This is a genomic window from Glycomyces halotolerans, from assembly GCF_054779575.1.
In genome coordinates, this window is the sequence record NZ_BAAGXZ010000007.1 from 1 (window position 1) to 55350 (window position 55350).

A 55350-nucleotide genomic window follows, 5' to 3' on the forward strand; every position below is an offset into this window, starting at 1 on the left:
CGCTGGTGGGCCCGGCACTGGTCGAGGACCGCGTCGACCATTTCGAACGGCACGATCCGGGTCAGCTCACCCAGATGCCCTGGCGTGAACACCCCACTGGCGGCACGCACGGTACGGGATATGACAACATGAGAGAACAAGGGGCTCCTTGATGTTGAACATGGTTGCAGCACAACCGTTCTATCAAGAAGCCCCTTCTTCGTTCCCAGCGGCTAAGACCCTACTCGACACCCAAGCCCCAGCCCTAACCGAACGACATTGCGCCTAGTCCAAGGCTTCGGCGTCGGGGTCGTCGAGCCCGTCGACGATCGTCCCGGAACCGGATTCGGACACGGCCTCGATGACGAAGTAGTCGCCTTCGGACTTGCGGGCGCCCTCGTCGTGGTTGTACTGGCCCGCCAGGGTGTACTGGCCCGGCGGGAGGCGCGTGTCGTCGACCAGGACCCAGCGGTAGATCAGGTAGCCGCCGGCTTCGGTGATCTCGGCCTTGCCGAAGTAGTGCTCGGCGGTGTTCCACGATCCGGTCGACCACATGTCGTCGCGCATGGAGACCCGCAGCTCGACGGTCATCTCGGTGACCGGTTCGTCGACGGTGAGCACCATCTGCCCCTGCGACCAGTAGTCGTTGCCGTCGGCGTAGACGGAGCCGACCGCGTCGAGGCCCTCGAGCCCGTCGTCGGAGGCAGGGCGCTCGGAGACCCGCTCGGTCGGCGGCGGGCCGGTCGCCGGCCCGCTCGACTCGGGGTCGCCGGCGACCGGCGGCCGCAGCGGCGCGAGGCCGTTGCCGATGAACACGATCGCGGCGATGAGGACGACGACCGCTCCGGTGGCGATCGCCAGGTGCGGGACGCGGAAGCGCGAGCAGACCGGCGCGGCCTTGACCGGGCGCGGCTCGGACATGCCGGCGGCCACCCGCTCCCACATGCGATCGGAGTCGGGCCGGAAGTCCTCGGCGGAGTCGCGCAGCCGCCGGTGCAGTTCCTCGCTCATCGACTCACCCCGTTCCGTGCGGATCTGCGCGCGGCGCCGTCCTGGCCGCCGTCGGCGGACAAGAGCCGCCGCAGTTCGGCCAGGCCCTTGGAGGTCTGGCTCTTGACCGTGCCGACCGATACTCCGAGGGCCTCGGCGGTCTCCTGCTCCGACAGGTCGAGCGAGTGGCGCAGCACCACGCAGGCGCGCTTGCGGAACGGCAGCCGGTCCAGTGCTCTGCGCACGTCCACCACCGCCGCCACGTTCGGTTCGCTCACGGTCTCACCGGCGCCGCGCCAGAACAGGACGTTGCGGCGGCGTTCTCTGACCGTCGATCGGATCCGGCTCTTGGCCAGGTTGGCGACGATACCGCGGGCGTAGGCCCGGCGCGAGTCGGCCGACTCGGCCCGTCCCCACTGCTTCCACAGTGCCACCATCGCGTCCGAGGCGATGTCCTCCGCGGCGGTGCGCTCGCCGACGAGCAGCCACGCGAAGCGGGCCAGCTCGGCGTGGTGCCGTTCGAAGAAGTCGCGGAAGGCGTCCTCTTCGGGCGAAGCGGGGAGGTCCAAAGACGTCCTCCGGGTGCGGGAAGGGTGTAGGCAGCCGGATTCTAGCAGCGCATCGAGCGCGGGCACGTCTGTGCCCGCGCTCGATCGCCCGTCGGCGCGCCTGCGAGTCGTGGCCGGACGCGGTGGTCGGGCCAGCGCACCGACGGCATCGGCCCCGGTGGCCTCGGGGACCTCGGCGGTAGCGCGCCCGCCGGGGTCCCGATCCGTTACGGCCACCGAGCCTTCGGTGAACGCGGACGCCGGGATGGCGATGTCATCGACCCTCATCGGTTTCCGCTCTGCAGTAGATGGGTGCGACGGAGCCGGGTTGCCGCACCTTCCTGTAGTCGCCGCCGCGGCTCGGAAGGTTGCCGTGATCCGAAGAATTTTCTGGAGCGGTGGAGGTGCTGCTCAGCGTGCCCTATGAGATGGTCGGGACCGGCTCGGCGAGTCGAAGGTCGGCGAAGAGGTCGTCGAAGACCCTGACGCGGTCGAACCGCATCGCGTGCCGTCGGGCGCGCCGCGCCGCGGCGGCCCGGTCGGCCGGGCTCATGGCGACCGCCGCGTCGATGGCGCGGGCAAGGCCGCGCCGGTCGCCGGGCTCCACTTCGATCGCGGTGTCGCCGACCGCCTCGGGGATCCCTCCGGTGCGGGTCGTGATGACCGGGCCGCCGCCCGCGAGCATCTTCTCCACCAGCGCGATCCCGAAGGTCTCGACGAACTCCGGCCGCGGCTTCGACGGCAGGGCGTAGGCGGCGCAGCCGCGCATGAGCAGCGGTTTCTCCTCGTCGCCGACATCGGTGAGGAACAGCACCCGGTCGTCGTCGCCCGCTTCGGCGCGGACGTCCGCCAGCGCCGGTCCGGTGCCCGCGATGACCAGGCGGTGCGTCGCCGACGCCGCCGACGTCCGAAAGGCGGCGACGAGGTCGTCGGCCCCCTTGGCGGCCGCCACGCGCGAGAGGAACAGCAGGTAGCCGCCCGGCTCGAGGCCGCGTTCGCGCAGCGCGGCCTCGACCAGGCCGTCGCCCAGGTCGAGATAGGCGGAGCTGTCGACGGCCGGGTAGCTCACGGCCACCCGCTCCTCGACCTCGTCGGCGAAGCGGGTGCCGCACTCCACGTCGACGCGGCGGGCCGACTCGGCGATCAGGTCCCTGGTGAAGCGCGAGACCGCCAAGCACCGGTCGTTGGCCAGGTAGGTGGTGAACAGCGAGGCGGCCGCGCCCAGCTGCCCCCGGTCGATGCAGCCGCGGACCACGTTGGTGATGTCCGAGCCGACCGCCTCGGCGACCGTCGTGAACTCCGCCGGCAGCCCGGCGTCGCGCACCGCTCGGCCGGCGGCGACGACCGCGTCGGCGTGCGGGCTCAGGTACATCGACATGCACACCGTCGGGACACCGTCGCCGAACAGCTCGAACAATCGCCCCGACAGGCCCAGGAGCGCCCGGCCGTCGGGGATCCGGTAGTCGCCGACCGGCTCTGGACGCTCGACGGTGATCCCCTCCGAGTACGGCAGGACCGCGTCGAGCGCCTTGAGCGGCAGCCCGGCCCCCTGCAGCGTCTCGATCGGCCAGGTCAGGATCCGCACGTCGTCGAATCCTCTGGTGAGGGCCACTTCGGCGAGGTTGCGGGCCTCGGTGGCGTGCCCGCAGACGACCGGGTCGGCGCGGACCACGATCACCAGGCGGCGCGCTCGGTCGCCCGTGAACGCGGCACTGTCCGAAGTCATCTGAATCCTTCCGGGGAGACCCCGGCCTTGAGGCCGGGGAGGAATCGGACTCCTGCGGAGCAGGTCAGGGGCCGGCGAAGGCGATGCCCTCGCCGCCTCCCCACCCCGAATCCCTGCTGAACGCGGCCAAGAACATTCTGGCGGCCGGGCTGGCCGTTACCGCCTGCGGAGACGGTGTAAGACACTGACACCCCCTGGGTGTTGGCGCGACGGTCGATGAAACAGGAAACCCAGTCGGTGACGACTGGAATCCCCTCCCTTCAGGCAGGGGAGGAAGTCAAATCGGGAACTCCAGGAAAGCGCCGACCCGGGCGTGATCCCGGTCCGGCCGTGCTCATCCAGTTGCGTGCCGGGGATGTAGCTTTGCTCAAGATCGGGGAGCCTAAACCTCGCCTGGAGCACCGAAATCGGTTCGAATGGCGCCGCGCCCGAGCCGGGGCCTCGCTGGCGTCCACGACCTCCAGCGAGTCGGCAGTGTCGTGATAGCGCTCGCCAGCGAGTATTGCGGACCCGCCGGGGTAGCCGTACGCTGAGGCCGCTCAGGCCACGACATTGGAGGTAGGAACGATGCGACCGCTACGGCCCAGGCGACTTCACGAAGGCGACACGGTCGTCATCGCCGCCCCCTCCGGACCGGCGCTGTTCAGCCGCCGCCGCGAACTCGACGCCGCCGTCGACACCCTCAAGGAGATGGGTTTCAACCCGAGGCTGTCGGGCCTGGTCGAGTCCTCCTCGCAGCGCTACTGGCGCTCGGGCACCCCCGCCGAGCAGGCCGACGAGATCAACGGCCTGTTCGCCGACCCCGATGTTCGCGCCATCATCCCCTTCAGCGGCGGCAACGCCGCCACCGGCTACCTCGACCGGCTCGACTACGACGCCGTCCGCGCCGACCCCAAGCCGATGCTCGGCTTCTCCGACATCACCGCCCTCCACCTGGCCATCTACGAGCAGACCGGCATGATCGGCATGCACGCCGACTTCGCCGCCCCCGGCTTCGGGGACATGTGGCTCGAGGCGACCCCGAAACGGCGCGGCGAACTGTTCGACCTCTACAAAGGGCTCCTCACCGGCGAGATCGGCGAAGTGACGCTGCCGCCGTACACCGATTGGGAGACATGGAAACCCGGCGCGGCGACCGGTCCGCTCGTCGGCGGTCTGCTCGACCGGTTCGTGCGCCTGCAGTCCACGCCGTACGCGCTCGCGCCCGAGCGGTTCGACGGGGCGATCCTGTTCTGGGAGGACGTGGGCCGCAAGCTCGGGCACCTCTGGAACGACCTGCACGCCCTCCGGCTCCAGGGCGTCCTCGAGCGCATCGGCGCCATGGTCGTCGGCATCCCCTCCGAGATCGAGGGCCCCAGGGCCGAATACGGCGAGCCGACGGTCAAGGACGTGGTGCTCGACGTCATGGAAGGCATCGACACACCGGTGCTCGCAGGAGTCGACTTCGGACATACCGCACCCAATCTGCCGATGCCGATCGGGCTTCGGGCCGCCGTGGACGCCGACACCAAGCAATTGCGGCTGCTGGAATCCCCTGTCTCCTAGACGATTTCTGCATGCGCGGTCTGCAGGCGCGATTCTGTCTGCATTAGTGGTTGCTTTCCCACCGTCCTTCAGGCACGGTTGGTAGACATGAAGATCCGTACGGCAGGGCCCGCTGACGCAGACGAGATCGTGATGGTCAAGAACGCGTCCTGGCGCGCCGCCTACAGCGGCATCATCGCCGACGAGACCCTGGCCTCCATGGGCGAGACGCCTTCCGAGGCCTTCGTGATGAACCTCAGCTCGCCCCCGCCGTTCTGGCTCACCCTCGTCGCCGAGCGCGGCCCCGACGTCATCGGCGCGATCACGGTCGGCTGGGACACCCGCGAATGCGCCAGGGGCGAGGCGGAACCGGGCCGGCCCGGCGAAGTGTGGATGCTGTACGTGCACCCCGACCACTGGGGCCGCGGCGCCGGACGCGCGCTCATGCGCGAGGGCCACAAGGCCCTCGACGAGTTCGGACTCTCGCCGGTCCGCGTCTGGCTCCTGGAGGGCAACGAGATCGGTCGGCGCTTCTACGAGCGCTACGGGTTCGTATCCGACGGCGAGCGCACCGACTTCGAGGTCGACGGCCGGACCCACCCGATCGTCCGCATGAGCCTCCCGAAGGACCGGGTCGTCGACGACCCGGCCTGACTACGGCAGCCGGATCGAGGCCACCACCGGAGCGTGGTCGCTGCCGCGCTTGTCCAGGACCTCCAGGTCCAGCACCGCGATCCGCTCGTCGACCAGGACGTGGTCGAGCGTGATCGGCGGCGGGCGCAGCAGCCCGCGCAGGCGACCCCCGTCGATCGGCCGCCACGTCGCCGCCAGGCCCTCGCCGGTGGCGTCGGCCGCGTCGACGTAGCCGGACGCGATCAGCTCGCGCATCGCGTGGTGGTCGAGCGTGGCGTTGAAGTCGCCGGCCAGGATCCACGGCACGTCGGCCTCGGGCCGCGGCAGCTGCTCGAAGTCCCGTTCCCACTCGGGTATCCGCTCCCGATTGAGCGGCGCGGCGGTGTGGACGGCCATGAACCGCACCGAGGTGTCGTCCGGCAAGGTCACCTCGGCGGCGACCTGGTGAAAGGTGCCGTCCGGCTCGTACCGCTCGAGTCGTTCGACCGGGTGGCGCGAGTACAGCGTCGTGCCTTCGGCGGCCCACCCGGTCGTCGCGATCACGTGCGGCATCCGGTCCTCGAGTCCGAGCGCGGCGAGCTCGTCGAGGGCGTACGGGGTCGTCTCCTGGACGCTGAGCAGGTCGGGCCGGTGCTCGTCGACCAGGTCGACGATGTACTCCAGGTTCGCTTCGCCCACATACAGGTTCACCGTCATGGCCTTCAACTCGACTCCGGCGGCGGCCGGCTGCTCGGAGCCGATGGCGCGCGGCGCGGCGGCGACGGCCATCGCCAGAGCGAGCACGGCGGTGACCGCGACGGCCCGCCAGTGCCGCACGAGGGCCTGCAGACCGGCTCCGAGGAGCGCCGCGACGACCATGTACGGAGTGAACGCGACGGTGGTGATGAGCAGCCAGCCGGTCTCCAGCCCGAAGAGCCGGACGGCGGCATAGCAGGCCACCCCGGCGGTCCCGAGCCACGAGAGCGACCGGACGACCCGCCCGCGGTGCCACGGAGCGCGCCGCCGTTGCGGTGCTTCGGTTTCGTCCGGTCGCGCGGCCGCCTCGACGGAGAGTGGATCGCTCATCGGGCCGAGCCTAGCGGCTCACCGCATCCCGTGGACCATGCGGACGTAGTCGCCGAAGGCGTTGTCGACCATGTCGGCGTCGAGCCCGTAGTGCGACAGGCTGTACTCGTGGCCTCGCTTCATGCCCGGCCGCGCCAGCACCCGGTGCAGGTTCTCCTCGTCGTCGCCGGTCCACTCCATGTCGAGCTGCTCGAAGATCCCCGGCAGCTCCTCGTAGGGGTTGGCCGTCAGTTGGTGGTAGGAGACGTCGACGATGCGGCCGCGAGGCAGCCGGGCCCTGGTGTCGCGCCCGACGGCGACCATGTTGGAGAGCATGTCGAGCCAGTCGGCGCCGATGTCGGCCGGATCGTAGCGGCGGTTGCACAGCGCGACGCCGGTCTCCATCAGCGAGCACCACGAGCCCATGACCGTGTTCGGATCCCGGTGCGTCCACATGATCTTGGCGTCGGGGAACACCTGGAGCAGCGCCTCGATGTGCTCCATGTGATAGGGCGACTTGAGGACCCAGCGCCGCCGGGGCGCTCCGAACTGGAGGACTTGGAGCACCTGGCGGTAGTACTCGAAATCGGGCCGGAAGTCGTGCGACGCGAGCCATTCGCGGTAGCCGGGCATGCGCAGGCACACCAGCCAGTTGCGGCCGTGCGGCAGCGCGAACACGCACTCCTCGGGCCCTTCGGGGTCCATGGGGTGGATCTGCGGCAGCACCGGCGAGAAGAAGTGCCCGAATGCCGCCGAGCGCGCCGCGACCTTGCGGCGTCGCTTGCGGACCGACTCGTCGACGTCGGCGCGGTCGGTGGCCTGCAGCTCCCACATCAGCGGGGCCCGGTTGCCCTCGGGGCGGGCGAGGATCTTGTGGGCCAGCGTGGTGGCGGTGCGGGGGAGGCCGGTGACGATGATGGGCTTCTCGATCGGCTCGTCGGCGATCTCGGGGTGCTCGGCCAGCAGCCGCTTGACGCGGAAGCGGTTGGTCATCCGGCCGCGCACATCGCCGAGCGTGCCGACCCATCCCAGTCCCGAGATGGTGGGGACCGACGCGATCTCGCGGACCAGCCGGCGGTAGTCCTCGAGGAACGCCTCGTCGCCGGCGGCGGTGCCTCCGGAGTCGGCCTCGGCTTGGCGAACGGTCTTCTCGAACACGGCGTCGGGGTCGCTGCGCTGCCGTTTGGACGACGGCTGCAGCATCGAGTTGATAGGACCGACCATTCTGGATGTCCGTCGCATCGGATGCGGTTCCTCTCAAGGCGGTGAAGGGGGCTCCAATGCGAATCCTGGCACAGCGTCAGTCCCGATGGCCGCTCCGGGTGTCCGCGAAGCGCGCCAAGGCCTTCGCCAAGTGCCCGTCCAGTCCCCAGTCGATGCCCGCCTCGTCGGCCGGCCGGAACTCGCAGCGCATCCGCAGGCCGTGATCGCCGTCGCCGCCGTCGACCTCGTGGTCCCACGAGTCCCGTTGTTCGACGGTGGACATCCACGCGTAGGTCGTCACGGTGAACTCCTCGGCCGCGGCGCCGCCGCGCAGCAGGTGACTGCCGACGACCTCGCCGAATCGCAAGCCGCGCGCGCCGGTCTCCTCGCACGCCTCGCGGAGCGCCGCCTCGCCGGGCGTCTCGCTCGGTGCGGCTCCGCCTCCGGGTATCTGCACGCCGGCCTCAGGCGCGTCACGGTGCAGCATGACCAGGACCTCGACGTCGCGGCCGGGGAGTCGTCGGAGCACGTAGGCGGCGGCGCGCTGCCGGAACGGCAGGCCGGCCGGAGAAGCGGGCATCAGCGGAGTCTCCCAGTGCCCGTAGGCGTCCGCAAGCCGTTTATCGGCCCCGGCCGCCGAAGGCTCGCGGCGCCGCACCGGCGCCGCGAACCCGATCTCCCGGTCTCCTCCGGAGGTGACCTACACCGACGCCGTCTCCGGCTCCGCGCTCCCGGCCGGCTCCCGGCGCTCGGCCGACCGTCGCTTGGCCAGCATCGCGGCCCGGCCGGTCAGCATCATGATCACCAGACCGTTGATCGCGTGCAGCCCGAACACCGACTGGCCCCAGACCGTCCCGCCGACGCTCACCAGCGCGATCACCGACTGGAGCGCCACCAGCCCCAAGATCCCGGCCGACAGGCCGACCAAGCGCCCGCCGGCGCGCGCGAGCGCGGCGAACACGATCCCCAGCAGCGCCGCGATCGCGATTAGCCGCCCGTTCGCGATGTGCAGCTCGAACGCCTCGCTCGGCGCGCCGGATGCGATCGCGCCGTACCCGGCCAGGAAGAACTGCACCGCGATCAGCAGACCCAGCAGGTGCATCCAGATCCTGAAGACCTCAAGCATCGACGACTCCCTGCGATCCCAGGCGGACCTGAACGCGGTCGGATGCGTGGACGACCGCGAAGGCCAGCAGGAACACGGCGCAGTGGTCGGACAGCTTGCCCGAACGCCAATCGGCCATGTCGGCGTCGGTCACCGACCCCGGATCGAGCGCGGCGGCCGCCGCCAACCGCGCTCCGAGCGCGGCCCGTCTCGGCAGGCGGTCGAACTCCTCGAACTCCAGCGGCTCCGGCGCCAGTCCGGATCCGGAGCGGTGCACCCACTGCTCGATCATTCGCTCCACCGTTCCGGCCGCCTCCTCCTGGAGCAGTCCGCGGCCGCCCGAGGCGGTCGCGCGCAGATGCGCGAACGCCGTCCCGACCGGCGAGTCCCGGGCCCACGCCGGGACGGTCGTGTCCAGCGTCGGCCACAGCTCCTCGAGCCACTCCGGACGCTCGTCGAGCAGCGGCAGGCTCGAGCCCGGCTCCAGGTCGGCCTCCACGACCGTGCGGAACTGCCGCGAGGCCACCGAGCGGCCGAGCCTGGTGGTCACCGCCAGGTGCGGCGACCTCTCGGTCACCGACGCCCTGACCAGGCGGGTGATGATCTCGAAGGCCAGCATCGTCCCGATGAAACGCGGCGCGGCCTCGGCCTCGAACGGCCCGTCCAGACTCGGATCGGCCGCCCAGGCGGCCGGTCCGGAGTGCCCGGTCCGTCCGTTCTGGACGGCCTCGGCGATCTCCTGCTCGCCGAGCGCGTGCAGCATCATCGAATGCGCCTCGACGCAGAACCGGCAGGAGTTCTTCACCGACACCGCGAGCGCCACGGCCTCCTTCGCGCGGCGCTCGCGCGGGCCGCCGACGAGCAGCGACTCCCGCAGCAGCGCCCACACCGGAGCGAGCAGCTCGGGCGCCGGGGACAGCATCGTCAACGCCGGCCCCACGATGCCCAAGTCGGACTTGGCCTGACGGTAGACGTCGGCGAGCAGGCCCTCGGCGTGCTTGGGCCGGATCGGGTCGACGTGCCGGACGGCGGCGACGGCGCGGTCGGACATGGCGGCCTCCCTTCCGATGGGGTGGACGGCGGAGCGTCTGCCCGCCTGAGGTCGAGACTCCTCCCGGAGCGCCCGCGCGTCGTCGTCCCCGCGCCGTCATTTCGGCAGGCGCCCATCGCCGCACCACGGACGGCCGCGTACGACCACGGGCGTACGACCGCAACGGGCCCGCGGGCCGACGCGCCCGCGGGCGCCGGCAAATAGGATGAGCGAATGTCGCAACGCCAGCCGAGCCCGTTCCGCGGCCGACGGATGGACCTGGCGATCGCGGGCGTCACACTCGCGCTGTCGCTCCTCTCGGGCCTGTTCAAGACGCTCGACGGCGCCTCGATGCCGCTCTACGCCTGGCCGCTGCTGGCGGCCGGACCGCTCGCGCTGCTCGCCTGGCGCGGCTACCCGCGCGCCGTCATGCTCGTGGCCGTCGCGGCCCTGGTCGGCACGGCCCACGTCGGGCTCGGACCCGGCGTCGCCGTCGCCTCGCTGTTCGCCATCGCCTTCTCCATGTACAGCGGCCACCGCCGGCTCACCATCGGCCTGGTACTGGTCGTATCGGCCTTCACGGCCGTCGGCAACCTGCAGGCCGCCGGCTGGCAGCTCACCGCCGACGCGATCGAGCCGACGATGCTCGTCGTCGGATGGCTCCACGTCGCCATGATGGGCGGCGAAGGCCGCCGCCAGCGCGACGCCTACATGGAGGAGGCCGAACGCACCAAGCAGCAGGAGCTGCGGCGCAAGGCCGCCGACGAGCGTGTCCGCATCGCCCGCGAGCTCCACGACTCCCTGACCCATTCGATCTCGGTCATCCGCGTCCAGGCCGGCGTCGCGGTCCATTTGGCCCGCAAGCGCGGCGAGCAGCCGCTCGAGGCCCTCCTGGCCGTCGACGAGGCCGCCAAGGACGCCACCCGCGAACTCCAGGAGACCCTCACGATGCTCCGCGGCGACGAAGGCCCCCGCCTCGGGCGCGTGGGGGACCTCCTCGACCGCTACCAAGGGCTCGGATTCGAGATCGACCTGAACTGCCCCGAATGCGGCTCCCTCGACCTCGACCCCGAAGTCGACCACGCCGCCTACCGGATCGTGCAGGAGGCGCTCACCAACGCCGTGCGCCACTCCGACGGCGACCGCATCGAGGTCGCCATCACCCGCGACGCGGACGCGCTCGACATCGCCGTGGCCGACAACGGGAGCCCCGGCCCGGCCGAACCCGGCCGCGGACTCATCGGCATGCGCGAACGCGTCGACAGCCTCGGCGGCTCGCTGACGGTCGGACCCGATCTGCACGGCTTCACGGTCCGGGCCCGCCTGCCCGTCCGTGCCGCATCCGAGACGCTCGAGAGGACCGCGCCGTGATCCGGGTGCTGCTCGCCGACGACCAGCCGCTCATGCGCGGCGGCTTCCGCGCGCTCATCGACGCCGAGGACGACATGACCGTCGTCGCCGAGGCCGCCGACGGCCCCTCCGCGGTGGAACTCGCGCTCGCCCACGTTCCCGATGTGGCCCTGCTCGACGTGGAGATGCCCGGCGGCGACGGCATCGAGGCCGTCCGCGCGATCGCGGGGCGCGAGTCGCTGGCGTCCATGAGGGTCGTGATGCTCACCAACTACTCGTTCGACTCCTACGTGTACGACGCTCTGCGTGCGGGAGCCGCCGGCTACCTGGTGAAGGACACCGACCCCGAGGAGCTGCTGCGGTGCGTGCGCGCGGCCGCCGGAGGGGAGACGCTGCTGTCGCCGGGGATCGCGGCCAAACTGGTGGCCGAGTTCGTGGCGCATCCACCGGCGCGGCTGGCGGGGAAGCTGGAGGGCCTCACTTCCCGCGAGACCGAGATCGTCGCGCTGGTGGCGCGCGGGATGACGAACGCCGAGATCGCCGAGCGGCTGTTCATCAGCCCGGCTACGGCCAAGACCCACGTGCATCGGGCGATGATGAAGCTCCGGGTCCGCGACCGGGCCGGCCTGGTCGTGTACGCCTACGAGTCGGGGCTGGTGCGGCCCAAGGCCTCCGATTAGCCGACGCCCGAGGGCTCCTCCGCCTCCTCGTCGCCGATCGCCGAGACGTTGTACTCGGAGCCGAACAGCAGGACCGCGTTGGTGAGCCAGAGCCACACCAGGAAGACGATGACGCCGCCGAGGGTGCCGTAGGTCCTGTCGTAGTTGCCGAAGTTGGCGACGTAGAGGCCGAACAGGACCGAGACGGCGATCCAGAGCACCACCGCCAGCGCCGCTCCGGGCGCGCGGAAGCGGAATCCCATGCGCTTGGCGGGGGCGAGCCAGTACAGCAGGGCGATGATGATGGCCACCAGCAGGAGCAGGATCGGCCACTTCACCCAGTTCCACACGGTCACGGCGGGGCCGGTCAGGCCGACGAGCCGGCCGAGCTCCTCGGCGACGGCTCCTCCGGCGGCGACGATGAGGGCGCACACGGCCGTGAGGGCGCCGACCACGAGCGTCAGGACGAGCCGGACGATGATCACCGTCCACCATCGGCGGGTCTCGTCGGTGTCGTTGACCTCGTTGAGGGCGCGGGAGAACGCCCCGACCCAGTTGGAGGCCGCCCACAGGGCGCCGAGCATACCGACGACGGCCATGACGCCGGCGGCGCGCGGGCTGGTCTGGAGTCCTTGGACGGCGGTCTCGATGATGTCCATGCCGGCGGAGGGCACCACGCTGCGGGCGCTGTCGAGGAGTCTGGTGGTGGCGCTCTGGTCGAGCATGCCGATGAGGGAGGTGCCGACCAGGAGCGCCGGGAAGATCGACAGCACGGAGTAGTACGTCAGCGCCGCGGCGTCGTCGAAGCGGTGCTCGGAGATGAAACGCTTGCCTGCGGAGGTGAACGATCGGCTTGCCATTCACCCACTCTGCCATCGGCGGGTGCGCGGTGGGCCTAAACGGACGATCCGGTCGTCCTCGTCGGTCATCGGCTCGGCGTCGGGCGCGACCTGGGTCGCCGCGGCCCAGACGATGAACACGTCGGCGGCGATGACCATGGTCGCCCACAGCGGGAATTGGGCGGTGAGGAAGAACTGGCTGGCGGCGGAGACGACCGCGACCAGGAGTGTCAGCGCGACTTTGGCGCGCAGCCGCCGCATCCGCTTGGTGGCGCCGAGCAGGCACAATCCGATGAGGATCGCCGCGCAGCCGATGGCCAGGCTCGCCCATCCCCAGCCGGCGTCGGCCGAGCGGTACCAGTAGCCGCCGGAGAAGACCAGTGCGTCGCCGCCGGCGATGGCCGAGCCGATGGCGAGCTGCCAGGCGCCGACCAGCAGCATCAGGACGCCGGCGACGGCGAAGCCGCCGGCCGGTCGGTGCCGGGGCCCCGGGCCCCAGTCTGCTCGGTTCACGTGTTCCCTGTCCTCTGCGTGCCCGCGTGCTGCCGTGCCGTCACCGCCGTCGACTCAGGTGGCCTCGCGGCAGAGGTCGGGCAGGCGCTCGAGCCAGTTCTGCAGCAGGGCGCTGCCGTCCTCGGTGAGGATCGACTCGGGGTGGAACTGGACTCCTTCGACGTCGGCTTCGAGGTGCCGGAGGCCCATGACCACGCCGTCGGAGGTGGAGGCGGTGACCGCCAGCGGAGGGGCGACGGTATCAGGCTCGACGGCCAGCGAGTGGTAGCGGGTGGCGGTGAGGGGGTTGGCGCAGCCGGCGAAGAGTCCCTCGCCGTCGTGGTGGATCGGCGAGGTCTCCCCGTGGCGCAGTTGCGCGGCCCGCGAGACGGTCGCGCCCCAGTGCTCGGCGATGACCTGGTGTCCGAGGCACACGCCCAGGATGGGGACGACTCCGGTGAAGGCATCGAGCAGGTCGTGCCCGAGGAGGGCCTCCTCGGGGCGGCCGGGGCCCGGTGAGAGGAGGATGCCGCCGGGGCGCAGCGACACGGCCTCGGCGACGCTGGTCCGGTCGGAGCGGCGGACCTCGACGCGGGCGCCGATGGCGCGCAGGTAGCTGACGATGGTGTGCACGAAGGAGTCCCGGAAGTCGACGACCAGGACGCTACCCATCGCCGTCCTGGGTCTCCGCGCCGTCCGGAGGCGCCGCGGTCTCCCAGTCCTCGGGGTCGAAGCCGGGGTCCCGGCAGTCCACTCCGGGCGTGCAGGTGGATTGGTCTCCGGCGGGGTCGTCATCGCCGCCCTCCTCGTTCTCGACCGGCGAGCCGCCGTCGACCTGGATGTTGCTCCAGGGCATGTGCGGGCGGACCGCCGGGAAGACCGCGAACCACAGCAGCGCGAACATGCCGACCGTGAGGGCCAGCGATCCGGCGATCTTGCCGGGCAGGCCTCCGGGGATCCTGCGCCAGATCCATCCGTACATGTCAGGCCTCCGGATTGATCGCTTCGTCGGGCAGTTCGCCTTCGGGGTCGCGTTCGTAGGTCTCGGTCAACTGGCTGAAGACGACATAGCGCTCGTAGTTGTCCCAGAGCGGGTGGCAGGTGAACATCGTGAGCCAGTAGTCGTCGGGTCCCGGTGCGACGCCGGGCTGTCGCGGGACGGGGGTGAGGATCTCGACTTGGGTCTCGTCGACCACGACGTGTTCTTGGACCTCGTAGACGTAGAAGTACTCCTTGGTCTCGATGACGACCTTGTCGCCGGGTTCGAGGTCGCGGATCTTCTGGAAGATGGCGGGCACGTTGTGGCCGGCGAGGGTGAAGTTGCCCTGCTCGCCGGGATAGGCGCCGTCGAGGTGCCGGCCCGGGGCGTACTCGATGTCGGACAGCTCGGTGCCTTCGACGAGCGTCCAGGACTCCGGGCGGATGTCGGGCGCCCACATGCGGGCGAAGGCGTCGCCGAGCTCGGGGATCGGCGCGCCGTCGACGCTCTCCTCGGCGACGGCCTCCTCGTTCTGCTGCCAGGCGATGTCGAGTTCGCTGGAGAGGGACTCCTGGTTGTCGTTGATCTCGCCGGAGACGCCGAAGACCTCGTAGGCGGCGTAGAGCAGGACGATGACGCCGAAGGTGATGAGCGTTTCGCCGACGCCGCGGACGGTCCTGCGGACCCCGGTGGCCACGGCGCCGCGATGGCGTTTGACCGACTGCTTCTTGCGGGTGGCGCTGTCGGCGCCGGCCGGGGCCGGGATCTCCTCATCGGGGATCTGCGGCAGGATCGCGGTGGCGTCGGGGGCGGGGATGAGGCTCGGAGCGCTCTTCTTGGCGGCCGACGGCGGCCGTAGCGGCGCGGTCTGGTCGTGGGGCGCCTCGGAGCCGAACGGCGCCGCGCCCGAGTCGGTCGGCGGGGCGACCGCGGCCTTGCCGGCGACCGGTCCGGCCGACGGTCCGCTCGTGGGCGGTGCGACGGCGGCCCCCGCGGTGAACGGCTCGGACGGCGGCGTGTACGGGGAGGGCTGGGCTCGCGGCGGCGAGGCGGTGACCGAAGGGGGCACACTGGCCCGGCCGGGTCCCGGGGACGGTCGCCGCGAAGGAGGTGATTCCTCCGCGAACGGCGACCACTCCTGATTGCTCACCTGCGACTACGCCTCCGTCGGATCATGTGAACGGCTCGCTTGGAAACGGCTTCGTAACCTTAACTCCTAAGGCCAGCCTAGGGTTGCGTCCGGAGTTCAAGTATCGCCCGAACGGGCAAAGCGGTGTGTACCGACGCTCACGGTACCCTGGATCCGGATATGTCCCTCAGTTGGAGAGTCGTCGATGCCGAAGTCACGCGTGCGTAAGAAGAAGGTCTACTCGAACCCGGGCGGCCAGTCGTCGCAGACGGGCGAGAGCTACGAGCCGAGCCCGCTCTGGGTGCCGATCACCGCCGTCGCGCTCATTGTGATCGGGATCGGCTGGCTGACGCTGTACTACCTGTCCGGGCAGGCCTACCCGGTGGCCGCCTGGGGTTACTGGAACCTCGCGGTGGGCTTCTCCTGCATGGTCGCGGCCCTGCTGGTCCTCTCCAAGTGGAAATGACCCCCGAACCGCGACCCTATATCCTATAGGATATTTCCTATAGGGTTCGGCTAGAGCAGCTCGAACACCGTCGCGTTGGCCATGCCGCCGCCCTCGCACATCGTCTGCAGGCCCCGGTGCGAACCGGTGTCCAGCATGTAGTGCAGCAGCGTCGTCGCCAGCCGCGCCCCCGAAGCCCCGAGCGGATGGCCCAGCGCGACGGCGCCGCCGCGCGGGTTGAGCCGCTCTTCGTCGGCGCCCGTCTCGGCCAGCCAGGCCAGCGGGATCGAGGCGAACGCCTCGTTGACCTCGAACACGTCGATCTCGTCCAGGTCCAGACCGGCGTGCCGCAGGATGCGCGCCGTGGCCGGAATCGGACCGTCGAGCATCATCACCGGGTCCGAGCCGACCACCGTCGAGGCCGCGATCCGCGCCAGCGGCCGCGCCCCGAGCCGGCGCGCGTGCTCGTCGGTGGTGATCACCAACGCCGCGGCCCCGTCCGAGATCTGCGAGGACGAGCCGGCGGTCACCGACCCGTCCTGCTTGAACGCCGGCCGCAGCCCGGCGAGCTTCTCGATGCTCGTGTCCCGCCTGATCCCCTCGTCGGCGTTCATGCCCGCCAGAGGCTCGATCTCCTCCTCGAAGGCGCCCTTGGCGGTGGCGTCGGCGGCCTTCTCGTGGCTGGCCAGCGAGAACTCGTCCATCGCCTCCCGGCTGATCCCGTATCGCTCTGCCACCAGCTCCGCCGCCACGCCCTGCTCGAACGGCATCGGCGCCTCGGTTCGGATCCGGTCCCCATAGCGCCGGCGCACCGCGGGCCCGTACGGCTCCCCGGCGCCCGAGCCGACGTTCGCGCCCATCGGGACGCGGGTCATCGACTCCACGCCTCCGGCCACCACCACGTCGGCGTGCCCGGCCAGCACCGCCGCCGCGGCGTTGCCGATCGCCTGCTGGCTCGAACCGCACTGCCGGTCGATCGTCGTTCCGGGGATCGTCTCGGGCCACCCTGCCGCCAGCACGGCGTTGCGGGCGACGTTCCACGACTGCTCGCCGACCTGCGACACGCAGCCGAGCATCACGTCGTCGACCGCGTCGGGGTCGATCCCGGACCGCTCCAGCGCCGCCTGCAACGCGTGGGCGGCCAGATCCACCGCGTGCACGCCCGCCAGCACGCCCCCGCGCTTGCCGACAGGGGTGCGCGCCGCGGCCAGCACCACCGCCTCACTCATTGCGGTACACCGGCGTGATCAGCCCGCGGGCCAGGACGTTGAAGGTGATGTTGAACGACCCGACCGCCATGGAGGCGTCGGCGGGCACGTCCAGCTGCTGCCGCAGGGCGTGGACGGCGAAGATGTAGCGGTGCGGGTAGTCGCCGGGCGGAGGCGCGGCCCCGAAGAAGCCCACCTTGCCCGCGTCGGTGCGCAGCTGCACCGTCCCGGACGGCGGATCGTCGGCGGCGCCGGTCGGCAGCTCGGTCACCGAGGAGTCGAGGTTCAGCATCATCCAGTGCCACCAGCCCGAACCGGTCGGCGCGTCCGGGTCGAAGCAGGTGACGGCGAACGCCTCGGTCTCGGTCGGGAAGCCCGACCACGACAGCTGCGGCGAGACGTCCTGCCCGGCCGTCTGGGCCTCGGGGAGCATCTCGCCGTCGGCCACGTCGGTGGAGGTCACCTCGAACGACGGAACCTGCGGTAGGAAATCGTACGGCCAGGGAGCTTGCGGACGGTCGAGCGTCATCGTCTCGTCTCCTCCTAGAAGCGATCCAGCGAACCCTCAGGGGCCCAATTGAACCCCCATATCAGCACCGTATCGTGCCCGAGGCCGCCATGCGAGGCGCATCGGCGTGGCGGGCCTCCTCCCGCGAGGAAGCCGCTCGACGATGCGCCGGTCACCCGCATACGCTGATGGCATGCCGAACACCGACGTCATCTCATTCTCCAGGGGCGCTCCGTCGCTCGACATCGTCGACACCGAAGGTCTCAAGGCCGCCGCGGCGGCCGCGCTCGACGCCGACCCGGCGCGGGTCACCGGCTACGGCACCGCCGTCGGCTACCCGCCGCTGCGCGAGTGGATCGCCGCCAAGCACGACGTCCCCGTCGAGCAGGTGCTCATCACCAACGGGTCGATGCAGGCCGACGCCTTCCTGTTCGACGAGCTGGTCGAGCCGGACTCGCCGGTGATCGTCGAGCGTCCCACCTACGACCGGACCCTGCTGGGCCTGCGCAACCGGCGCGGGCGGCTCCACCCGGTCACGGTGCAGGCCGACGGCCTCGACGTCGACGAGCTCGAAGGCATCCTCAAGAGCGGGGTCAGGCCGACGCTGGCCCACATCATCCCGAACTTCCAGAACCCCGCGGGCGTCACCCTCTCGGGCGAGAAGCGCCGCCGGCTGCTCGAACTGGCCGACGAGTACGAGTTCACGATCTTCGAGGACGACCCGTACCTGGACATCCGCTTCCGCGGCGAGCAGTTCCCGACGATGCTCTCCGAGGACTCGAGCGGCCGGGTGGTCTACGCCTCCTCGTTCTCCAAGACCGTCTGCCCGGGCCTGCGCACCGGCTACCTGGTCGGACCGGCCGACCTCATCGCTCGGATCGCGGGGGCCGCCACCAACACCTACATCGCGCCGAACATGTTCGCGCAGGCCACGATCCACCAGTTCGCCGCCTCAGGGGCGCTGGACCGCTCGATCGCGACGGTCAAGGCCGCGCTCGAAGCGCGCGTCGACCAGCTCTCGGCGAGCCTGCGCGCGCACCTGCCGAACGCCGAGTTCGTCGTCCCCGACGGCGGCTACTTCCTCTGGGTCGACCTCGGCGAGGGCGTCGACTGCGCCAAGGTCGCCGCCGCGGCCGCCGACCAGGGAGTCCAGGTCGTCAAGGGCACCGACTTCGTCGTCGACGGCGGCGAGAGCTGCCTGCGCCTGGCCTACTCGGCCGTCGCGGCCGACCAGATCGACGAGGGCGTGCGCCGGCTCGCGAAGGCCGTCGAGGCCAGCCGCGCCTGAACGGCACGGAACGTAGCCGCATCGGCACTCCTTGTCGACATTGGATGGCGGTTATGCGACATGGCGTATAACCGCCACGGATAAACCCTTCACATCCGGCCGGTCGGACGCCAGAATCGGAGTCGTGAACCGCGGCGGTCTCCGTTCCCGGAGCGGCCGCGCGGAAGGACCGCAATCCCGCCCCCATTGGCGCCGGACCGGTGGACTCGCCCACTCCCCCCCGGGGCGAGACACCGGTCCGGCGTTCAATTTCCCCGCCATCGCGCGGCGAACGGGCGGGCCCCGCCGGGCGCTTCGCCCGACAGGGCCCGGCCTGATCGGATTCGTTCACTTGTGGGCCGGCGACCGGAACGGTCCCGACGGCATGCTCGCCACCGGTCGAACCCTCTCCGTCGCCCCGAGCCGAATGCGGACGCTCAGCGCGACGCTCGCTCGACCAGCTCCTCATTGATCTGCTCGTCGGTGATCTGCGGCTGCCCGCGTCTCTCAGACTCCTGGGAGTCGTCCAGCAGCTCGTCGGCGAGCAGCGACTCGCCGATCGTCTCGGTGCGCTGGCGGTACAGCAGATACGCGAGCGCACTACCGACGGCGACGCCGGCGCCGATGGCCCCCGCCACCCAAGGCCACCTGGCGGAGCGCTGCTTCCTGATCCCGGTCCGCTCGAGCACGGCGTAGACCCGCGGCGTCGCGGCGTCGCGGGTGCCCCGCGCGGCCGCCGCACCGGCATTCCTGATGTAGGACATCCCCTGGCTCAGGTTGTCCCTGACCTCTCGGACCGGAGTCGCGGAACTTCGGCTGAAACCCATCGTGATTGCCTCCTCTAAGTATCCGTAAGTCTCATGTTGCACTGCGTTGTGACGCCCGTCGAGGGAAACGGGGGAGAAAGTTGGAGCAACCTGCCGGGTCTGGCACCATGGACGGCATGACAAAGGCGACTCTGCAGACCAACGTCGGCGACATCCGCATCGACCTGCTCGACAACCACGCGCCCAAGACGGTCGCGAACTTCGTCGGGCTCGCCGAGGGCACCAAGGAGTACACCGACCCCGAGACCGGTCGCCCCGGCTCGGGCCCGTACTACGACGGTGTCATCTTCCACCGGGTCATCGACGGCTTCATGATCCAGACCGGCGACCCCACCGGCACCGGCCGCGGAGGCCCCGGCTACCAGTTCGCCGACGAATTCCACCCGGACCTGCACTTCGGCCAGCCGTACCTGCTGGCGATGGCCAACGCGGGCCCCGGCACCAACGGCTCGCAGTTCTTCATCACCGTCTCGCCGACGCCGCACCTCAACGGCCGCCACACCATCTTCGGCGTCGTCGCCGACGAAGAGTCCAAGGCCGTGGTCGACCAGATCGCCAAGACCCCGACCGGACCGATGGACCGTCCCGCCAACGACATCGTCATCAACAGTGTGAGCATCGAGAAGTAGATGAGCGCGGAGCAGTCGCCCCCGGTCTGCTATCGCCACCGGAACCGCCAAACCTATCTGCGGTGCGTACGCTGCGACCGGCCGATCTGCGCCGACTGCCGCATCGACGCCCCGGTCGGGTTCCAATGCCCGAACTGCGTCGCCGAGGGGCGGCGCTCCATGCGAGCGCCGCGCTCGGCGTTCGGCGGCGGCACCGCCGGCGCATCAGGCGCGGTCACCAAGGCCATGATCGCGCTCAACGTGGCCATGTTCGTCCTGACGCTCCTCATCGGCGGCATGGGCGCCATCGGCGGTTCCATGACCCAGCTCCACCTCGCGCTGGCCGAGTACGCGCGTCCCGCGCACGCCCAGGTGGAGCTGCTCGGCAACCTCTACCTCCTGCCGACGGTGGCGGCGGGCGGCGAATACCGGCTGCTGACCTCGATGTTCATGCACTACGGGGCCATCCACCTGCTGTTCAACATGGTGGTGCTGTGGATCCTCGGGCGGGTGCTCGAACGCGACCTCGGATCGCTGCGATTCCTGGCGGTGTACCTCCTCTCGGGCCTGACCGGCAGCGTCGCGACCTACCTCTTCGCCTCTCCGGAGATCTGGTCGGCGGGCGCCTCCGGCGCCATCTACGGCCTCTTCGGCGCCCTGATCGTGGTCAACCGGAGGCTGAGCCGCGACAACACCGGTCTGTTCGTCCTGCTGGGCTTGAACTTGGCGCTGACGTTCATCGTGCCGTCGATCAGCATCACCGGCCACCTCGGCGGCCTGGTGGGCGGCCTCCTGACCGGAGCGGTCCTGTCCCTCACGCCCCGAACACAGCGCTACCTGCACTGGATCGGCTTCGCGGCGATCCTCGCCCTCCTGGTCGTCCTGGCCGTGTGGCGCACCGGCGTCCTCACCGCCGAGTACGGGCTGGCCTGACCGGCCCGCCCCGCCCCGGCGCGGTCGCCGCCGGCTCACTGCGCGGCGGCCCACTGGCGGGCCTGCTCCAGGTCCTCCGGTGTGTCGCAGTCGAACCACGGAGGCGGACCCGAGTAGTCCCACTCCACCGTCTTGACCTTGATGCCGGTGAACAGGTGCCGGGCCGGCTCGCCGGGACCGGCGGCCTCGGCGTTGGCGCGCACCGCCGCGGTGGGCCACACTCCGCACAGCCACTGCCGCCTGCCGGCGCCGTCGCAGAACATCGCGCCGCCCTCGGGCCCCGTCTCCTCGGCCGCCCGGCGCAGCATCTTGATCGCGCCGGCGCACAGGAACGGCAGGTCCCCCGGCAGGATCACCACGCGGCCGATTTCGGCGGGCACCCGCTGCAGCCCCGCCGCGACCGCTCGGGCGGGCCCCGACCCGGGCGGGTCCTCCACCACCCACTCCACCCCTTCGGGCAGCGGAGCGGCATCCGGCGGCCGACGGCCCACCACGATCCGTTTCGCGGCTCCGTCGCAGGCGGCGAGCATCCGCTCGAGGATCGTCCTGCCGCCGACCACCAGTTCGCTCTTAGGGGCGCCGGCCAGGCGGCGGGCCCGCCCGCCGACGAGGAAGAGCGCGGCCAGGCCACTCGGGGTGTCTCCCATACCCTCAGCCTAGCCATCGGCGAGGCCTCCCGTGCCCCCGCGACCGATTCGGGACAGTGATCCCGGCGGTATCCCGGCTTGCAAGGCCGCCAACAGCATCTGGGCCAATCGGTAGTTCGGCTGCGACCGCAAAGCGCGCTCCAGGGCCTCGAGGGCGAGAACGCCGTTGCCGCACCGATACGCCGCGAATCCCGCGACCGTCGCCGCCGGCGCCGCGAGATCGTCGTCGAGGTGGCGGCTCAGCCATATCCACAGGTCGGTGCAGTTGCCGGGGAAGCGGCCCGAATTGATCTGCCGGAGCGCGTAGTCGCGAACCTCGGCATCGCCGAGCGCCAGGCCGAGCGTGGCGATGTCGTCCGGCCCCGGCAGGCGGCTGGTCCCCATCCAGTGGTTCACCGCGTGCAGGTCGCGCCCGCGCTGCTCGGCCCACTCGCTGTCGGCATCGGCGGCAAGCGAGGCCTCCACCGCCTTCGCCACCGCCGCCCGGCGGTCGTCCTCGACCGGATCGAGCAGTGCCGTCACCTCCGAGCGGTCACCGAACGCGTACCCGCCCGCGACCGCCACTTCGCAGGACGCCGGGGACGACTCCGGCACCTCGGTGCCCTCGTCCGGACAGCAGCCCTGGGAACACTGGTCGTTGAACCAGCGACCGTCGGTGACCCGCAGGCGGTTGACCAGCTTGATGCCGGCCGCCTCGAACCGCAGGCACGCCCGATCGAGCGAGGCCTCGGCCACCTCGCGCTCGCCGAAGGCGATGACGATGCACGCATCGTATTCGTTGCGGCACAACTGACCGGTGACATCGACCAGGTGCTCGAGATGGTCTGCCGAACCTGGCAGGTCGACGCGGAAGGTGCAGAGGATCTCCTGTCGGACGAGTCCGACAACGACCAGGCTGTGCTGGGGCTTGAAACCCAGCAGCAGCGGAACGGTGGTGAGGATGTCGCTGGGGCCTTTGAGGCTGATTGGTGTCTTTGTCATGTGCATGGCACTAGCGTGCGCTCGATGCCCGCCCGTGACAAGGATGAATTTCCGGCCTGTGGATAACCTGCCGCGGCCTGTGGACGACTCCGGCCGTTCCGGTCGCCGACCGGAACGGCGCATCGCCGGATCCAACATCGCCAGGAGTCTGCGAGCCGTTGCACCCGAACGGGTCTCGGATGCACGCACGGCTCTGACCAGCGCCGGAGGTGACGCCATTTCGGGCCCTGAGCGCCCGCGTTCCGGACTCGGAGGGGACTAGGCTAGGGGATCGGAATCGGGCCGGCGCCGTCGTAGCGGAGCGGTGTCGGCGGTCGGGTGTTGAATAGTGCGAAGCGCCGAGTCCGGTCGGGCTCGCAGGCTTCGCCATGAAAAGGGAGCATCTCGTGTCGAAGCAGTTCGTCCACCTACACGTGCACACCGAATACTCGATGCTCGACGGGGCGGCCAAGCTGGGGCCCCTGTTCACCGAGGCCGAACGGCTCGGCCAACCCGCCATCGCCATGACCGACCACGGCAACATGTACGGCGGCTACGCCTTCTATCAGCAGGCCAAGGGCTCCGGTGTCAAGCCGATCCTCGGCATCGAGGCCTACCTCGCTCCGCACGACCGGTTCCACAAGAAGCCGGTCTTCTGGGGGGAGCCGAGCCAGCGCGGCGACGACCTCTCCGGCGCGGGCTCGTACACCCACATGACGATGGTCGCCAAGAACTCCTCAGGACTCCGCAACCTCTTCCGGCTCTCGAGCGTCGCCTCCTTCGAGGGCTACTACTACAAGCCCCGCATGGACAAGGAGCTCATCTCCCAGCACGCCGACGGCATCGTCGCGACCACCGGCTGCCCCTCGGGCGAGGTCCAGACCCGGTTGCGGCTCGGACAGACCGAGGAGGCCTACAAGGCCGCCGCCGACTACCGCGACATCTTCGGCGCCGAGAACTACTACCTCGAGCTGATGGACCACGGCAACGCCGTCGAGCAGCGCGTCCGCGACGAGCTGTACGAGCTCGGACGGAAGATGGGGCTGCCGCCGCTGGTGACCAACGACTCCCACTTCGTCACCGAGGAGCAGAAGGACACCCACGCCGCGCTCCTGTGCGTCCAGTCCGGTTCCACCCTGGACGATCCGAAGCGGTTCAAGTTCGACGGCGACGGCTACTTCCTGCGCTCGGCCGACCAGATGTACGCCGTCCGCAGCGACGAGCTGTGGCAGCAGGGCTGCGAGAACACGCTCCTGGTGGCCGAGCAGGTCGAGCCTTACGACGAGATCTTCACCGCCCAGGACCGGATGCCGACCATCGAGGTCCCCGAGGGCCACGACCAGGCCTCCTGGCTGCGCCACGAAGTGGAAGTCGGCCTGAAGGAGCGCTTCAACGGCGAGGTCCCCGGCGAGTACGCCGAGCGGGCCGGGCTCGAACTCGACGTCATCATCAACGCCGGGTACCCCTCCTACTTCCTGGTCGTCGCCGACCTCATCTCCCACGCCCGCTCGATCGGCATCTACGTCGGCCCCGGCCGCGGCTCGGCCGCCGGTTCGCTCGTGGCCTACGCGCTCAAGATCACCAACATCGACCCGATCGAGCACGGCCTGCTGTTCGAGCGCTTCCTCAACCCCGAGCGCGTCTCGATGCCCGACATCGACATCGACTTCGACGACCGTCGCCGCGGCGAGATGATCACTTACGCCACCGAGAAGTACGGCAAGGAGTTCGTCGCCCAGGTCATCACCTTCGGCACCATCAAGACCAAGGCGGCTCTGAAGGACGCCGCCCGCGTCCACCACGGGCAGCCGGGCTTCTCGATCGCCGAGCGCATCACCAAGGCGCTGCCGCCGCCGGTGGCCGCCAAGGACATTCCGCTGGCGGGCATCACCGACCCCGAGCACCCGCGGCACGCCGAGGCCGCCGAAGTGCGCGGGCTGATCGAGAACGACGGCGAGGTCCGCCAGATCTTCGACACCGCGCTCGGCCTGGAGGGCCTGATCCGCAACGCCGGCGTCCACGCCTGCGCGGTCATCCTGTCCTCAGAACCGCTGGTCGACTGCATCCCCATGTGGGCCAGGCCCGACGGATCGGTCATCACCGGATGGGACTACCCCTCTTGTGAGGACATCGGCCTGCTGAAGATGGACTTCCTGGGCCTGCGCAACCTCACCGTCATCGGCGACGCTCTCGAGGCGATCAAGGCCAACAAGGGCGTCGACATCGATCTGGACAACCTGTCGGTGGACGACCCCAATGCCTATGAACTGCTGGCGCGCGGCGACACCCTCGGCGTGTTCCAGCTCGACGGCGCGGCCATGCGCGAACTGCTCAAGCGCATGAAGCCGACCGGCTTCAACGACATCGTGGCCGTCCTCGCGCTGTACCGGCCCGGCCCGATGGAGGCGAACTCCCACAACAACTACGCCGACCGCAAGAACGGCCGCCAGCAGATCACCCCGATCCACCCCGAGTTGGCCGAACCGCTCGAGGAGATCCTGGCCGAGACGTACGGCCTCATCGTCTACCAAGAGCAGATCATGAAGATCGCCCAGAAGGTCGCCGGATTCACCATGGGACAAGCGGACGTGCTCCGCAAGGCCATGGGCAAGAAGAAGGTCGACGTCCTGGAGAAGATGTACGCCGACTTCGAGGCGGGCATGCAGTCCAACGGCTTCGGCAAGGAGGCCATCAAGACCCTGTGGGACATCATGCTCCCCTTCGCCGGCTACGCGTTCAACAAGTCGCACGCCGCCGGCTATGGACTGATCGCGTACTGGACGGCCTACCTCAAGGCCAACTACCCGGCCGAGTACATGGCCGCGCTGCTCACCAGCGTCGGCGACTCGAAGGACAAGGCCGCCGCCTACCTGTCGGAGTGCCGCAAGATGGGCATCACGGTCATGCCCCCGGACGTCAACGACTCCCGCCACGTGTTCCACCCGGTCGGCGAGGACATCCGTTTCGGCATGGGGGCCGTGCGCAACGTCGGCGCGAACGTCGTGGAAGGCGTCATCGAGGCCCGCGAAGCGAAGGGCGCCTTCACCGACTTCAAGGACTTCCTGCAGAAGGTGCCCGCCCAGGTCTGCAACAAGCGCACCGTCGAATCGCTGATCAAGGCCGGAGCGTTCGACTCGCTCGGGCACTCGCGGCGGGGCCTGGCCGAGGTCCACGAGAAGGCCATCGACGCGATGGTGTCGATCAAGAAGGAGGAGGCCCGCGGCCAGTTCGACCTCTTCGGCGGGATGGCCGAGGCGACCGACACGCTCGGGATCGACCTGACGATCTCCGAGGAGGAGTGGGACCGGCGCGACAAGCTCGCCTTCGAGCGGGAGATGCTCGGCCTCTACGTCTCCGACCACCCGCTCAACGGCTTCGAGCGGCTGCTGTCGTCCAACGCCGACCGTCCGATCGCGGCCCTCCACGGGGACGAGATCGCCGACGGGGCCGGGGTCAAGGTCGCCGGGATCCTGCAGAACGTCGCCAAGCGCGTCACCAAGCAGGGCAAGCTCTGGGCCTCGGCCACGATGGAGGACCTGGCCGGCTCGATCGAGGTGCGGTTCTTCCCCAACACCTACGAGCTGGTCTCCGACTCCCTGGCCGACGACCTGATCTGCTGCGTCAAGGGCAAACTCGACCGCCGCGACGGCACCGCGCAGCTCATCGCCCAGGACCTGGCCGTGCTCGACACCTCCAGCGGCCCGGAGGCGAACTCGGCGCCCATCACCTTGGCTCTGCGGGCCGCCATGGTCAACCAGGATCTGATCCAGAAGCTCTCGGACACCTTCCGCACCCACCGAGGCGAGGCGCAGGTGCGGGTCAAGCTGGCCAACGGCCCGAAGACGACGATGCTGGCGCTGGGCGACGACTGGCGGGTGCGCCCGTCGGTCGAACTGTCGGCCGACCTCAAGGCGCTCCTGGGAGCGGGCGCCCTCGTCTCGTAGCGTCGGGATCGGTGCTCAGGCGTCGAAGTCGACTCCGGACAGCGTCGCCGAGCGGAAGTCGGCGAGCCGTTCGGCCTGCTCGGTGACGGCCCTGCGGGTCGCGGCGGGGAAGTTCCTCCACGGCCGGACGGCGACCGTCAGTTTCTTGCCGGACTTCCGCGGCCGCCAGGTGCCGACCAGGTCGCCGTCGACCAGGACCGCGCCGGGGCGGCCGAGCACCGGCCACAGCTCCTTGGCCCGGGCCCGCTCGGGCGCGAGGGTCGACCGGTCGCGGGCCTGCAGGAACAGGTCGTACGGTCCCAGCAGTCGAGTGCCGTCCGCCTCGGCCGACCGCAGCCCCTCCTCGTCCTCGGCGAGGATCCAGCGCCGTTCACCGTCGATGTCGACTTCGGCGGCGTCTTCGGGCCAGCGGGCCTTGACGTCCTTCACCGGGGCGTCGATGTACTCGGCGACCTGCTTGACCGTGGTCGGGCCGAGCAGCCGCAGGTAGGCGCGCACGAGGTCGAACCGGTCGTCGACCGCTTCGGCGACGGTGAAGTGCGGGATGGGCCGCATGACCGGCGGCGAGGTGCCCGGCTCCAGTTCCAGGCCGGCGCGGAGGGCCGAGAGCCGGAACGGCTGCTCGTAGAGGTGGATGGTGTCGCACGGTCTGCAGAACCGCCGGTAGGGCTCGGGCAAGGCCGAGGTGAGCCTGCTCGAGACCTCGCCTTTGGCCATGGGCCCGGCCACGATGCGGCGCATCTGCTCGGCTACCGCGTCGAGGGCCTCGAGGTTGCCGATCCCGGCGGCCTTGAGCGGTTTGGAGGCGTCGAAGATGCGTTTGCCCGCGTCGGCGTCCGAGTACGGTTCGAGTGCCGCGGCGATCTGACCGACGTCCTCGCGGCGGTACAGGTGGGGCGCGCCTCGGACGGTCCACAGCAGCACCCGCGCCTCGTCGGTGAGCGATGCGGTGTCGACCCCGCGAACGGCCAGGGCCCATGCGGACCCGTCGGGGCCGGTGTCCTGGACGCCGATGTCGAGCACCGAGGTGCCTTCAAAAGAGCCGCGCTCCCGGTCCAGCTGCTGTGCGTGGACTCGGAAGCGCAGCGCCTGGCGTCGGTCGATCATGCTCCCACGCTAGAGCGCGGGACCGACACCGCTTGGGTCTTCTGGGCGCTACTGGGCCAGGACTTCCTTGAGCGCGGTCTCGTAGCCTTCCTTGTCCTCGATCGGGGTGTCGTTCGCCGCGTAGTGGAGGACGACCGGTCCGCTGAAGTAGGTGTCGCCGATCTCGGTGGCGGCGGCCTCGGCCATCTCCTCGGACATGTAGATCATCACCTTGACGTCGCCGGTGTTGAAGGCCCGGACGCAGTCGGTCAGGTCGCAGTTCTCGTCCTCGACGCCCAGGTCGGTCGACTCCCCGTCGGACAGGCCCGCGTCGGCGAAGGCCGTCGTGATCGCCTCGGGGGCGATGGGCGGCTCGAGGTCCGCGGTGGCCTCCGGAGGCATGTTGTCGAGTTCGCCGGCCGATTCCCACTGCTCGGCGGCGTCGGCCTGGCCGGCTTCGGTCGCCTCGGTGTCGGGGGCCTCGGGTTCCTCCTCGCCGCCGCAACCGGCGGCCGCGAGGGCCGCCACCGCGGCGGCCGCGATCAGAACGCGTCGCATACATCGACTCCTATCGAAGTGTTGGCTACGCGGATCATATCGGCTCGGATCGATGTGCCGATGGCCGGGTGGAAGCGGTCCCAGGGCGGTCGTCGCCGACCGCTCAATACCACCGGGCCCGACGCGCCGTCCGCCGCAAGACCTTCAGCAGCACCGGTCCGACCAGCAGAATGAGCACCGCGGTGGTGACCGCCCGCCCCAAGTCCCACCCCAGCGACGTCGCCACCGAATACGCCACCAGCCGCGACGCGTTCTCGCCGAGCCCACCACCGGGGACGTACGCCAAGTGCCCCTCGGTGATCGCGAACGGCCAGAACGACATATTGAGCAGCAACCCGAACACCAGCGACGCGACGACCGAGTAGCCGACCAGCGCCGCCAGCTCACCGGCCCGGCCCCGCCCCGTCGTCGGCGGATTCGGCCCCGGCAGCAGCCCCGCGCCCAGACCCACGAACGCCGCCGCGAACATCTGATACGGCATCCACGGACCGACCCCGCCGGTCAGCAGCGCCGAGGCGAACAGGCCCGTATTGCCGAGGATGAAACCGAACGCGGGCCCGAACACCCGGCCGGCCAGCACGATCAGAAAGAACACCGTCTCCACGCCCGCGGCCCCCGCACCGAACGGCCGCACCGCCGCCACCACCGCCGACAGCACCCCCAGCATCGCCACCGCCCGCGCGTCCAAACCGCCGTCCGAGAGCTGCACCAGCACCACCGCCGTCACCACCGGCAGCAGCAGCGCGAACAGCCACGGACCCGAGGTCGTCTCGGTCAACGCGCCGCCGGGGGAGGCCAGCAGGGGCCACGACATCGCCACCAGCCCGAACACCGCCGCGAGCGCGACCGCCAGCGCCCCCTTCCAGCGAAGGACCGGGCGCGGACTACTCGGCGTCGCCATCGGACCGGCCCAACGCCTCGGCCACCTCGTCGACCGTCAGCCACCCCGGAAGGATCTTCTCCACCTGCGGAGCGAACATCGGCGAGGCCGAGACGATCGTCCTCGCCGGCCCGTCGGCCACCACCTGGCCGTCCGACAGCAGCACCACGCGCGTGGCGAAGGCCGCCACGAACTCCACATCGTGCGTAGCGACCATCACGCAGTGCCCCGCGTCGGCCAGCCGACGGAGCCGGTCGGCCAACGCCTCCTTGCCGGGATAGTCCAAGCCCCTGGTCGGTTCGTCGAGCAGCAGCAGCGGCGGCGCGGCCGTCAACGTCACCGCCAACGCCAGCGCCAGGCGCTGCCCCTCCGACAGGTCCCTCGGATGCGCCTCGCCGTCGACGCCCTCCACCAGGTCCGCCAGGATCTTCCGGCACGTCCCGGCCGGGGCCCCGCCTTCGGAGTCGGCCGCCTCGCATTCGCCCGCGACCGTCTCCGCGTACAGCAGGTCGGCCGGCTCGGACGGCACCAGACCGGCCAGCGTCCGGCGCCGCGCCGGTTTCAGGCCGCCCGGATCGGTCCGCTCGATGGCGACCGCCCCGCCCGAACGCCGCCCCGTGCCCTGCAGCGCCCACAGCAGACTCGACTTGCCCGAACCGTTGCGGCCCATCAGCGCGATGCGCTCACCGCGACCGGCTCCCAAATCGACGCCGTCGACCGCCCGCACCCCCGGATAGTCCACCGTGACGCCCCGGGCCCGCAGCAGCGGCGCCTCGGATCGATGCCCCTCCCGCACCGGCGGCGCCAGATCAGCCAGCGTCGCGCGCAGCGGCGCCGCCACCCGGCGCGCCTGCCGGATCGTCACCGGCGGACCCGGCCAGCCGGCCAGCTCGCCGAGACCGACCACCGGCGGCGCCACCGGCGACGCGGCCAGCACCTCCCCGGTGGAACCGGCCCGCACCCGGCCCTCGCGCAGCAGCAGCGCCGAATCGGCGTACTGCACCACGCGCTCGAGCCGGTGCTCGGCCAGCAGCACCGTCACCCCCAGGTCGTGGACCAGCCGGTGCAGCGCCGACAGCACCTCGTCGGCCGCGCCGGGGTCCAGTGCCGAGGTCGGCTCGTCCAGCACCAGGGCCGAGGGCCCGGCGACCAGCGCCGCGCCGATCGCGACGCGCTGGCGCTGACCCGACGACAGGTTCGCGAGCGTCCTGCCGCGGACGTCGGCCAGGCCCAGCAGGTCGACGATCTCGGTGACCCGCTTGCGCATCGTCGCCTGCGGCAGGCCGAGCTGCTCGGCGGTGTAGGCCAGTTCGAGTTCGACGTCGTCGGTCACGAAGCCCGCCAACGGGTCCTGGGCCACGTACCCGACCACGTCCGCCAGGTCCGCCGGGGTCGCGTCCTTCACGCTGCGGCCCGCGACGGTGATCCGCCCGGTCATCGTCCCGCCGGTGAAGTGCGGGACCAGGCCGTTGACCGCCCGCAGCAGCGTCGACTTGCCGGCGCCGGTGGTCCCCACCAGCAGGCAGAACTCGCCTTCGGGAATGTCGAACGAGACCTCGTCGAGGACCGGTCGCTCGGCGTACCGGAAGGTCACCTCGTCGAATCGGATCACGCCGTGCCTCCCTCGGTCGAGGCGGTCGGGGCCAGGAGCGCCGGCGCGGAGGCGACGAGCACCCCGCAGGCGGCGAACAGCGGCAGCGGAGGGACCGCGAGCAGGCTCGTGGGCGGCCAGACCGCCGCCGGTTCGACGTTCGCGCTGACCACGGTCCCGACCACCGCCGCGCAGCCCGAGGCGACGATCGCCCAGTCCCGGCGGCCGAACCGGTCGGTCCGGTAGCGGGTGTGCGGCACCCGCTTCGAGGCGAACGCGATGCCGAGCACCGCGGCGGCGGCGCCGGCGGCCAGCAGGCCCCACGCCACCGTGCCCGGCGTCGCCGAACCCAGCAGCGCGTACGCACCCGCGCACAGGCCCAGCAGCCCGGTCAGCAGGAACGCCGACGTCGCGTGGCGGGCCGGCGCCGGAATATCGGCGGCCCGGCCGTAACCGCGCGAGGCCATCGCCGCGGCCAACGCCAGCGACCGGTCGAGCGCGTCGTGCAGCACCGGCACCACCACCGTCCGCATCACGTTCGCCGGGTTCCGTCTGGTGTTGCCGCGCAGCGCCCTGGCCCGGCGGATCCGCGCCACGCTCGAGACCAGCTGCGGTGCGACCGACAACGCCACCACCACGGCCACGCTCACCTCGTACAACGCCGCGGGCATCGAGCGCAGCAGCCGCCGCGGACTGGCCAAGGCGTTCGCCGCGCCCACGCAGACCAGTAGCGTCGCCAACCGCAGCCCGTCAAAGACGGCCGCGAGCGCGCCCTCGGCGGTGACCGCGCCGCCGAGCCGGAACCCCGCCGCCCAGTCCGGGAGCCGGACCTGCGGCAGCGTCACCAGCACGGTCGTCCCTTCGGCGCCGCCGAAGACGATGTAGAACAGCATCCGCACCGCGATGGCCGTCGCCCCGATCAAGAGGAAGACCCGGTAGGCGCCCGACCACGGCTCATCGCCCCGGCACCAGGCGACCACCAGCCCCGAGACGGCCACGATGAGCAGCAGCAGCCACGGGTTCGAGGTGCGGCTGGCCGCCGTGGCCAGCAGCAGCGCCCAACCCCACCACGCGACCGGGTGCGCGCCGCTCATGTCGCGCGGCCGCGTCGCAGCCGCCAGATCACCAGGCCCGCGATCACCGACAGGAGCACCACCGCGATGACCCACGTCGGCGACCCGTTCGAGGACTCCGCCGTATCGGCCGGCGCCGATTCGGCTGCACGGGCCGAGGCCGGGGCCACGCCCGGCGGCTGGGAGCCGCCGCCGAAGACCCAGCCTTCGACGTCGCCGTCGTCCGGGTCGGCCGTGCCCGCCCCGACGTTCGAGTACGTCCACTCGCCGTCGACGGCGCGCCAGTACGACCATGACCGGTCGGCCGGCGGCATGAGACCGCACTCGTCGTCGGGGAAGCCGTCGATCCGGCACACCGCGCCGGGGAAGCTGATCACCTCGGTGACGGTGAAACCGGCCTGCGTCAGCGCCTCGATGCCGTTCGACGGGTCCTCGGCGCATCCGACGGCCGGCTCCGAGTCCGCCGACGACTCGGGTCCGGCCTCCCCGAAGTCGACCACCACGGTGACCCCCCGGCAGGAGCCCTCTTGCGCGGTCGCGGGCGAGGCCCACACCAGCGCCGCGCCGATCACGGCGAGGGCGCCGGCGCGGGCGGCCACGCCTGGGGTCACTCCGCTTCCTTGTCCCCGGTCGAGGCGCCGCGGCGGACTCGCGCCAGCACGTACAGCACGATCGCGGCCAGCACGACCGCCGCGCCGCCGACGAGCCACGGCACGAGCGAACCCGAGCCCTCATCGGACGCTGCGCCGTCTTCGCCGCCGTCGGCCCCGGTGGTCTCGCCGCCGGAGACCGCCTCGCACTGGACGACCGGAAGATCGGCGTCCGACTCCGAGGCGTCGAGCTCGGCCAGGTTCTGTCCCGACAGGGGAATGAGCGCCTGCGCGGTGGCCGAGAGCCGCATCATCTCGCCGTACTCCTCGTCCTCGGGGTCGGTCGCGCGGATCGCGCCGGCCGCCTCCTCGCCGCAGCCGACCTGGAGACCGATCAGGAACGCCGTCGCCCGCTCGGCGGACTCGGCGCGCTCGGCGCCCAGCAGCGCCTGCGCCGCGTACGCGGTCGAGTTCGCGTTCGGGCCGAAACCGGCGTCGAAGCCGCCGTTCTCGCCCTGAGCGGACTCCAGCCAGGCGATGGCCGCATCGTGGGCCGCTTCGGCGTCGTCGCCGTCCATCGTCTGCAGCGCCGAGGCCACCACACCGGTCGTGTCCGGGTCGCTGGCGCAGTCGTCGCCGCCGTCGGCGTCGGCGAAGCTGTAGCCGCCGTCGGGGCACTGCGCGGCGGTCAGCGCCGCTGCGGCCTCCTCGTTCGCGGGCTGTCCCGAGCGCGAGAGTCCCAGCACCGCCCACGCGGTCGCGAACGGAGTGCCGTCGCCGAAGTGGCCGTCGTCGCGCTGGCTGTCGGTGACCGCGTCGGCGAGTTTGACGCCGCCGAAGTCGGCGGGGTCGCCGCCGGCGGTGGCGACGACGTACATGACCTTCCCGGCGCCTCCGGCGTTGAGCTGCGGGTCTTCGGACTCGTCGCCGGGCGGGTAGACGTAGGCGTTCAGGACGTCGGGCTCGTTGAGCCATTCGAGACTGGTCTGGACCTTCTCGCCGCCCACGCGGGCGGCCATGAGACCGATGAGGACGTCCAGGGTGCTGGAGACGTCGCCGGCGCTCCAGGAGGGCCCTTCGGCCTGGGAGGCGAGCCAGCCGGCGGCGGCTTCGGAAGGATTGGAGAACGGCTCGTCCTGAGCGTGCGCCGGAGAGGCGGAGGCGATGGCGACGAGGGGGAGGACCGCGGCGGCGGCGAGGTACCGCAGCCGACCGGGGCGGTTGCTGCGTGCTGAGCGTTGGCCCAGCGGCGAGTGGCGCATTGCCTGACCTTTCTGAAGCGCGGGCGAGGTCTCGGGCAGGCGGCGGCGCCGCAAGCGCCTGCAGACCGCGACAGGCGTTGACGATGGACACTGGCGCCCGGTGGGCATTCGGGCTCACGCGGGTGGACCGAACCTGTTGCTGAGAGGTTACTGGCTCGGGTGGTGTTCGAGTTCGAACCGCGACTACCGCTGCGGGTCAGCGCCGGCTTCCGACCGGACTTCCCCCACTGGACGCCTGTTGAGTTTGCGTTCATTCTCTAGGGCGACGCTACGGGGTGTCAAGGAGGTGGCGCGTTGAGTGGATCCGTTCACTCACGCCACGGAGTCAAATCGGGCATCCCGTTATTGACCGGTAGCACCGGGTGTCGATACGGTGCAAATGTGAGCAGAAATAAGAATGCCGATTTGGACAGAGTCCTCCGCGCGGCGACCCGTACGTTCCTCGAACGCGGCTTCGCGGCCACTTCCATGTCGGACCTCGTGGCGGCCACGGGAATGAACCGGGCCGGACTCTACTCCGCCTTCGGGTCCAAACACCAGCTGTACATAACCGCACTCGCCCGATATCGCGAGGACACCGAACCGGAGATGCGCTCGATAGCCCGAGGAGCCATCGACGGCGACGGCGCCGAACCGGTCGGCGCGCCGCGCGTCATCGGCGACATCCTCGAAGTCGTGGCCAGGCACAGCAAAGAAGGCGGCTTCATCGTCCGCGCGGCCGTGGAACTGGCCGACGACCCCGCGACCATGAGACGCGTCCAAGAAGCGTGGTCGGAACTCGAACGCGACCTGACCGCGATCCTGGCACGCGCGGCCGACCGCGGCGAGACCCCGCCCCGCGACCCCCGGCGCCTGGCTCGCACCGTCCTGGTGTTCATCCAGGGCGCCTACGTGGTCGGCCACGCCGACGAAGACGACCGCCGACTCGAAGACGCCGTCGCGGGCCTCACCGGCCTGCTCTGACGCGACCGCGGCACCCCGGCCGCCTCACAGCCCCTCGGCCACCGCCGACCCGATCCTCAGCCAAGCGGCCAGCGAGGCCTTGCTCAACGCGTCATAGCGGATCGGCTCCCCCGAATCCAGCAGCTTCTCGTACGGGGCCAGCAGCACCGCCCGCGTGCGCGCCGCGAAGTGCCGCTGCACCGCCGGCAGGTCCACGTCCTTGCGGTGCGCCGGCATCGACACCACCGAGACCGCGCCCCGCACCAGCTCCCTGCGCCCGGTCTGCTCCAGATGGTCCAGCATCCGGGCGGCCGTCTCGGCCGAGTCGTTGCGGGCCGACATCGTCACCACGAGCTGATCGGTCGCGTCGATCGCCGCCTGCCAGTTCGCCGCCCGCACATTGTTCCCGGTATCGACGACGATGAGCTTGTAGAACCGCGAGACGGCCTCGCGCAGATCACCGAAGGCGTGCGCGGTGAGCATCTCGCCGGCCGTGGCCGACTCGTCCGAGGCCAGCACGTCGAACATCGCGCCGCCCTGGGCACGCACGTACTGCGACAGATCGCCGACCCTCCCGGTGGGGCCCTTGAAATGGTCCAGGTCGCGCAGCAGGTCCCGGACCGTGCGGACATGGAAGTCCTGCTGGGCCCGCATCCCCAGCGTGCCCTGCGTCTCGTTGTTGTCCCAGGCCAGCACGTAGCCGCCCCGGTGGCGCCCGAAGGTGAGTGCGAGCATGAGCACCGCGACGGTCTTGCCCGCCCCGCCCTTGGGGTTGACCACGGTGATCTGGCGCAGGCCCCCGAAGTTGCGGCGCACGGTCTCGATGTTGTTCTGGTAGGCGCGCTCGCGGGCGCTGGGAGGCAGGGCGATGAGGCCGAACGAGAGCCGGTGGATCGTCCCGCGCAGCCCGGTCTCGGCGACCGGTCCGCGAGGCGGGACGACGCGGCGGCTGGCGAAGTCGTCGGCGGTGACGCCGACGCGTTCGAGCGCGCCGGGGTGGTCGGGGAAGGCCGGCACGGGAGCGTCCGAAGGCCGGTGCGGCGCGGGCGCCGACGGCGGGCGGGGCCACTCGCCCGATCGCGGAGGGCCTGCTTCCGGAGCGTGCGCGAAACTCTGGCCCGGCACCGCCTCCGGGCTCGCCGGAGTCTCGGGCCGACCGGTGTCCCCGGGGCTCGCACGCCGCCCTTGGTCCGGATCGGGCGGCGAGCTCTGCCCTTGGTTCGCCGGCGGCGCACTGTGCTCTCGGTTCGCGCCCGGCGGCGCGAACGGCGACCAACCTGGAGCATCGGGCCGGTGCAGAGGCACAGTGTCCTCTTCGGTGTGCTCCATCGGGCCTCCCAGGTCATAGACGACTGCTATGCGACCTATTGTGGCCTATCGGTGGGTGCTCGCGCGGGAACTCCGAGTGGTGACCGTGCCGCGAGTTCAGAGCAGGCGCGGCTGCTCGGGCCCCGAATGCGCCACCGGAACCATCCCGAATGGACTGAACAGGCCCTGGTCCACATCGGCCAGCAGCGGCGATCCGGGGCCGGTGTGGCTCACATAGGCCAGATCGCGGGTGCGGCTCAGGGCCACGTACAGCTCGCGTCGGGCGGCGGCGGTGTTCGGCCAGGCCTCGGCGGTCATCCCGGTCAGGCAGACCACGCGGTACTCGCCGTCGGCCGCTTCGCTCACCGATGTGCCCTCGGGTCCGATGACCGCGAGCTCGTCCGGGGCGACGCCCAGTTCGGCCAGATATTCGGTGAGCCGGTCGATGAAGCGCTTCTCGTCGTCATCGTCGATCGCGTAGCACCGCCCGATGCCCGAGCCCTCCAGGGCCGGCCGCTGCGGCTGGGTCAGGCGGCCGGGGACGCGGCTGATCGGCTCGATCACCTGCGAGGCCGCCACGAGCACGGCCGCGGGGCTGCGGTGGTTGCGCGACAGCCGCACGACGTGGGCTTGAGAGAACTGGTCGACGAACGCGGTGAACGCGGCGGGGTCGCCCGCGCACAGCGCCGAGTCGGGGTCGCCGGTGGCGGTCACGTCGGCTTCGGGGCCGCGGTGGTCCATCAGCTGCCGGTAGAGCCGCATGGGCATGCGAGGCAGGTCGTCGATGAACAGGTGCCCCAGGGTGGGGGCCAGGCGTCGATCCTCGGCGTCCTTCGCGTTCTGGGCGGCGAAGTCGGCGAACTCGGCGACGGTGATCTGCTCGGCCTCACCGTCGAGGAGCGTGGCGAGCTCGCGCCGGATGCGCCCGGCGCCGGCCCGGGAGGCGGCGACGACGAGGCACTGCGCGGCCGGAATGCCCAGTTCGCGGACCATGTAGGCGACGCGGCGGATGAGCAGGTGGGTCTTGCCGGTGCCGGGGGCGGCGTTGATGAGCAGCGGCCCGGGCCCCGCCGAGGCGGCCACGCGCTGCATAGCGTCGAGCGAGTCGAGCAGTCCGGCGCCCACTTCGTCCATGCCGGTGAGCAGGGGAGCGGAGTCCTGCCAGGGTTCGGGGGTTCGCGTGGTCAGCGCCGGCTCCGGCATCGGGACGGCCTCGCGCGCGAACCTCGGGTGCGAACGGCCCGCCCGGCGGCGCCGTTCACCGGTGGTCCGCATGTCCTCGGACAGTTCGAACAGCGGGGACGCCACCTGTGGTTTCGATCGTTCGTCAGGTCGGCGCACCTCTGCATCCTCGCAAATTGGAATCCGCAGCGCCAAGGCGGCTCCCCGGAGTGTCGCCACCGATCCACGCTCCCTATAGGAAATATCCTATAGGATATTGGATCAGCCGCCGGCGAACGGCGGCAGCACTTCGACCGTGACGCCTTCGGCGAGCACGGCGTCGTCGCCTACGCCCCGGCCGTCGACCAGCAGTGTGGCGACCTTGAGCACCCGTTCGAGGTCGTGGCCGTGCCGAGCGCTCAAGAGCGTCTTGAGCTCGGCCACGCTCGAGGCCGGCGCCGATTCCTCGGCGCGGCCTGCGGCGGCCTTCGCGCCGGCGAAGTACCGGACCCTCACCCGCACCTCAGCCTCCGATCGCCGACATCGGCCGGGTCGGCTGCAGGAACGACGGGTCGTCGATGCCGTGGCCGGGTTTCTTGCCCCACATCGCCTCGCACCAGCGCTCGGCGATCTCCTCGTCGGCGGCGCCGGAGCGGGCCAGCTCCCGCAGGTCGGTCTCCTCGCGCGCGAACAGGCAGTTGCGGACCTGTCCGTCGGCGGTCAGGCGCGTGCGGTCGCAGTCGCCGCAGAAGGGCCGGGTCACCGATCCGATGACGCCGACCTTGGCCGGGCCGCCGTCGACCAGCCACGTCTCGGCCGGAGCCGAGCCGCGGTGGGCCGGGTCCGGCTCGAGGTCGAACTCGTCCCGCAGCGAAGCGAGGATCTCCTCGGCGGTGACCATCTGGTCGCGCCGCCAGGTGCCCCCGGCGTCGAGCGGCATCTGCTCGATGAACCGCAGCTGGTAGTCGTGCGCCAGCGCGTAGCGCAGCAGCGCGGGGGCCTCGTCGTCGTTGACACCGCGCATGAGGACGGTGTTGAGCTTGACCGGGGCGAGCCCGGTGGAGGCGGCCACCTTGATGCCGTGGAGGGTCTGTTCGAGCCGGTCCCGCTTGGCGAGGGCCTCGAAGCGCTCGCGGTCGAGGGTGTCGAGGGAGATGTTGACGCGGTCGAGCCCGGCCTCCACCAGCGTCTCGGCAAGCCGGTCGAGCCCGATCGCGTTGGTGGTCAAGGAGATCTCCGGGCGCGGCTCGAGGCGCGCGACGGCGGTGACGATGTCCGGCAGTCCGGGCCGCAGCAGCGGCTCGCCGCCGGTGAAGCGGACCTCGCGTACCCCCAGGCGCGTGACGGCGATGCCGACCAGGCGGACCACTTCGTCGTCGCTGAGCATCTCCGGCTTCGGCAGCCACGGCAGGCCGGCCTCCGGCATGCAGTAGGTGCAGCGCAGATTGCAGCGGTCGGTCAGCGAGACCCTCAGATCGGTCGCGACGCGGCCATGGCGGTCGCGGAGGCGTGGACCCTCGGTGACGCCCGCGGAGTCGTGGTGTGGGGCTGCCATGAAACGAGCGTAGTCCTTCTGCGTGACAGTTTCGTTAAGTGAGACCAGACGCTCGCGATCCGGGCCCGCGAGGGCCGCTGAGCGGCGACCCCAGTGTTGACACGCCTCTATATCTCTCGTAGCATGACGGAACCCTCGCCGAAAGTTTCAGACAAATTCCGAAACTTTCGGGACTTCGAATCCCTCCATTGCTCCGGAGCTGAAGAACATGAATCATCGACCTCACTCCCGACTGCGGCGTGCCGCCGCGCTCGGAGCCGGGGCGCTGCTGCTGCCCGCAACGGCGCTCGCATTCGCTCCATCGGCCTCCGCTCAGGACCCGACACCGGTCTACACCGCCGACTTCGAAGACGGCACCGTCGGCGACTGGACCCCCCGCGGCCCGGTGACCCTCTCGGCTGAAGACGGCGCGCTGCTGACCACCGACCGCGAATCGGAATGGAACGGACCCGCCCTCGACATCACCGACTACATCGCCCCCGGCGGCACCTACGAGATCTCGCTCAACGGCCGTACCGCCGACGGCAACGGCACCGACGAACTCATCGTCACCGTCCAGCGCGAAGCCGCCGGCGAGGACACCGCCTACGACAGGGTCGCCGGCCCGGTCACCGCCGCGGACTGGACCGAGATCAGCGGCGACTACAGCATCGCCTCGTCCGCCGACGCGCTGACCCTCTACGTCGAATCCCCGACCGTCGACGCCTCCTACCTCATCGACGACGTCGTCATCACCGAGGTCACCCCGCCCGGCATCGAAGAGGACATCCCCTCCCTCAAAGACGTGCTCGCCGACCACTTCCGGGTCGGCGCGGCCATCGACGGCCGCGACATCGTCGACCCCTCGGCGCAGCTGCTGAACAAGCACTTCAACTCCATCACCGCCGAGAACCAGATGAAGCCCGAGTCCATCCAGCCCACCGAGGGCACCTTCACCTGGACCGAGGCCGACCAGCTCGTCGAGTACGCCGAAGCCAACGACATGCGCGTCTGGGGCCACGTCCTGGTCTGGCACAGCCAGACCCCCGACTGGTGGTTCCAGTACCCCGAAGGCCACCCGAACGCCGGAGAGCCGATCGGCAACTCCGATGAAGACCGCCAGATCATGATCGACCGGATGGAAGCCCACATCGGCGCCGTCGCCGACCGCTACGGCGACCGCATCTGGGCCTGGGACGTGGTCAACGAGGTCATCAGCGACAACAACGCCGAGGTCTACCGCAACAGCCGCTGGTACCAGATCTTCGACGGCCCCGGCTACATCGACGAGGCCTTCAAGATCGCCCGCGCCGAGTTCGACGCGGTCGGCGCGACCGACGTCAAGCTGTTCATCAACGACTACAACACCGAGAACCCCGGCAAGCGCGACAACATGTACAACCTCGTCGAGCGGCTCCTCGCCGACGGCGTCCCGGTCGACGGAGTCGGCCACCAGACCCACATCAACCTCAACACCTCCCTCGACCAGATCGAGGCGAGCATCGTCAAGTTCGACCAGCTCGACCTGATGCAGGTGATCACCGAGCTCGACGTCGTCATCGGCGCCCCCGCCGAAGGCGAGGACTTCCCCGAGTACGAGGCCCGCCTCATCGAGCAAGGCCACTACTTCCGCGACCTGTTCGAGGTCTTCCGCGACCACTCCGACAAGATCGACCTCGTCACCGCCTGGGGCCTCCACGACGGACGCACCTGGCAGCGGTCCCGCGAGACCCCGCGGCCGCTGGAGAGCCCGCTGATCTTCGACGACCAGCTCCAGTCCAAGTGGGCCTACTGGGGCATCGTCGACCCGAGCGTCCTTCCCGAGATCCCGACCGGCGAGGAACCCGACTACGCCCGCGTCCAGGTCCCGCGCGCCGACAGCGCGCCCGTCCTCGACGGCGAGGCCGACGACGTGTGGGACGCCGCCTCCACGGTCACCACCGACGTCCACATCGAAGGCAGCGAGGACGGCGCGAAGGCCGAGGTGTCCCTGCTGTGGGACGAGAACGCCTTCTACGCCCTCTTCGAGGTCACCGACCCCGCCCTCGACGACACCAGCCCGAACGCCTGGGAGCAGGACTCGATCGAGGTCTTCCTCAACCCCGGCAACACCCGCACCGGCGGCTACGGGGAGTTCGACGGCCAGTACCGCGTCAACTACCAGAACGTCGTCAGCCTCGGCGCCAACGGCCCCGACTCCGGCGAGATCACCAGCGCGACCGCGCTGACCGACACCGGCTACCGCGTCGAGGTCGCCATCGCGCTGGCTCCCGAGTTCGCCGAACCCGGCGTCGAGCAGGGGCTCGAACTCCAGGTGAACGACGGTACCGACGGTGAGCGCACCTCGGTCCACACCTGGTACGACCCGACCGGCCAGTCGTGGAACACCAACGCCAACTGGGGCATCGCCGAGCTCGTCGAAGAGCTCGACGCGGCCCCCGGCGACGGCTCCGGCGACGGCGGGCTCCAGGTGACCGGCCCCGGCCTCATCGGCGCCGTCGCCGCCGCGGCCGCGATGGGCGTGGCCGGCGTCATCGGCCTGTGGATGATGCGCCGCCGCCGCACCGCCGCCAACTGGGGCGAATAAGACCTCTCTGAGGTGCTGAAATAGCCGGCCCGCCGCGACAGGTCGCGGCGGGCCGGTCCCTTTTCACACGGTCACCGGTAGCGTTCGACCACGCCCATCAGCCCGGCCCGGAAGGAGCGCCCGAACAGCGTGGTGTGGACCAGCAGCGGGAACAGTTGATGAAGGCCGAGCCGCTCGCGCCACCCGTCGGCCAGCGGCGCGAGCTCGGTGTAGCCGGCGAGGATCTCCTCGAGCAGCGGCACCCCGCCCCACAACCGCAGGTTCGCCAGGTCGGTCTCGCGATGGCCGCCGTGCGCGGCCGGGTCGATCATCCAGGCCCGGTCGGCCGCCCAGTGCACGTTGCCCCACCACAGGTCGCCGTGGGTGCGGGCGGGCGGCTCATCGGGCCCTGCCAGATCCGGCAGCTTGGCCGCCACCGCCTCGATCGCTTCGACGTCGGCGGCGTCGAGCGCGCCGTTGTCGCGCGACGGCCGCAGGTACGGTGCGATGCGACGCTCGGCGTACCACTCGGCCCAGGTGGAGCCGGCCGCGTCGTTGTCCATGAACGTCTCGCCGATGTAGCCGCGCCAGGGCGCCCCGAACCGTTCGGCCCCGGCCGCGTGCATTTGCGCGATCTGGCGGCCCAGCTCGACCGCGTGCTCCCGGGTCGGCTCGGCCGCCTCGATCCACGGTTCGACGAGGATCCGGTCGTCGGCGTAGAGGACCTCCACGACCGACGAGGTCGCCTCCCGCAGCCACCGCAGCCCGTTCGCCTCGGCCGCGAGGTATCCGGGCCGGTCGCCGTGGGCGAATTTGGCGAACGCCGAGGAGCCGTCGTCGAACGTCAGGCGCTGCGCCGAGGCCGACGCCTCTGATTTGACCGGGGTGGTGCGGACCCGCTGGTGCTCGATGAGGGTCGGCAGCAGCCGCAGCCGCGCCGGGTCTAGGGCTTCTTCCACGATCCCAAATCTAACCGAGGCGACGCCGGGGCCGGGGCCGCGAAGCGCCGATACGGCCGCGGACCGGACCACCGGTCCGGCCCCAGGACTCGTCGCTAGGACAGCCGCTCGACGACGTGGTCGATCGCTTCGGTCAGTTTGGCCGCGTCCGCGGGGTCCACGGCCGGATAGGTCGCGATGCGCAACTGGTTGCGGCCCAGCTTGCGGTACGGCTCGGTGTCGACGATCCCGTTGGCGCGCAGTACCTTCGCGATCTCAGCGGCGTCCACGCCGTCGAAGTCGATCGTCACCACCACGTTGGACCGCAGCTTCGGGTCCGCGACGAACGGCGACGCGAAGGCGCGCGATTCGGCCCACGAGTACAGCGTCCCGGCCGACTCGGCGCAGCGCTTGGCCGCGCCGTCCAGGCCGCCGGCGGCGTTGAGGGCGTCGACCTGCTCGGCGGCGAGGAACACCGTCGCCACCGCGGGAGTGTTGTACGTCTGGTCCTTGCGGGAGTTGTCGATCGCGGTCTTCAGGTCCAAGAACGCCGGGATGTAGCGGCCCGAGGCCGCGATCCGCTCGGCTCGCTCGATCGCCGCCGGGCTCATCAGCGCGATCCACAGGCCCCCGTCGGAGGCCAGGCCCTTCTGCGGCGCGAAGTAGTAGCAGTCGGTCTCGCGCATGTCGACCGGCAGTCCCGCCGCCGCGCTCGTCGCGTCGTGCAGCATCAGGCCCTCGCCGGGGACGCGCTTGACCTCGACGGCCACGCCGGTGGAGGTCTCGTTGTGCGGCGTGGCGTACACGTCCACGCCCGCTTCGGCCTCCAGGTACGCCGCCGAGCCGGGCTCGGCGGTGACCACGGTCGGTTCGCCCAGGTGCGGGGCGGATTTGACGGCCCCGGCGAACTTGGAGCCGAACTCGCCGAAGCTGGCCGCCTGCGCCCGGTCCTCGACGAGGCCGAACACGGCCACCTCCCAGAAGGCGGTGGTGCCGCCGACGCCGAGGACGACCTCGTAGCCGTCGGGGAGGGCGAACAGCTCGGCAAGGCCGCTGCGCAGTCGCCCCACCTGGTTTTTGACCGCGCTCTTGCGGTGGGAGGTCCCCATGACGGACGTGCCGACCCCGGCCAGCGCGGCCATGGTCTCGGCCGGCACCTTGGAGGGGCCGGATCCGAATCGCCCGTCGGCGGGAAGCAGTTCGGCGGGGATGGTGATCTCGTCGGTCACTTGGGGCTCCGTTCTGGTCGGTCCTGGGCCTCACAATAGCCGCGCTCAGTCGCCTTGCCGTAGCGCGGGTGCCCACGCCGTGGGCGGCGCGTCACCGGCCGCGGAGGCGGCGGTGTAGACCTCGCCGTCGGTGCCGACGGCCCACAGCCGCAGGCCGCCGGCCGCGTCGAAGGCGATGGCGGGGCGCCGGGTGAGGACGATGTCGCCGTGGCTCCAGCGGATCTCGGGCCGGACGGCCGGGCGGTGCTCGAGGTCGGCCGGGGCGATCGTGGCGACCGCGGGGGCTCCGGCGCCGTTGTCGGCGGCCACGGCGACCGTCCCGTCGGGTGCGACGGCCACGGCCGGAGGGAGGATGCCGCCTTCGAGTTCGAGGAGCGTCGCCGTCCACGACCGGCCGCGCCCGTAGTGGAGGACGACGTCGGCGCTGCCGGCGCTGCGGGAGGCGACGACGATCCGGCCGTCGCCGGCTCCGGCGGCGGTGACGCCGCTGGCGGGGATGTACCCGGGTTCGCCGCCGACGTGCGGGAGGTCGAGGTCGCGGGTGGTCCAGCCGTAGGCGGCCCACTGCCATATCGCCAGTCCGGCGGGGGTGGCGGCGACGATCTCGATGCGGCCGTCGGCGGTGGCGTAGGCGGCGGGGGATTCGTGCACCATGCGGCCTTCGAGGTGGGTCCAGTCGCTCCAGGCGTGTCCGAGCGTCTTGGTGCGGATGTGGAGGCCCCGGGTGGGGCTGCGGACGGCGACGAGGGTGGTGGTGCCGTTGTCGGCGGCGGTGGGCAGTCCGACGCGGCGGGCCGCTTCGCCGGTGCCGGCGGGGTTGCCCAGGTCGGTCCATTCGCCGTCGTCCAGGTCGAGGCAGTGGAGGTCGCGTCGGTGGGCTTCGGGGTCGCCGGTGTGGTCGGGGCTGATGCCGAACACGCGGGAGCGGGCGACGGCGATGGTCGGCAGCAGGTCGGGTCCGCCGGTGTCGGCCCAGCCTCGGTCGGTTTGGAGGCGGAGCCTGGTGCCGTGGACGGCGACCGGCCGCAGCCGTCGGTCGATCGCGGCTCCGGCGACGGCGGCGGTGTAGCGCGGGTGGGTGCCCATGCCGTAGGTGTCGCCGGTGTCGGGGCCGACCACGAGGCGGTCGCCGCAGCCGGCGAGCGCGCCGCAGTCGAGGCCGTCGGCCCAGGCGTAGACGTTCAGGGCCCGGCCTTTGACGTCGCGGTCGGCGGCGCCGAGGTTGCCGGGCCAGCGGCGGTTGTAGTAGCCGCGCCAGGATTCGATGACCGAGGCGCCGCCCCATTCGCGGACGGCGTCCCAGGCGAACAGGGCGGCGGCGGTGTGGTCGATGTGGTCGGAGTAGCCGGTCTGCTCGGCGCCGAGTTTCGGCCCGACGACCTGGTCGGGGTCGGGGTCGAGGGTGTTGACCACGGCGGGTCGGTACCGGTCGAGCAGTTCGAGGAGGGTGGCGCGGACGGTGTCGCGGTCGACGGTGGCCTCGGCGGTGAGCGGCGAGTCGGTCGGCGGCAGGACGAGGGAGGCGTCGAGTCGGCCCTGCCACAGGGCGATCAGGCGCGTGTAGTCGCCGGTGATCCGGCCCAGGTTGGTCCACAGTGAGCAGAAGATGAGGTGGACTTCGGGGCGGTCGCGCAGGACGCACATTTCGACCTGCTGCCCCGAGTCGAGGTCGACGCAGGTCCGGTCCCAGGGCGATTCGGAGTCGCCGGTGGCCAGGTAGGCGTAGGCGCGGCGCAGCCCGGTGTTGCGGGCGGCGGAGTATCCGGCGAAGTCGGGCGCGCCGGCGGGGTCCTTGGTGTTGCGTCCGTCGGCTTCGCCGGCGGTGAGGACGACGGTGCAGCTGCCGGCTCCGGTGGCCAGGACGCGTGCGATGCGCGGGTTGATGAAGTACAGGCAGTCGTCGGGGTGGGCGACGATCTGCATGTGGACCGGGTCGGTCTGCGGGTGCGGCGGCGCCTCGCGCGGGTCGCGGGCCGAGTCCCACATCGACCAGGCGCCCTCGGCGGCCGCGGCCGCGACGGTGAGACCGGCGAGGCCTCCGATCAGAAGGTCCCGCCGGCGCAGCGTGGGGCGTCGGGGCGCCGGGGCCGGGGAGGGCATGGGTCGGTCTCGTTCGGCGTCGGTGGGCGGTGGGTTTCCGGCCTCATCCTAACCGAGCGGGACCGGCCGGGCGAGACGCTACTTCCAGCCGTCCACTTCGGATGGCTTGCGGGGTCCGGGGCCGACGTATTTCGCCGACGGGCGCACGATCCGGCCCAGCTGCTTCTGCTCGAGGATGTGGGCGCTCCACCCGGCGACGCGGGCGCAGGTGAACATCGGCGTGAACAGGTCGGCGGGCACCTCGGCGAAGTCGAGCAGCACCGAGGACCAGAACTCGACGTTCGTCGCCAGGACGCGGTCGGGCTTGCGGGCCTTGAGCTCGGCGAGGGCTGCCTTCTCGAGCGCCTCGGCGACCTCGTAGCGGGGCGCGCCCAGTTCCCTGGCCGCGGCGCGCAGGACGCGCGAGCGCGGGTCCTCGGCGCGGTAGACGCGGTGGCCGAAGCCCATGAGGCGGTCGCCGGAGTCGAGCAGATCCTTGACGTAGGCGTCGGCGTCGCCGCGCCGCTCGACCTCTTCGATCATGTGCAGCACGCGCGAGGGCGCGCCGCCGTGGAGGGGACCGGACAGGGCGCCGATGCCCGAGGAGATCGCCGCGGCGGCGTCGGCGCCGGTGGAGGCGACGACGCGGGCGGTGAAGGTGGAGGCGTTCATGCCGTGCTCGGCGGCCGACATCAGGTACGTGTCGACGGCCTTGACGTGGGCGGGGTCGGGTTCGCCCCTCCAGCGGCGCATGAAGCGCTCGGTGATGGTCTCGGCCTTGTCGATCTCCGACTGCGGGACGGCGGGCCGGCCGGATCCGCGGGCGGACTGGGCGATGAACGACAGCGTGGTGACCGAGACGCGGGCGAGGTCGTCGCGGGCGGTGTCGTCGTCGACGTCGAGCAGGGGCTTGAGGCCCCAGAACGGGGCGAGCATGGCGACCGCGGCCTGGGCGTCGACGCGGGTGTCGCCTGAGGAGACCGGCACCGGGACCGGTTCGGCGGCGGGCAGGCCATTGCCGAACTTGCCGTCGACGAGCAGGCCCCAGACGTCGCCGTAGGAAGTCTGGCCGACCAGGTCCTGGATGTCGACGCCGCGGTAGCGGAGCGCTCCACCTTCCTTGTCGGGCTCGGCGATCTCGGTCTCGAAGGCGACTATGCCCTCGAGCCCGGGCTTGAACTCAGACATCGTTGTACTCCTGAGTGGTTGTCCCTGTGTATGCCGACCGGGGGCTTCCGGGAGGCGACGGTTCGTAGTTGTTGGGGAAATGGTGCCTCAATGCGTTCGGCTACGGAAGTCCGAGCTCGGCGAGGGCCATCACGTTCCGGTGTTCAAAAGCGGCGCAAAATTCGAGGGAAGCGTCGTGAGCGGTGGTATTTGTACTGTTCTGCCGGAATTGATGGGAGGGTTTCGATAACGAGTCTTGTCGATTTCAACGGTTCGTTGCGATCTCCCCCACATCGATACGCGTGCCGCAGGTCATCCTCGATGAGCTAACGTCAAGGCACATCCCGCCCGTCCCAAACGACATGGAGGTACCCACGATGGCGCTGTCCGGCGAGCAATGGTCTATCGCCTACAACGACCACGAGGCGACCATCGTCGGTGTCGGCGGCGGCGTACGCTCCTACACCCACCGCGGACGCCAGGTCGTCACCACCTACGGCGACGAAGAGCTCGCTCCGGGCTGGGCCGGCCACGTCCTGGCGCCCTGGCCCAACCGCGTCCGCGACGGCAAATACTCCTACGGCGGCGAAGAACACCAGCTGCCCATCAACGAGGTCCACACCAACTCCGCCCTCCACGGCTTCGCCGCCTGGGCCGACTGGACCGCCTCCGAGGTCACCGACACCTCGGTCACGCTCGAATGCCGCATCCCGGCCCGCCCCGGCTACCCCTGGACGCTCCTGCTGCGCACCCGCTGGTCGGTCGGCCCCGGCGGCCTCCGGGCCGCCCACACCGTCTCCAACCCCGGCACCCGGACCGCGCCGTTCGGACTCGGCACCCACTGCTACCTCGCCGCCGGCGGCCTCGACCGCGTCGACGACGCGACCCTGCACGTCCCGGCCAAGAAGAAGCTCAAGCTCGACAAGCAGCAGATCCCGGTCGGACAGACCTCCGCCGACCTCGCCGAGCCGACCGTCCTCGGCGACCGCGCCATCGACGACGCCTACGGGCAGCTCGAACGCGGCTCCGACGGCAAGGCCGAAGTCCGCCTCGCCGACCCGGTCACCGGCGCCGCGACCGTGGTCTGGATGGACGAGTCCTTCGACTGGGTCCACATCTACACCTCCGACGGCCTCGAAGGCGACCGGTACCGCGCCGCGGTGGCCATCGAACCGACGACCTGCCCGCCGAACGCGCTCGGCAGCGGCGAGGACCTCGTCGAACTCTCGCCCAGCGAGGCGTGGTTCGGCGTCTGGGGCATCCGCCCCGAATAGCCGGCCGGCCACACCGACACAAGGGACCGTCACAGAGCGACGGTCCCTTTTCGCATGCTCCCGCCACGGTCATCCACAGCACCGCCCCGATCGCACCTCTAACGCGCGAAACGCCTCAGCGGCGCCGCTGCCAGGCGTTTCTCCTCAATGGCCCGAAGTTATCCACAGGCGGCGAAACTTTTCCTTGCCATCTCTTGACAGGTCCGTCATGGTTACTCCAGGCAATCAAATAAACACGAAAAGTAGGAGTCATCATGATCGCGACCGCAGGCGCCCAGACCGCGAACACCGACCACCGGCCCGACGCACCCGCACCCCGCACCGGCGAATCCCTCCTCGTCACCGCCGACGACCGCCTCGCCGAACTCGTCACCGCCCTCGCCGCCGCATCCGACCACCCCCTCCGCCGCGTCAGCGACCCCGCCGCCTCCGAACCGCACTGGCAGCGCGCCCCGCTCGTCATCGTCGGCGCCGACATCGCCGCCGCCTGCCTCGAACGCGGCCTGCCCGAACGCCGCGACCTCATCCTCTGCACCACCATGGCCTGGATCGGCTCCGACCCCGGCGACACCTCCATACTCTGGCCCATCGCGATCCGACTCCACGCCGACCACGTGATCGCACTCCCCGAAGCCACCGACTGGCTCCTCGACCGCTTCACCCGCACCACCCGCGACACCACCCCCGCCCCCACCATCGCCGCGGTCGCCGGCCACGGCGGCGCCGGAGCCTCCACCCTCGCCCTCGCCGCCGCCACCGCCGCCGCATCCGAAGGCCGCCGCGTCGCCCTCATCGACCTCGACCTCACCGGAGGCGGCATCGACTCCGCCGCCGGCCTGGCCGCCCAACCGGGCTGGCGCTGGCCCTCACTGACGGCCGGCACCGGCCAGCTCGAACCCGAACGCCTCCTCTCCGGACTCCCGCAGCGCGGCGGCCTCCACCTGATCGGACCGGACCCGCGCAACCCCGAGCCGGTCCCGGCCGCGGCCCTCGAACGGGTCCTGCACGCGGCCAGGATCGCCGCCGACCTGGTCGTCATCGACCTGCCCCGGCAGCGCACCGAAGCGGCCGTCCGCGCGGCGGCGGCCGCGCGGACGGCGGCGGTGGTCCTCGGGCCCTCCCAACGCGCCTGGGAAGCCGCCCGGAGCGTGATCGCCGCATACACCGCCCACACCGCCCGCCTCGGCATGATCACCCGCGGGCGGACCGGTCCGCGCCCCGAACCGGCCCCCGACCGCACCGAGCCGCCCGTGTGGGGCGCCGTCCCCGCCGACGACCGGCTTCCCGAACGGCTGCGCCAAGGCAAGCCGCCCCGCTCCCGCACCGCCCGCAGGCTCCACGAACTCATCGCCGAACTCGCCCGCGCCCGCCTCGACGCCGCCGAACCGAGCGCAAGCGCCCCCGCACTCGACCCGGCCGGAGCCGCCCGATGAACCTCGAACTGATCCACCGCGTCCGGCGCCAACTCGCCGCCCAGTCCGAGCCTGGCCCCGACCGCCGCCACCGGCGCCGCCCGGCCACGGCCGACATCGTCAAAGCCCTCCGAGCCGCCGGCGCCGCCCCGCCCGACCAGCCGGCCCTGCTGCGACTGTCGGAACAGGTCGCCGACAACCTCACCGGGGCCGGACCGCTGCAACCGCTCCTGGACGACGCCACGGTCACCGACGTGGTCGTCAACGGCGCCGACGGCGTGTGGATCGACCGCGGCGAAGGACTGGAGACCGCCGCCGTCCGCCTCGGCGACAACGACACCATCCGCTCCCTGGCCTGCCGGCTCGCCGCGGCCGCCGGCCGCCGCCTCGACTCGGGGAACCCGTACGCCGACGTCCGGCTCCCCGACGGCACCCGCTTCCACGCGATCCTCCCGCCGATCGCCGCCGACGGCCCGTACCTGTCGTTCCGCACCCACCGGTCCAAAGCGTTCACCCTCTCCCAGCTGGTCGAGGCCGACACGCTCACCGCCGACATGGCCGACCTGCTGCTGCGCGTCGTCACCGGCCGCATCGCGTTCCTGGTCACCGGCGGCACCGGGACGGGGAAGACCACGCTGCTGTCGAGCCTGCTGTCGGCCGCCGACGACACCGAACGCATCGTCATCGTCGAAGACGCCGCGGAACTGGCCCCGGACCACCCGCACACGCTCACCCTCGAAACCCGACCGGCCAACATCGAAGGCGCCGGCACGGTCGACCTGGCCGCCCTCGTCCGCCAGGCCCTGCGCATGCGGCCCGACCGCATCGTCGTCGGCGAATGCCGAGGCGCCGAAGTCAGCGAACTGCTCGGCGCGCTCAACACCGGCCACGAAGGCGGCGCCGGAACCCTCCACTGCAACGCCGCCGCCGACGTCCCGGCCCGCCTCGAAGCGCTCGCCCTCCCGCACGGCATGCCCCGAGCCGGACTGCACGCCCAGCTCGTGGCCGCCCTGCGCGTCATCGTCCACCTGCGCCGCCGAGGACCCGGCCGCCAAGTCGCCGAGATCGCCGTCATCGACTCGGGCGACACCCGCGGCCGCCACGGCCTGACCGTCGCCACCGCCTGGACCCGGCACGGCCCCGGCCCGGCGGCCGGCATCCTCGAACGCCTGCTGAGGGAGCGCCACGCATGACCGCGACGATCACCGCACTGCTCACCGCCCGACCGCGCACCACGACCATCGCCGCGGCGGCCCTCGCCGCCGTCGCCGCAGCCTGGCTCGCCCACGGCATCGGCCCGGTCGCCATGACCACCGCGGCACTGACCGCCGCGGCCTACGCCGCCGCCGCGGTCACCACCCGGCGACGCTCCCTGCACCGGAAACGACTCGAGCTGGCCCGACGCGCCGCCGCCGACACCGTCGCCTACCTCGCGGCCGACCTCGCCGCCGGCACCGACCCCAACCGCGCCGTCGCGGCCATCGCCGCCGACTGGCCCCGCGAAGCGACCCAGACCACCGAACGGCTCGCCGTCGCCTGGAAAGTCGCCGCGGAACTCGGAGCGCCCGCCGCCGACCTGTGCCGCAGGCTCGCCGACCACCTCCGCGAGGACGAACAGGCCGCCTCCCGCACCAGAGCCCAGACCGCCTCCATCCGCGCCACCGCGGCCCTCCTGACCGTCCTGCCGGTCGGAGGCGTGGCCCTCGGCGAGACCCTCGGCGTCGGCGCCGTCGAATTCCTCCTGGCCACCCTGCCGGGCATCGCCTGCCTGGCCGCCGCGATGGCGCTGCACGCCGCCGGCCTGGCCTGGACCGGAGCCCTGGTGCGATCGGTCGGAGTGGAGGCCGCATGAGATCCAGAAGATTCCTCGCCCCGCTGATCGGCGTCGCCGCCGCACTGGCCGTCGGCGGCCCCACCGGCATCGCCGCGGGAGTCGGCGCCTGGTGGCTCAGCCGCCGCCTCCTCCACGCCGACCCCGACCGAGACGAACGGCGCCAAGCCGAACAGCTCGCTCCCCAATGGTCCTGGACCCTCGATCTCCTGGCCGCCGGGATGCGCGCCGGAGCCCCGTTCCCGCAAGCCGCATTCGCCCTCGCCGCGGCCGACCACGGGCCCATAGGCGAACGCCTCGCCCGATTCGCGCAGGCGATCCACCTCGGATCCACCGCCGACGAAGCCGCCCCCGAGCTGGGAAGGCTGCCCGGCGCCGACCGCCTCGCCAAGCAACTCGACCGCTCCTCCAGCAGCGGAGCGGCCATGGCGGGCGGACTCGAACAGCTCGCCGCCTCGCTGCGCTCCGAGCACCGCACCACCACCGAAGAGCGAGCCGGACGGGCCGCAGTCGCCCTCATCGGGCCACTGTGCCTGTGCTTCCTGCCCGCCTTCGTCATAGCCGGGATCGGCCCGGTGGTGTTCGGCATCGTCGCCGACACCGTCGCCGCCGGTCCCTGACCCCTGCCACCGACCACGACCCGAACGACAAGAGAGCACCACAACAGAAAGGCAGCGAACATGATCGCCGACGCAAAACCCGACCCGACCGTCCACCACATCGCCGGCACCGGGCCGGAACGCCCGACCCACTGCCCGGCCGCCTGCCGCCGCAGAGAACAGTGCGATCCCACCGGCCCGACCGCGCGACCCTGCCGTGCCGCGAACCGGGAGAGCGGCACCGACCTCGGACCGAAACCGCGCCGATCGGCCGCCCCCGAAGCGAGCCCGCCCGCCGACCAGGCGCCACCGCCGCGCCGCCGTCCTCGGCCCCGGCATCGCGACGACGAATGGAGCCCCGGCCGCATGAAGGGCGTGACCAAACCCAGCTGGGGCGGCAGGTTCGCCTCGAAGATGCGCGGCGAGAGCGGCATGTCCACCGCCGAATACGCCGTCGGCACACTCGCGGCCGTCGCCTTCGCCGGCGTACTGCTGAAGGTCCTCACCTCGGGAACCGTGCAGGGCGCGCTGACGAACCTCATCGAACGCGCGCTCGCATGATCCGCGTTCCCAAGCGCCCGAACCGCCGGGCGCGGCAGCGCGGCTTCGTCACCGCCGAACTCGCCGCTGTGATGCCGGCGGTCGTGGCCGTACTGGCGATGTCGATGTGGGCGGTGGGAACCGTCGGCGTCAAGCTCCGCGCGATCGACGCCGCCAACAGTGCCGCACTGGCCGCCGGCAGAGGCGAGGACGCCCAAGCGGTCGCCGCGCCCTACCTGCCCGACGGCGCGTCGGTGCGGATCACGATCGACGGCACGCTGGTGAGCGCGACCGTCACCGCTCCGTCGAAGCCGCTCGGGCCGCTCACACCGGCGGTCACGGTCAGCGCCCACGCCAGTACGCCGCTCGAGCCGGGAGTCGCCGAATGAACAGGCGAACCGACCGCCGAGCGCGGCGCGAACGACGACGCCGCCCGACCCGCTCCCGACGACCGTCCATACCGAGGCCCAGAGGCCCCACGCCGCCGCGGCTCTCGGAGCGGGAGCGCGGTTCGGCGACGGTCCTCATGATCGCAGTGGTGGCGGCCGTGGTGGTCTTCGCCGCCGGACTGGCGGCGATGGGCCAGGCCGGCGCCGCCAGGCACCGGGCGCAGGGAGCCGCCGACGCCGCCGCGCTCGCCGGAGCCGCCAAGGTGCTCCTGGGCGAGGCCGAGGCCTGCGGAGCGGCGGCGGCGATGGTGGAGGGCGGCGGGGCCGAACTCTACAGCTGCGAGGTGCGCGATGTGGAGGTGACGGTCCGCGTGTCGGTGAAACCGGCCGGAATTCCGGCCGTGTTCGGGCCGGCGCGGGCGGTCTCGAGGGCGGGCCCGGTCATGGCCGGCTAGCGCCGGCTCCAGTCCCGCGCCTTGCGATCGGATCGATGACACAACCGGGTCGCGGCGGCCCGGGCCTGGCCGCCGCGACCTCACATAGCGAGCCGGCCACGGCCGGCGACGATGTCGACGTAGCGGGTCGAGGAGGTGCGCGGGACCGTGTCCCGCCCCGGATCCCCGCGCGGGCGCGAGCCCGCTCTCGAATAGGGTGCTGGTCGGCGGTGGGTGGGCACGGGGAGGGGAGGGCCCCGGAAGACCGTCTCCGGTGCGGGGCTGGAACCCGACGGCTCCCGCGGGGAGCGGCGGCGGTGCCGCCGCCGGGTCGCCGCCTGCGGGCGCCCCTAAGCGGTTTCGGGCGGGGTCATCTCGGCGATCTGGATGAGATTGCCGCACGTGTCGTCGAAGATCGCGGTGGTCACCGGCCCCATAGTCAGCGGCTCCTGCGTGAACTTCACGCCGAGCTCCCGCAGCCGGTCGTACTCGGCGCGCACATTCTCGACCGCGAACGAGATGTAGGGGATGCCGTCGTTCGCCAGCGCCTCCTTGTACGGCCGCACCGCCGGGTGGTCGCTCGGTTCCAACAGCAGTTCGACGCCGTCGGGGCTCTCGGGCGATACCACCGTCAGCCAGCGGTTCTCGCCCCCCAAGGGCACGTCCGTCTTCGGGAGGAAGCCGAGCACTTCGGTGTAGAAGCGCAGTGCCTGCTCCTGATCGTCGACGTGGACGTTCGTCACGTGGATTCGCATGTGTCCTCATTCTTGGTAGGTCTGAGCCACCGGTCGGCGAGGCGCGCCAGCGGCGTGGTGTCGAGATCGTGGAACTTGTACCGGCCCTCGCGCCGGGACCGCACCAGTCCGGCCTCCTCCAGCACCGACAGGTGCTGCGAGATCGCCTGGCGCGATGAGTTGAGACCGTGCTTTACCGAGAGTCTCGCGCAGATCTCGAACAGTGTCTGGCCGTTTCGCTCGGTCAGTTCATCGAGAATCCGCCGACGGGTCGGGTCCGCGAGCGCCTTGAAGACCTCATCTGACATCAGGCCACCATATGCAAGTTCTCGCTTGCATGTCAAGCGGTGCCCGAGAGCGTGCCCTGTGTCACTGGCGTGGCCGGAGTCGTGCTCGAGCGGTCCGAGTTCCCGTCGTCGCGCCGCAAACGCATACCGCCTCGAGAAGGAGGCGGTTGGGTCACATTCGGACCGTCAGCGGCGTCGCCGCGCGCCTCCGAGGCCGCCGGCTGTCTAGACTCACCGCCATGGAGAACCACACCTCTTCGCCCGACCAGGCGCCCGCGACCCGGGCCCCCGGTCACCGCACCTATCTCATGTGCCGCCCCGCCTACTACGCGGTCGAATACGCCATCAACCCCTGGATGGACACCACCGCCCCCGTCGACACCGCTCGCGCCTGCGCCCAATGGGACGCCCTCGTCGAGACCTACACCCGGCTCGGCCACGAGGTCCTCCGCATCGAGCCCGAACCCGGCCTGCCCGACATGGTCTACGCCGCCAACGGCGCCTTCGTCGTCGACGGCCTCGCCTACGGCGCCCGCTTCCGCCATCCCGAGCGCACTCCCGAAGCCGACGCCCACGAGAAGTGGTACCGCGCCGCCGGCTGGACCTTCGCCAAGCCGGAGCACACCAACGAAGGCGAAGGCGACTTCACCTACCTTCCCGGCCGCGGCCTGATCCTCGCCGGCTGGGGCTTCCGCACCGACGCGCGCGCCCATGCCGAGGCCGCCGACGTCTTCGGCCGCCCCGTCGTCTCGCTCCACCTGGTCGACCCGCGCTACTACCACCTCGACACCGCGCTGGCGCCCCTGGACGACGACAACATCGCCTACTGCCCCGACGCCTTCTCGCCCGGCAGCCGGCTGCTGCTGGAGCGCCTCTTCCCCGACGCGTTGATCGCCGACGCCGCCGACGCCGCCGCGTTCGGTCTCAACTTCGTCTCCGACGGCGCCAACGTCGTGGTCAACGCCGAGGCCGCCGGCATGGTCCGCAAGCTCCGCGACGCGGGCTACGAGCCGGTGCCGGTAGACCTGTCCGAGCTGAAGAAGGGCGGCGGCTCGGTCAAGTGCTGCACCGCGGAGTTGCGCCGCTGAGAGCCGATGCGGCCCGCTCAGGCGGCCGCGAACGTCGACTCGAAACCGATCGGGGGCGCCGACGCCGCCTCGGCCACCGCTCCGGGGCGGCGGAACTCGCGCGCCAGGATCGCGTCGATCCGCCACACCCGCTTGGCGTGCGTGGCCGGAAGCCAGAAGTGCCACCGGTGCGGCCCCGCCGCGCCGGTGCCCTCCGACACCGTGAAGCCGACTTCGACGCC

Annotated in this window: 55 protein-coding genes, 2 pseudogenes and 1 riboswitch (1 of these 58 only partly in view); of the genes and pseudogenes, 21 read left to right on the plus strand and 36 right to left on the minus strand. The window is 71.2% G+C overall.

All coding sequences use genetic code 11. The annotated features are described in order from the left end of the window. Positions 1 to 264 precede the first annotated feature (264 nt). From ACYVL2_RS08050 to ACYVL2_RS08060, 3 genes are all read right to left on the minus strand, one after another. On the minus strand, positions 265 to 990 hold the full coding sequence (locus ACYVL2_RS08050; RefSeq protein ID WP_460542014.1) for a hypothetical protein: 726 nt from the start codon (positions 988 to 990) through the stop codon (positions 265 to 267). Beyond that, the gene (locus tag ACYVL2_RS08055; protein ID WP_460542016.1) at positions 987 to 1538 is read right to left on the minus strand and encodes a SigE family RNA polymerase sigma factor; all 552 of its coding nucleotides are present in this window, start codon (positions 1536 to 1538) and stop codon (positions 987 to 989) included. The genes ACYVL2_RS08050 and ACYVL2_RS08055 overlap by 4 nt, the downstream gene beginning before the upstream one ends. A 400-nt stretch (positions 1539 to 1938) precedes the next feature. Next, positions 1939 to 3243 carry a glycosyltransferase family protein gene (locus ACYVL2_RS08060; RefSeq protein ID WP_460542018.1) on the minus strand — a complete coding sequence of 435 codons (1305 nt, stop codon included), beginning with the start codon at positions 3241 to 3243 and terminating at the stop codon, positions 1939 to 1941. A 116-nt stretch (positions 3244 to 3359) separates the two neighbouring features. Between ACYVL2_RS08060 and ACYVL2_RS08065 the strand changes: the two are divergent. From ACYVL2_RS08065 to ACYVL2_RS08075, 3 genes and pseudogenes are all read left to right on the plus strand, one after another. Next, positions 3360 to 3504 (plus strand): annotated as a pseudogene (locus ACYVL2_RS08065) (RNA-guided endonuclease TnpB family protein); the annotation flags it as partial. 306 nt (positions 3505 to 3810) lie between these two features. Continuing rightward, a complete protein-coding gene (locus tag ACYVL2_RS08070) occupies positions 3811 to 4788 on the plus strand; it encodes a S66 peptidase family protein (RefSeq protein WP_460542020.1) in 978 nt (325 codons plus the stop codon). An 87-nt stretch (positions 4789 to 4875) separates the two neighbouring features. Then, a complete protein-coding gene (locus ACYVL2_RS08075; RefSeq protein ID WP_460542022.1) occupies positions 4876 to 5421 on the plus strand; it encodes a GNAT family N-acetyltransferase in 546 nt (181 codons plus the stop codon). Here ACYVL2_RS08075 and ACYVL2_RS08080 read toward each other — a convergent pair whose 3' ends face one another. From ACYVL2_RS08080 to ACYVL2_RS08100, 5 genes are all read right to left on the minus strand, one after another. After that, positions 5422 to 6465, minus strand: a complete 1044-nt coding sequence (locus ACYVL2_RS08080; RefSeq protein ID WP_460542024.1) for an endonuclease/exonuclease/phosphatase family protein — start codon at positions 6463 to 6465, stop codon at positions 5422 to 5424. An 18-nt stretch (positions 6466 to 6483) separates the two neighbouring features. Further along, a complete protein-coding gene (locus ACYVL2_RS08085) occupies positions 6484 to 7668 on the minus strand; it encodes a sulfotransferase family protein (protein ID WP_460542026.1) in 1185 nt (394 codons plus the stop codon). 76 nt (positions 7669 to 7744) lie between these two features. Then, positions 7745 to 8227 (minus strand): NUDIX domain-containing protein, encoded by a 483-nt coding sequence (locus ACYVL2_RS08090; protein WP_460542028.1) that lies wholly within the window; start codon positions 8225 to 8227, stop codon positions 7745 to 7747. A 120-nt stretch (positions 8228 to 8347) separates the two neighbouring features. Further along, positions 8348 to 8773: a DUF6220 domain-containing protein gene (locus ACYVL2_RS08095; protein WP_460542031.1), complete on the minus strand. Its 426-nt coding sequence runs from the start codon at positions 8771 to 8773 to the stop codon at positions 8348 to 8350. Next, complete coding sequence (locus ACYVL2_RS08100) at positions 8766 to 9803, minus strand: carboxymuconolactone decarboxylase family protein (RefSeq protein WP_460542033.1); 1038 nt, start codon at positions 9801 to 9803, stop codon at positions 8766 to 8768. The genes ACYVL2_RS08095 and ACYVL2_RS08100 overlap by 8 nt, the downstream gene beginning before the upstream one ends. A 213-nt stretch (positions 9804 to 10016) precedes the next feature. Here ACYVL2_RS08100 and ACYVL2_RS08105 point away from each other — a divergent pair, with 213 nt between their 5' ends. After that, positions 10017 to 11153, plus strand: coding sequence for a sensor histidine kinase (locus tag ACYVL2_RS08105; protein ID WP_460542035.1), 1137 nt, complete (start codon positions 10017 to 10019; stop codon positions 11151 to 11153). Further along, positions 11150 to 11812, plus strand: coding sequence for a transcriptional regulator (locus tag ACYVL2_RS08110; RefSeq protein ID WP_460542037.1), 663 nt, complete (start codon positions 11150 to 11152; stop codon positions 11810 to 11812). Before ACYVL2_RS08105 ends, ACYVL2_RS08110 begins: the two co-directional genes overlap by 4 nt. Here the strand turns inward: ACYVL2_RS08110 and ACYVL2_RS08115 are convergent. The 5 genes from ACYVL2_RS08115 to ACYVL2_RS08135 are packed head-to-tail and all read right to left on the minus strand — an operon-like array spanning position 11809 to position 15251. After that, the gene (locus tag ACYVL2_RS08115; RefSeq protein ID WP_460542039.1) at positions 11809 to 12651 is read right to left on the minus strand and encodes a YihY/virulence factor BrkB family protein; all 843 of its coding nucleotides are present in this window, start codon (positions 12649 to 12651) and stop codon (positions 11809 to 11811) included. The two genes, ACYVL2_RS08110 and ACYVL2_RS08115, sit on opposite strands and share 4 nt — an antisense overlap. Beyond that, a complete protein-coding gene (locus ACYVL2_RS08120) occupies positions 12652 to 13143 on the minus strand; it encodes a DUF7144 family membrane protein (protein ID WP_460542041.1) in 492 nt (163 codons plus the stop codon). Positions 13144 to 13197: 54 nt separating this feature from the next. Then, on the minus strand, positions 13198 to 13794 hold the full coding sequence (locus ACYVL2_RS08125) for an anthranilate synthase component II (RefSeq protein WP_460542043.1): 597 nt from the start codon (positions 13792 to 13794) through the stop codon (positions 13198 to 13200). Then, positions 13787 to 14104: a hypothetical protein gene (locus ACYVL2_RS08130; protein ID WP_460542045.1), complete on the minus strand. Its 318-nt coding sequence runs from the start codon at positions 14102 to 14104 to the stop codon at positions 13787 to 13789. Before ACYVL2_RS08130 ends, ACYVL2_RS08125 begins: the two co-directional genes overlap by 8 nt. Position 14105: 1 nt before the next feature. Next, a complete protein-coding gene (locus tag ACYVL2_RS08135) occupies positions 14106 to 15251 on the minus strand; it encodes a class E sortase (RefSeq protein ID WP_460542047.1) in 1146 nt (381 codons plus the stop codon). Positions 15252 to 15435: 184 nt separating this feature from the next. Between ACYVL2_RS08135 and ACYVL2_RS08140 the strand changes: the two genes are divergently transcribed. Next, entirely contained in the window at positions 15436 to 15696 is a 261-nt protein-coding gene (locus ACYVL2_RS08140) for a cell division protein CrgA (protein ID WP_460542049.1), read from the plus strand. A gap of 50 nt (positions 15697 to 15746) precedes the next feature. Here ACYVL2_RS08140 and ACYVL2_RS08145 read toward each other — a convergent pair whose 3' ends face one another. Together ACYVL2_RS08145 and ACYVL2_RS08150 are read right to left on the minus strand one after the other, a co-directional pair. After that, positions 15747 to 16904, minus strand: coding sequence for a thiolase family protein (locus ACYVL2_RS08145; protein WP_460542051.1), 1158 nt, complete (start codon positions 16902 to 16904; stop codon positions 15747 to 15749). Beyond that, positions 16897 to 17412: a YbhB/YbcL family Raf kinase inhibitor-like protein gene (locus ACYVL2_RS08150; RefSeq protein WP_460542053.1), complete on the minus strand. Its 516-nt coding sequence runs from the start codon at positions 17410 to 17412 to the stop codon at positions 16897 to 16899. The genes ACYVL2_RS08145 and ACYVL2_RS08150 overlap by 8 nt, the downstream gene beginning before the upstream one ends. Before the next feature lie 172 nt (positions 17413 to 17584). On the opposite strand from ACYVL2_RS08150, the gene ACYVL2_RS08155 reads away from it, so the two are divergent. Further along, positions 17585 to 18679, plus strand: a complete 1095-nt coding sequence (locus ACYVL2_RS08155; protein ID WP_460542055.1) for an aminotransferase-like domain-containing protein — start codon at positions 17585 to 17587, stop codon at positions 18677 to 18679. Positions 18680 to 19095: 416 nt separating this feature from the next. On the opposite strand, the gene ACYVL2_RS08160 is transcribed toward ACYVL2_RS08155, so the two are convergent. Beyond that, positions 19096 to 19485 (minus strand): hypothetical protein, encoded by a 390-nt coding sequence (locus tag ACYVL2_RS08160; protein WP_460542057.1) that lies wholly within the window; start codon positions 19483 to 19485, stop codon positions 19096 to 19098. Between the two features lie 116 nt (positions 19486 to 19601). Here ACYVL2_RS08160 and ACYVL2_RS08165 point away from each other — a divergent pair, with 116 nt between their 5' ends. Further along, positions 19602 to 20114, plus strand: coding sequence for a peptidylprolyl isomerase (locus ACYVL2_RS08165; protein ID WP_460542059.1), 513 nt, complete (start codon positions 19602 to 19604; stop codon positions 20112 to 20114). Next, positions 20115 to 21026: a rhomboid family intramembrane serine protease gene (locus ACYVL2_RS08170; RefSeq protein ID WP_460542061.1), complete on the plus strand. Its 912-nt coding sequence runs from the start codon at positions 20115 to 20117 to the stop codon at positions 21024 to 21026. Positions 21027 to 21061: 35 nt separating this feature from the next. On the opposite strand, the gene mobA is transcribed toward ACYVL2_RS08170, so the two are convergent. Further along, entirely contained in the window at positions 21062 to 21673 is a 612-nt protein-coding gene (mobA, locus tag ACYVL2_RS08175; RefSeq protein WP_460542063.1) for a molybdenum cofactor guanylyltransferase, read from the minus strand. A gap of 9 nt (positions 21674 to 21682) precedes the next feature. Beyond that, the gene (locus tag ACYVL2_RS08180; protein ID WP_460542065.1) at positions 21683 to 22660 is read right to left on the minus strand and encodes a DUF4192 domain-containing protein; all 978 of its coding nucleotides are present in this window, start codon (positions 22658 to 22660) and stop codon (positions 21683 to 21685) included. A 362-nt stretch (positions 22661 to 23022) separates the two neighbouring features. On the opposite strand from ACYVL2_RS08180, the gene dnaE reads away from it, so the two are divergent. After that, positions 23023 to 26577: a DNA polymerase III subunit alpha gene (gene dnaE / locus ACYVL2_RS08185; protein WP_460542067.1), complete on the plus strand. Its 3555-nt coding sequence runs from the start codon at positions 23023 to 23025 to the stop codon at positions 26575 to 26577. A gap of 15 nt (positions 26578 to 26592) precedes the next feature. Here the strand turns inward: dnaE and ACYVL2_RS08190 are convergent, their stop codons facing one another. The 7 genes from ACYVL2_RS08190 to ACYVL2_RS08220 all read right to left on the minus strand — a co-directional run bounded on the left by ACYVL2_RS08190 (position 26593) and on the right by ACYVL2_RS08220 (position 33617). Then, positions 26593 to 27684 (minus strand): winged helix DNA-binding domain-containing protein, encoded by a 1092-nt coding sequence (locus tag ACYVL2_RS08190; RefSeq protein WP_460542069.1) that lies wholly within the window; start codon positions 27682 to 27684, stop codon positions 26593 to 26595. A 48-nt stretch (positions 27685 to 27732) separates the two neighbouring features. Then, positions 27733 to 28221: a hypothetical protein gene (locus ACYVL2_RS08195; protein WP_460542071.1), complete on the minus strand. Its 489-nt coding sequence runs from the start codon at positions 28219 to 28221 to the stop codon at positions 27733 to 27735. A gap of 103 nt (positions 28222 to 28324) precedes the next feature. Continuing rightward, the gene (locus ACYVL2_RS08200) at positions 28325 to 29122 is read right to left on the minus strand and encodes an ECF transporter S component (protein ID WP_460542073.1); all 798 of its coding nucleotides are present in this window, start codon (positions 29120 to 29122) and stop codon (positions 28325 to 28327) included. Continuing rightward, the gene (locus ACYVL2_RS08205) at positions 29106 to 30713 is read right to left on the minus strand and encodes an ABC transporter ATP-binding protein (protein WP_460542075.1); all 1608 of its coding nucleotides are present in this window, start codon (positions 30711 to 30713) and stop codon (positions 29106 to 29108) included. Before ACYVL2_RS08205 ends, ACYVL2_RS08200 begins: the two co-directional genes overlap by 17 nt. Beyond that, positions 30710 to 31786, minus strand: coding sequence for a CbiQ family ECF transporter T component (locus ACYVL2_RS08210; protein ID WP_460542077.1), 1077 nt, complete (start codon positions 31784 to 31786; stop codon positions 30710 to 30712). Before ACYVL2_RS08210 ends, ACYVL2_RS08205 begins: the two co-directional genes overlap by 4 nt. Next, the gene (locus ACYVL2_RS08215; protein WP_460542079.1) at positions 31783 to 32376 is read right to left on the minus strand and encodes a hypothetical protein; all 594 of its coding nucleotides are present in this window, start codon (positions 32374 to 32376) and stop codon (positions 31783 to 31785) included. Before ACYVL2_RS08215 ends, ACYVL2_RS08210 begins: the two co-directional genes overlap by 4 nt. Beyond that, positions 32373 to 33617, minus strand: coding sequence for a prenyltransferase/squalene oxidase repeat-containing protein (locus ACYVL2_RS08220; RefSeq protein ID WP_460542081.1), 1245 nt, complete (start codon positions 33615 to 33617; stop codon positions 32373 to 32375). Before ACYVL2_RS08220 ends, ACYVL2_RS08215 begins: the two co-directional genes overlap by 4 nt. A gap of 82 nt (positions 33618 to 33699) precedes the next feature. Further along, positions 33700 to 33864, minus strand: a riboswitch (cobalamin riboswitch). 158 nt (positions 33865 to 34022) lie between these two features. Between ACYVL2_RS08220 and ACYVL2_RS08225 the strand changes: the two genes are divergently transcribed. Next, entirely contained in the window at positions 34023 to 34580 is a 558-nt protein-coding gene (locus ACYVL2_RS08225; RefSeq protein ID WP_460542083.1) for a TetR/AcrR family transcriptional regulator, read from the plus strand. A 24-nt stretch (positions 34581 to 34604) separates the two neighbouring features. On the opposite strand, the pseudogene ACYVL2_RS08230 reads toward ACYVL2_RS08225, so the two are convergent. The 4 genes and pseudogenes from ACYVL2_RS08230 to moaA all read right to left on the minus strand — a co-directional run. Further along, positions 34605 to 35873, minus strand: a pseudogene (locus ACYVL2_RS08230) (MinD/ParA family ATP-binding protein); the annotation flags it as partial. A gap of 111 nt (positions 35874 to 35984) precedes the next feature. Next, a complete protein-coding gene (locus tag ACYVL2_RS08235; RefSeq protein ID WP_460542085.1) occupies positions 35985 to 37208 on the minus strand; it encodes a UvrD-helicase domain-containing protein in 1224 nt (407 codons plus the stop codon). 102 nt (positions 37209 to 37310) lie between these two features. Continuing rightward, a complete protein-coding gene (locus ACYVL2_RS08240; RefSeq protein WP_460542087.1) occupies positions 37311 to 37550 on the minus strand; it encodes a MoaD/ThiS family protein in 240 nt (79 codons plus the stop codon). A gap of 1 nt (position 37551) precedes the next feature. Continuing rightward, positions 37552 to 38583, minus strand: a complete 1032-nt coding sequence (moaA, locus tag ACYVL2_RS08245) for a GTP 3',8-cyclase MoaA (protein ID WP_460542089.1) — start codon at positions 38581 to 38583, stop codon at positions 37552 to 37554. 208 nt (positions 38584 to 38791) lie between these two features. Between moaA and ACYVL2_RS08250 the strand changes: the two genes are divergently transcribed. Next, on the plus strand, positions 38792 to 41149 hold the full coding sequence (locus ACYVL2_RS08250) for an endo-1,4-beta-xylanase (protein WP_460542091.1): 2358 nt from the start codon (positions 38792 to 38794) through the stop codon (positions 41147 to 41149). A gap of 71 nt (positions 41150 to 41220) precedes the next feature. Here ACYVL2_RS08250 and ACYVL2_RS08255 read toward each other — a convergent pair whose 3' ends face one another. The 4 genes from ACYVL2_RS08255 to ACYVL2_RS08270 form a co-directional block, all read right to left on the minus strand. Beyond that, positions 41221 to 42087, minus strand: a complete 867-nt coding sequence (locus tag ACYVL2_RS08255) for a fructosamine kinase family protein (protein WP_460542093.1) — start codon at positions 42085 to 42087, stop codon at positions 41221 to 41223. A gap of 95 nt (positions 42088 to 42182) precedes the next feature. Then, on the minus strand, positions 42183 to 43295 hold the full coding sequence (serC, locus tag ACYVL2_RS08260; RefSeq protein ID WP_460542095.1) for a PLP-dependent aminotransferase family protein: 1113 nt from the start codon (positions 43293 to 43295) through the stop codon (positions 42183 to 42185). Positions 43296 to 43340: 45 nt separating this feature from the next. Then, on the minus strand, positions 43341 to 45395 hold the full coding sequence (locus ACYVL2_RS08265; RefSeq protein ID WP_460542097.1) for a PIG-L family deacetylase: 2055 nt from the start codon (positions 45393 to 45395) through the stop codon (positions 43341 to 43343). 78 nt (positions 45396 to 45473) lie between these two features. After that, positions 45474 to 46562, minus strand: coding sequence for a citrate synthase 2 (locus ACYVL2_RS08270; RefSeq protein WP_460542099.1), 1089 nt, complete (start codon positions 46560 to 46562; stop codon positions 45474 to 45476). Between the two features lie 356 nt (positions 46563 to 46918). Here ACYVL2_RS08270 and ACYVL2_RS08275 point away from each other — a divergent pair, with 356 nt between their 5' ends. From ACYVL2_RS08275 to ACYVL2_RS08310, 8 genes are all read left to right on the plus strand, one after another. Continuing rightward, positions 46919 to 47815 carry an aldose 1-epimerase family protein gene (locus tag ACYVL2_RS08275; protein ID WP_460542101.1) on the plus strand — a complete coding sequence of 299 codons (897 nt, stop codon included), beginning with the start codon at positions 46919 to 46921 and terminating at the stop codon, positions 47813 to 47815. Positions 47816 to 48069: 254 nt separating this feature from the next. Beyond that, entirely contained in the window at positions 48070 to 49248 is a 1179-nt protein-coding gene (ssd, locus tag ACYVL2_RS08280) for a CpaE-like family protein (protein ID WP_460542103.1), read from the plus strand. Then, positions 49245 to 50420, plus strand: a complete 1176-nt coding sequence (locus ACYVL2_RS08285; RefSeq protein ID WP_460542105.1) for a CpaF family protein — start codon at positions 49245 to 49247, stop codon at positions 50418 to 50420. Before ssd ends, ACYVL2_RS08285 begins: the two co-directional genes overlap by 4 nt. Beyond that, the gene (locus tag ACYVL2_RS08290) at positions 50417 to 51079 is read left to right on the plus strand and encodes a type II secretion system F family protein (RefSeq protein WP_460542107.1); all 663 of its coding nucleotides are present in this window, start codon (positions 50417 to 50419) and stop codon (positions 51077 to 51079) included. The genes ACYVL2_RS08285 and ACYVL2_RS08290 overlap by 4 nt, the downstream gene beginning before the upstream one ends. Continuing rightward, a complete protein-coding gene (locus tag ACYVL2_RS08295) occupies positions 51076 to 51678 on the plus strand; it encodes a type II secretion system F family protein (RefSeq protein ID WP_460542109.1) in 603 nt (200 codons plus the stop codon). Before ACYVL2_RS08290 ends, ACYVL2_RS08295 begins: the two co-directional genes overlap by 4 nt. Before the next feature lie 345 nt (positions 51679 to 52023). Then, complete coding sequence (locus ACYVL2_RS08300) at positions 52024 to 52218, plus strand: DUF4244 domain-containing protein (RefSeq protein ID WP_460542350.1); 195 nt, start codon at positions 52024 to 52026, stop codon at positions 52216 to 52218. Further along, on the plus strand, positions 52215 to 52586 hold the full coding sequence (locus tag ACYVL2_RS08305; RefSeq protein ID WP_460542111.1) for a TadE family type IV pilus minor pilin: 372 nt from the start codon (positions 52215 to 52217) through the stop codon (positions 52584 to 52586). Before ACYVL2_RS08300 ends, ACYVL2_RS08305 begins: the two co-directional genes overlap by 4 nt. Beyond that, positions 52583 to 53041: an Rv3654c family TadE-like protein gene (locus tag ACYVL2_RS08310; RefSeq protein ID WP_460542113.1), complete on the plus strand. Its 459-nt coding sequence runs from the start codon at positions 52583 to 52585 to the stop codon at positions 53039 to 53041. The genes ACYVL2_RS08305 and ACYVL2_RS08310 overlap by 4 nt, the downstream gene beginning before the upstream one ends. A 329-nt stretch (positions 53042 to 53370) precedes the next feature. On the opposite strand, the gene ACYVL2_RS08315 is transcribed toward ACYVL2_RS08310, so the two are convergent. Then, entirely contained in the window at positions 53371 to 53775 is a 405-nt protein-coding gene (locus ACYVL2_RS08315) for a VOC family protein (protein ID WP_460542115.1), read from the minus strand. Beyond that, complete coding sequence (locus tag ACYVL2_RS08320) at positions 53760 to 54062, minus strand: ArsR/SmtB family transcription factor (RefSeq protein ID WP_460542117.1); 303 nt, start codon at positions 54060 to 54062, stop codon at positions 53760 to 53762. The genes ACYVL2_RS08315 and ACYVL2_RS08320 overlap by 16 nt, the downstream gene beginning before the upstream one ends. A gap of 218 nt (positions 54063 to 54280) precedes the next feature. On the opposite strand from ACYVL2_RS08320, the gene ddaH reads away from it, so the two are divergent. Then, complete coding sequence (gene ddaH / locus ACYVL2_RS08325; RefSeq protein WP_460542119.1) at positions 54281 to 55129, plus strand: dimethylargininase; 849 nt, start codon at positions 54281 to 54283, stop codon at positions 55127 to 55129. Positions 55130 to 55146: 17 nt separating this feature from the next. Here ddaH and ACYVL2_RS08330 read toward each other — a convergent pair whose 3' ends face one another. Beyond that, positions 55147 to 55350, minus strand: partial view of a hypothetical protein gene (locus ACYVL2_RS08330; protein ID WP_460542121.1) — the final stretch only. It continues 300 nt past the right edge of the window; only the last 204 of its 504 coding nucleotides appear in the window; the start codon falls outside the window, past its right edge — the gene reads right to left on this strand; the stop codon is at positions 55147 to 55149.

Coding starts and splice junctions, on each gene's coding strand:
- moaA (WP_460542089.1), bottom strand. CDS start 38,583: ATGGCAGCCCCACACCACGACTCCGCGGGCGTCACCGAGGGTCCACGC.
- ACYVL2_RS08050 (WP_460542014.1), bottom strand. CDS start 990: ATGAGCGAGGAACTGCACCGGCGGCTGCGCGACTCCGCCGAGGACTTC.
- ACYVL2_RS08195 (WP_460542071.1), bottom strand. CDS start 28,221: ATGCGACGCGTTCTGATCGCGGCCGCCGCGGTGGCGGCCCTCGCGGCC.
- ACYVL2_RS08105 (WP_460542035.1), top strand. CDS start 10,017: ATGTCGCAACGCCAGCCGAGCCCGTTCCGCGGCCGACGGATGGACCTG.
- ACYVL2_RS08115 (WP_460542039.1), bottom strand. CDS start 12,651: ATGGCAAGCCGATCGTTCACCTCCGCAGGCAAGCGTTTCATCTCCGAG.
- ACYVL2_RS08310 (WP_460542113.1), top strand. CDS start 52,583: ATGAACAGGCGAACCGACCGCCGAGCGCGGCGCGAACGACGACGCCGC.
- ACYVL2_RS08270 (WP_460542099.1), bottom strand. CDS start 46,562: ATGTCTGAGTTCAAGCCCGGGCTCGAGGGCATAGTCGCCTTCGAGACC.
- ACYVL2_RS08100 (WP_460542033.1), bottom strand. CDS start 9,803: ATGTCCGACCGCGCCGTCGCCGCCGTCCGGCACGTCGACCCGATCCGG.
- ACYVL2_RS08080 (WP_460542024.1), bottom strand. CDS start 6,465: ATGAGCGATCCACTCTCCGTCGAGGCGGCCGCGCGACCGGACGAAACC.
- ACYVL2_RS08145 (WP_460542051.1), bottom strand. CDS start 16,904: ATGAGTGAGGCGGTGGTGCTGGCCGCGGCGCGCACCCCTGTCGGCAAG.
- ACYVL2_RS08285 (WP_460542105.1), top strand. CDS start 49,245: ATGAACCTCGAACTGATCCACCGCGTCCGGCGCCAACTCGCCGCCCAG.
- ACYVL2_RS08305 (WP_460542111.1), top strand. CDS start 52,215: ATGATCCGCGTTCCCAAGCGCCCGAACCGCCGGGCGCGGCAGCGCGGC.
- ACYVL2_RS08155 (WP_460542055.1), top strand. CDS start 17,585: ATGCCGAACACCGACGTCATCTCATTCTCCAGGGGCGCTCCGTCGCTC.
- ACYVL2_RS08085 (WP_460542026.1), bottom strand. CDS start 7,668: ATGGTCGGTCCTATCAACTCGATGCTGCAGCCGTCGTCCAAACGGCAG.
- mobA (WP_460542063.1), bottom strand. CDS start 21,673: ATGGGAGACACCCCGAGTGGCCTGGCCGCGCTCTTCCTCGTCGGCGGG.
- ACYVL2_RS08125 (WP_460542043.1), bottom strand. CDS start 13,794: ATGGGTAGCGTCCTGGTCGTCGACTTCCGGGACTCCTTCGTGCACACC.
- ACYVL2_RS08295 (WP_460542109.1), top strand. CDS start 51,076: ATGAGATCCAGAAGATTCCTCGCCCCGCTGATCGGCGTCGCCGCCGCA.
- ACYVL2_RS08150 (WP_460542053.1), bottom strand. CDS start 17,412: ATGACGCTCGACCGTCCGCAAGCTCCCTGGCCGTACGATTTCCTACCG.
- dnaE (WP_460542067.1), top strand. CDS start 23,023: ATGAAAAGGGAGCATCTCGTGTCGAAGCAGTTCGTCCACCTACACGTG.
- ACYVL2_RS08140 (WP_460542049.1), top strand. CDS start 15,436: ATGCCGAAGTCACGCGTGCGTAAGAAGAAGGTCTACTCGAACCCGGGC.
- ACYVL2_RS08165 (WP_460542059.1), top strand. CDS start 19,602: ATGACAAAGGCGACTCTGCAGACCAACGTCGGCGACATCCGCATCGAC.
- ACYVL2_RS08160 (WP_460542057.1), bottom strand. CDS start 19,485: ATGGGTTTCAGCCGAAGTTCCGCGACTCCGGTCCGAGAGGTCAGGGAC.
- ACYVL2_RS08320 (WP_460542117.1), bottom strand. CDS start 54,062: ATGTCAGATGAGGTCTTCAAGGCGCTCGCGGACCCGACCCGTCGGCGG.
- ACYVL2_RS08190 (WP_460542069.1), bottom strand. CDS start 27,684: ATGATCGACCGACGCCAGGCGCTGCGCTTCCGAGTCCACGCACAGCAG.
- ACYVL2_RS08075 (WP_460542022.1), top strand. CDS start 4,876: ATGAAGATCCGTACGGCAGGGCCCGCTGACGCAGACGAGATCGTGATG.
- ACYVL2_RS08300 (WP_460542350.1), top strand. CDS start 52,024: ATGAAGGGCGTGACCAAACCCAGCTGGGGCGGCAGGTTCGCCTCGAAG.
- ACYVL2_RS08090 (WP_460542028.1), bottom strand. CDS start 8,227: ATGCCCGCTTCTCCGGCCGGCCTGCCGTTCCGGCAGCGCGCCGCCGCC.
- ACYVL2_RS08315 (WP_460542115.1), bottom strand. CDS start 53,775: ATGCGAATCCACGTGACGAACGTCCACGTCGACGATCAGGAGCAGGCA.
- ACYVL2_RS08265 (WP_460542097.1), bottom strand. CDS start 45,395: ATGCCCTCCCCGGCCCCGGCGCCCCGACGCCCCACGCTGCGCCGGCGG.
- ACYVL2_RS08095 (WP_460542031.1), bottom strand. CDS start 8,773: ATGCTTGAGGTCTTCAGGATCTGGATGCACCTGCTGGGTCTGCTGATC.
- ACYVL2_RS08060 (WP_460542018.1), bottom strand. CDS start 3,243: ATGACTTCGGACAGTGCCGCGTTCACGGGCGACCGAGCGCGCCGCCTG.
- ACYVL2_RS08070 (WP_460542020.1), top strand. CDS start 3,811: ATGCGACCGCTACGGCCCAGGCGACTTCACGAAGGCGACACGGTCGTC.
- ACYVL2_RS08290 (WP_460542107.1), top strand. CDS start 50,417: ATGACCGCGACGATCACCGCACTGCTCACCGCCCGACCGCGCACCACG.
- ACYVL2_RS08170 (WP_460542061.1), top strand. CDS start 20,115: ATGAGCGCGGAGCAGTCGCCCCCGGTCTGCTATCGCCACCGGAACCGC.
- ACYVL2_RS08275 (WP_460542101.1), top strand. CDS start 46,919: ATGGCGCTGTCCGGCGAGCAATGGTCTATCGCCTACAACGACCACGAG.
- ACYVL2_RS08220 (WP_460542081.1), bottom strand. CDS start 33,617: ATGCGCCACTCGCCGCTGGGCCAACGCTCAGCACGCAGCAACCGCCCC.
- ACYVL2_RS08250 (WP_460542091.1), top strand. CDS start 38,792: ATGAATCATCGACCTCACTCCCGACTGCGGCGTGCCGCCGCGCTCGGA.
- ddaH (WP_460542119.1), top strand. CDS start 54,281: ATGGAGAACCACACCTCTTCGCCCGACCAGGCGCCCGCGACCCGGGCC.
- ACYVL2_RS08130 (WP_460542045.1), bottom strand. CDS start 14,104: ATGTACGGATGGATCTGGCGCAGGATCCCCGGAGGCCTGCCCGGCAAG.
- ssd (WP_460542103.1), top strand. CDS start 48,070: ATGATCGCGACCGCAGGCGCCCAGACCGCGAACACCGACCACCGGCCC.
- ACYVL2_RS08200 (WP_460542073.1), bottom strand. CDS start 29,122: ATGGCGACGCCGAGTAGTCCGCGCCCGGTCCTTCGCTGGAAGGGGGCG.
- ACYVL2_RS08210 (WP_460542077.1), bottom strand. CDS start 31,786: ATGAGCGGCGCGCACCCGGTCGCGTGGTGGGGTTGGGCGCTGCTGCTG.
- ACYVL2_RS08180 (WP_460542065.1), bottom strand. CDS start 22,660: ATGCACATGACAAAGACACCAATCAGCCTCAAAGGCCCCAGCGACATC.